Origin of the sequence: Rhodococcus sp. Z13, from assembly GCF_025837095.1 — a bacterium.
In the GTDB taxonomy this organism is placed as follows: Bacteria; Actinomycetota; Actinomycetes; order Mycobacteriales; family Mycobacteriaceae; genus Rhodococcus; species Rhodococcus sacchari.
The window spans coordinates 4,253,970-4,310,588 of the sequence record NZ_CP107551.1; the positions used below are offsets into that span (position 1 = coordinate 4,253,970).

The following is a 56,619-nucleotide window of genomic DNA, read 5'->3' on the forward strand; positions in this document are numbered from 1 at the left end:
GGCCGCGGCCGCAGCCGCGCTCGCCGACGAACTCGACCCCGCCGAACTCGGACGCCGCTCCGCCGCCGGCGGCAACGCGGTCATCCCCCTGGTCTCGCTGCTGCGCGAACGCGCCGACGCACCCGCCCGCGCCGTGCACGTCGGCGCGACCAGCCAGGACGTCCTCGACACCGCGCTGGTGCTCCTCGCGCGTCGCGCCGGGATCCTCGTGGTGACCTACCTGCGATCCGCCGCGGCGTCGGCCGCCCGCCTCGCCGCCACCCACCGCGACACCCCGATGGTCGCGCGCACCCTCGGTCAGCAGGCCCTGCCCACGACCTTCGGGGCGCTCGCCGCGACCTGGCTCCTCGCCCTCGACGACGCCGCCGACGACCTCGAACGCGTCCTGACCCGCCTTCCGGCCCAGTACGGTGGCGCCGCAGGCACTCTCGCGGCGGTGCACCCCGACGGCATGGCGTTCGCCGACACCTTCGCCGATCAGCTCGGGCTGACCCGGCCGGTCGCACCCTGGCACACCGCCCGCAACCCGATCACCACCCTGGCCTCCACCCTGGGAGTCGCCGCCGGTGCGGTCGCCAAGCCGGCCACCGACATCGCACTCATGGCGAGCACCGAGTTCGGTGAGGTCGCCGAGGACGCACCCGGCGGCTCGTCGGCCATGCCGCACAAGCGCAATCCCGTCGCGGCGATCACCGCCCGGGCCGCCGCCCGGCGCGTCCCCGGTCTCGTCTCGACGATCCTGTCGTCGACCGACCACGAGTTCCAGCGGGCCGCCGGCGCCTGGCACGCCGAGTGGGAGACGCTGTGCGACCTGCTCCGGCTCACCGGCGGGGCGGCACACCGGCTCTCGGACAGCCTCGCCGGACTGCACGTGCACACCGACGCGCTCGCCCGCAATCTCGACCTCACCGGCGGCGCGATCCTCGCGGAGAAGGTCACCGCCGCGCTCGCCGAGCACACCGAGGACGCCCGCGCCGTCGTCACCGAGGCCGCCGTCGCCGGTGTCCCTCTCGACGAGGCACCGGGCATCACCGCGCACCTCGCACCGGACGAGATCCGCCGGTTGCTCGATCCCACCCGCTATCTCGGCCACGCCGCCGACATCGCCGACCGCGTCCTCGCCCACCACGACCGACACACAGGAGAGAAGCCATGACCGTCGCACTCCACCACGAACGGCACGGGGACCCGAGCAGGCCCACCGTCCTGTTCCTCGGGTCGCTGGGCTCGGACCTGTCGATGTGGGCGCCCCAGATCCATGCCCTGTCCGCCGACTGGCACGTCGTGGCGGTGGACCACCGGGGTCACGGCGACTCGCCCGCACCCGAAGGTCCGTACACCATCGGCGAACTCGCCGACGACATCGTCGCCCTGCTCGACTCCCTCGAACTCGACGCCGTGCACTACGTCGGACTGTCGCTCGGCGGCGCGATCGGGCAGTGGCTCGCCGCGCACCACCCGGAACGCATCCGCACCCTGACCCTGCTGTGCACCTCGGCCGCCTTCCAACCCGCGCAGCCCTGGCACGACCGCGCTGCCACCGTCCGCCGCGACGGCCTGGCCTCCATCTCCGAATCCATCGTCTCGCGGTGGTTCTCCCCCGCTCTCGCCGAACACGATCCGGATCTCGTGGCCCGGCACGTGAAGATGGTCGAGGGCACCACCGACGAGGGCTACGCCGCGTGCTGCGAGGCCCTGGCCGCGTGGGACGGACGCCCCGACCTCGCCCGCATCGTCGCCCCCACCCTCGTCATCGCCGGGGAACAGGACCCCGCCACACCGCCGTCGACGATGCAGGTGCTCGCCGACGGCATCGCCGACGCCTCCTTCCATGTCGTCGACCCGGGTGCGCACCTGGCCAACGTGGAGCAGGCCGGTCGGGTCACCAAGCTGATCCGCGAACACATCTCGCGCGCCACCCCGGTGTCGGAGTACCGGACCGCCGCGTTCGAGGAGGGCCTGCGGGTGCGCCGCTCGGTCCTCGGCGACGCGCACGTCGACCGGTCCCTCGAATCGGCCACCGAATTCACCCTTCCGTTCCAGGATTTCATCACCCGCACCGCATGGGGCGACATCTGGGCGCGGCCGGGCCTCGACCACCGCACCCGCCGGTTGCTGACCCTCGCGATCCTCACCGCGGTCGGCAACGAACACGAACTCGACATGCACATCCGCGCAGCCCTGCGGGCCGGGATCGACCCCGACGATCTCGTCGAGGTGTTCCTGCACACCGCGGTCTACGCCGGTGTCCCCAACAGCAATCGCGCGTTCGCGTTCGGCAGGCAGGCACTGGCCGACGCGGCAGGAAGCGGTGAATCGTGAGCACCCCCGAGATCACCACACCGGCGAACGGGACCGAGAACCCCGCGGCGTCTCCGGACTACGTGCAGTCGCTGGCGCGCGGCCTGTCGGTCATCAAGGCCTTCGGTGCGCACGCCCCGCGGCAGACGCTCTCCGACGTCGCACGCGCCACCGGGCTGACCCGCGCCACCGCCCGCCGGTTCCTGCTGACCCTCGTCGAACTCGGTTACGTCCGCACCGACGGAACCCAGTTCTGGCTCACCCCACGGGTACTCGAACTCGGCTACAGCTACCTGTCGGCGCTGACCCTACCCGAGGTCGCACGCCCACATCTCGAGGCGCTCGCCGAGAAGGTCAAGGAATCGACCTCGGTGTCGGTGCTCGACCGCGACGACGTCGTCTACGTCGCCCGGGTCCCGGTCAACCGCATCATGACCGTCACCATCACCCTCGGCACCCGATTCCCCGCCTACGCGACGTCGATGGGACGCGTGCTGCTCGCGGGCCTGTCCGACGACGAACTCCACGCCTACCTCGCGCGCGCCGAGTTCGCGCCGATCACCGGCCGCACCGTCACCACCGCCGAGGAACTCCGCGCGGAGATCGCGAAGGTGCGCCGCGACGGTTACTGCATCGTCGACCAGGAACTCGAGGAGGGACTGCGGTCGCTGGCCGCACCCATCCGTGACGCCTCGGGAACCGTGGTGGCATCGGTGAACCTGTCGACGCACGCCGCCCGCTACCGCGCCGAGACCGTGCGCGAGGTGCTCGTCCCGGCGCTCGTCGCCACCGCGGAGGCGATCTCCACCGATCTCGCCCGCACCCAGACCCATTCATAGAACGACCGAACGAGGTACCCCACATGACCGACGTAGTGATCTGCGAACCCCTCCGGACCCCGGTGGGACGTTTCGGTGGTGTCCTGAAGGACATCGCCCCGGAGGATCTCGCAGCTACCGTCATCCGTGAACTCGTCGCCCGCACCGGCATCGCACCGTCGGACATCGACGACGTCTTCCTCGGCCAGGCCTCCCCCAACGGTGAGGCACCCGCCCTCGGCCGCGTCGCCGCACTCAACGCCGGTCTCGGCGTGGATGTTCCGGGACTGCAGGTCGATCGTCGCTGCGGTTCCGGTCTGCAGGCGATCCTGCAGGCCGTGATGCAGGTGCAGACCGGCGGCAGCGACCTGATCCTCGCCGGCGGCGCCGAATCCATGAGCCAGGCCGAGTTCTACGCGACCGGGATGCGCTGGGGCGTCAAGGGTGAGGCCGTGGCCCTGAGCGACCGCCTGGCCCGCGCCCGCGTCACCGCCGGTGGCCGCGACTACCCGGTGCCCGGCGGCATGATCGAGACCGCCGAGAACCTGCGCGCCGAGTTCTCCATCAGCCGCGAGGATCAGGACGCCCTCGCCGTGCAGTCGCACCAGCGGGCCGTCGCCGCACAGAAGAACGGGATCTTCGCGGAGGAGATCGTGCCGGTCACCGTGCCGCAGCGCAAGGGTGATCCGCTGGTCGTCGACACCGACGAGCACCCCCGCGCCGACACCTCGATGGAGTCCCTCGCGAAGCTGCGGCCCATCCGCGGCAAGGTCGATCCCGATGCCACCGTCACCGCCGGCAACGCCAGCGGCCAGAACGACGGCGCCGCCCTCGCGATCGTCACCACCGCCGAGAAGGCGGCGAAGCTCGGCCTGCGGCCGCTCGCCCGTCTCGCGAGCTGGGCCGTGGCGGGTGTCCCGCCTCGCACCATGGGCATCGGCCCGGTGCCGGCCACCGAGAAGGCCCTCGACCGACTCGGCCTGACCCTCGCCGACATGGACGTCATCGAGCTCAACGAGGCGTTCGCCGCCCAGGCTCTCGCCGTGACCCGCTCGTGGGGCATCGAAGCCGACGATCCGCGCCTGAATCCCAACGGTTCCGGCATCTCGCTCGGACACCCCGTGGGCGCCACGGGTGGCCGCATCCTCGCGACGCTGCTGCGCGAACTCGATCGCCGGGAAGGTCGCTACGGTCTCGAGACCATGTGCATCGGCGGCGGCCAGGGCCTCGCCGCTGTATTCGAACGCATCGCCTGACGGCGAGCACGGTGCTCGCGGTGCGAACTTCCGCCGCGAGCACCGTCCGGTCCGTACGCTCGTGGAATGAGCGAAGTCGAGATCACCGCCCCGACCGAAGCACCTCCCCCACCGACCACCCCCGCCCGGACCGTCGCGCGCTACCTGCTGGCCACCGCCCTGGTCTTCGCCGGGTTGAGCCATCTGTTCTGGGCGCGCAGGGATTTCCAGGCCCAGGTGCCCGACTGGGTACCGATGGACAAGGACGGTGTGGTCATGGCGTCCGGGGGCGTCGAGATCATGCTCGGCGCCGGCCTGGCCGTGGCGAACCGCGACCGGGTGCGTGTCGGCCGTCTCACCGCCCTGTTCTTCGCGGCGGTCTTCCCCGGCAACATCGCCCAGTACCTCGGACGACGCGACGCGTTCGGTCTCGACACCGACCGGAAGCGGTTGATCCGCTTGTTCTTCCAGCCCGTGCTCATGCTGTGGGCACTGTGGTCCACCGGCACACCCCGGCGCTGACCCTTCTACGTCGGCACTTCTACGCAGACGCTTCTACTCCGCGGCGACCCGCACCAGCAGCTTCCCGAAGTTCTTGCCTTCGAGCAGTCCGATGAAGGCCGCGGGGGCGTTCTCGAGCCCGTCGACGACGTCCTCGCGGTACTTCACCTTCCCGTCACCCACCCAGGCGGACATGTCGCGCAGGAAGTCGCCGTACATCTCCTTCACGAACTCGCTCTGGATGAATCCGCGGATCGTCAGGCTCTTGGTGAGGATCGACGTGAACAACCCCGGGAGCCGGTCCTTGCGGTCCAGGTCGGCGCCGTTGTACTGGGCAACCAGGCCGCACACCGGGATTCGCGCATAGGTGTTGAGCAGCGGCCACACGGCCTCCTGCACCGGACCCCCGACGTTCTCGAAGTACACGTCGATACCGTCGGGCACCGCTTCCGCCAGCCTGTCGGCGAAGTCCGGGTCGCGGTGGTCGATCGCGGCGTCGAAACCGAACTCGTCGAGCAGGGCACGGCACTTCTCCGACCCACCGGCGATACCGACGGCACGAGCGCCCTTCAGTTTCGCGATCTGCCCGACCGCCGAGCCCACCGGTCCGGTCGCGGCCGCGACGACGACGGTTTCGCCCTCCTTCGGCTGCCCGATCTTCAGCAGCCCGGAATAGGCTGTGAATCCGGGCATTCCGAGCACACCGAGGGCCGTGGAGATCGGTGCGGTCTCCGGGTCGAGTCGGCGCACCGCCGATCCGTCGACGACGGCATGCGACTGCCAACCCGCGCCGGCGAGAACGTAGTCGCCGGGTTCGAGTCCGTCGAAACGGGATTCGACCACCTGCCCGACGGTGCCGCCGACCATGACGTCACCGAGTTCGACGTGCGCGGCATAGGATTTCGCGGTGCTCATCCGACCGCGCATGTACGGGTCGAGGGACAGGTAGACCACGCGGAGCGAGATCTGGCCGTCGCCGACTTCGGGCAGATCCACCACCTCGGTGCGGAAGTTGTCCGGGGTGGGCGCGCCGTCGGGGCGCGATGCGAGAACGATGCGGGTGCTCTTGCCTGCTGTGGATGCACTCATGAGGTCAGTGTGCCGCAGGCGAGAGCCCCGCAAACATGGGTCGGACGGGTCAGGCGCTGTGCTTGGCGTCGCCGCGCGGCGCCCGGTAGTTCGAGAACAGCTGCGAGTGGATGACCTCGGTGTACGAGGGACCGTCGTGTTCGACGCGGCGCGGACGGCCGGCGGACCGATCGGTGCGTGCGGCACCCATCTGGGACGTGGATCGGATCGACATCTCGATCTCCTCTCGGAAGGCGGGGAGAGGCAGCCACCGGCACCGTGCAGAAGGTGCAAAACGGGTGAGCGACCCCTTGGCACATATATACCCCTTCGGTGCCCGTTATGCACCTGTCCTTTTCGGCGAGCCGCGGGGCGATACACAGAGTTGACGTCCCCGAAACCGTCGGACCGGGGAACGACGAAGCCCCCGACCGGTGCGGTCGGGGGCCTTCGTGTGGACGTTGCGGGGCCGTCAGGCGGAGACGGAGACCTTCTCCTTGCCGTCCCCTTCGGGTTCCTTCTTGGCGTCCGCCTCGGCCGCGGGCTCCTTCGCGGCGGCGACCGGTACGGCCTCCTGTGCGTAGTAGAAGTGCGGGCGACGGTGGCCGAGGAAGGATCCGCACCAGGACATCACGGCGATGTAGCGGTTGCGGAAGCCGACCAGGTAGACGAGGTGCACGGCGAGCCACAGGACCCAGGCGATGAAACCGGTGAGCTCGATCTTGCCGACGCGGGTGATCGCGCGGAACCGGTTGATGATCGCCATGCTGCCCTTGTCCCGGTACTGGAAGGGGGTGCCGGGCGCGACCTTGCCGGTGATGATCTTCGCGACGTGGCGGCCGCCCTGCATCGCGAAGGGGGACTGCGCGGGCAGGTTGTCGAGGGTGACCATGTCCCCGATGGCGAAGATGTTGTCGTAGCGGCCGACGGTGAAGTCGGGGTCGACGAGCAGGCGGCCGCTGCGCACGGCCTCGCAGCCGGTGCGCTCGGCGAGGACACCGGCGAAGTCGTTGGCCTGGATACCGGCGGACCAGATGATGGTCTCGGCGGTGAGGCGGCGGGTCTCCTCGGTGGTCGGCGTCGTCAGGGTCGCGCCGTGCTCGTCGATGTCGGTGACCATCGTGTTCACCACGACGTCGACACCGCTCTTCTCGAGAGACTCCTTGGTGTACTCGCTGAGCTTGCCACCGAACGGGGGCAGCACCTTGTCGGCGCCCTCGACGAGGGTGACCGTGACGTCGTCGGCGTTGATGTCGCTGATGGACTTGGCGAAGTAGCGCTGCGCCAGTTCCTTGATCTGTCCGGCGAGCTCGACGCCCGTGGGGCCGGCACCGACGACGATGAAGCTGAGCAGGTTCTTCCGGCGCTCCGCGTCGGTGGTGATGTGGGCTTCCTCGAAGCAGCGCACGATCTGGCGGCGCAGCCGGTCGGCGTCGTCGACGGTCTTGAGCGCGAAGGTCAGGTCGGCGAACTCGTCGCGGCCGAAGTAGGCCTGGCGCGCACCGGTCGCGGCGACGAGGTACTTGTAGCCGAGGGTGTGGCGCTCGCCCGCGGCCTCGTAGACGACGGTGTTGTCGTCGGGCAGGACGTCGACGACACGGCCGAGACGGATGTCGGCGTTGGGGTACTCGGCGAGGATGGCACGCACCGACGGCGCGACCTCACCGGGGGAGAGCACACCGGTCGCGACCTGGTACAGCAGCGGCTGGAACAGGTGCTCGGTGGTCTCCGAGATCAGTACGAAAGGGGTGCCCGCCTTCGCGAGCTTCTTCGCAGTGGCCAGTGCTCCGAATCCGGAACCCACGATCACCACATCGGTCCGATCGACGACCTTCTGGGTCTTCGTGTCCGCACCGTCCATGCTGCGTAAACCTCCACGCCTTGTGAGCCATCTCCGTTGATGTATGACAACCACCGTAGGGACCAAGGACCCTGTTATCCAGTAACCTGGGATATTCGAAAAACTGTTATCTGTCTTGCTCATGAATGCGGTCGATGTGGAGGAGCGATGGACTTCCGGCAGCTGCGCTACTTCTTCGCCGTCGGCGAGGAGGGCAGCTTCTCGCGGGCCGCTCAGCGCTGCTTCATCTCCCAGTCCGCGATCAGTCATCAGATCGCGAAGCTCGAGCAGGAGGTGGGCACCTCCCTGTTCGATCGCACCACCCGCTCGGTCAAGCTCACGCCCGCCGGCCACCGCCTGATGCCCATCGCCGCCGAGGTGCTCGCCCTCGAGGCGAAGGCGCTCGAGGTGGGCCACGAGCCCCGCGAGAGCATCCGGATCACCGCGAACATGAGCTTCGCGTCGCAGAGCCTCGACGCCATCTCGAGTGTGCGCGAGCGCCACCCCAACCTCGACGTGGAGTTCGTCATCAAGGACTTCACCGACCGCGTGAACGCCGTGGCCTCCGGGGAGGCCGATCTCGCCCTGATCCGCGGTGAGGTCGACCGGCCGGGACTCGAGACGATCCATCTCGGGATCGAGGAACTGGTGATCGTCACCTCGACGCAGCACCCGTTGTCGGCCTTCTCCACCGTCGAGATCGGCGATCTGGCGCACTACCCCCTGCTGCTGCCGCCGCGCAGCAACCAGGTGCTGCTGCACCGCGTCGTCGAGGAGGCGTTCGTCGAAGTGGGACGTCGCGTGCGGCTCGGCCCGGCGATCGCGAGCGATCACACGGCCACTCTCGAGGTGCTCACGAATCCCCGCGCCTGGACGGTGCTCTACTCGGGCACCGCCGCCGAGACCCCGCGCAAGGGCCTGAAGTTCATGCGCGAGCTCAATCACCGGCTGCGGGTGCCGGTGTGCGGGGTGGTGCGCAGCAACACCGCGCCCAATCCTCAGCTCGAGTTCCTCCTGCAGGCGCTGGCGCACTCGATCGTGCCGCCCACCGACAGCGCGTCCTGACGCCCGGTCACTCCTCCGCGGGGGCGAGCTTGTCGAGCAGTTCGAGACCCTGCCTGGCCCACGCGATCTCCGCTTCGCCCCGGCCGATGAGCCCGTCGTAGGCAAATGCCTTGAACGCGATGATCCGCTCGTGGTCCTCGACGGGGAACTTCCGCATGCGCGTCGCGATGGTGTCGTTGGTGAGATCGAGGATCGCCTCGCGCGTGGCCCTCCACCGCGCGATCTGCTCGGTGTAGTGCTCGATGTGCCGCTGCAGGCACTCGCGCGCGCGGTCCGGGTCGGTCCATTCGAAGTAGGCGGCGCGCATGTGCGCGGCGTCGCGCACCGGGGCGTAGTCCAGGGGTGTCGCCATCCAGTCGCGGAAGGCGCGGACACCCTCGTCGGTGATCGAGTAGCGGGTCTTGGTGCTGTTGGGCCCCCAGCGCACCTGTTCCCCCGCGATCAGGCCCTCGCGCTCCATGCGGCGCAGTTCGGGGTAGATCTGCGAGTCGGGGGCGTGCCACACGTGCCCGACCGAGGCGCCGAACCGTTTCGCAGCGTCGTAGCCGGTCAGGGGCTCGGCGGTGAGCAGGGCGAGCAGCGCGTACCGCAGGCTCATGGACCACCACCTTTCCGGAGCGAGTATCCCACCCTTGCAAATAACTATATCGATAGATAGTGTGTGTCCCAGCTCACCACTATCTACATAGATAGTTATTCATCCTCTCGGCGGTTCGGAGATACAGACATGACCGACCTCGGCCCCAGCGGGGCGACTGCGAAGAACATGGACTTCCCCCTCGACGCCTGGTACGTCGCCGCCTGGGATCACGAGGTGGGGCGCCGCGAGATCCTGTCGCGCACCATCGCCGGGAAACCGATGGCGCTCTACCGCACCGAGGACGGACGCCCCGTCGCACTCGCCGACGCCTGCTGGCACCGTCTCGCACCCCTGTCGATGGGCACGCTCGTCGGCTCCGACGGCATCCGGTGCCCGTATCACGGGCTGCAGTGAGGTTTTCTCACCAGGCCGGTGCTTGCAGGTGAAGAAGAACGAGAGCCGCAGCAGCGATCGAGCCGATCCTCCACGGACATAGACTGATTCGCTGCAGCGCCTTCCACCGGGTCTTCAGCAGCGCGTTCGCGCGTTCGGCCGGAGCACGCATCGCAGACAGCAGCGTGTTGCGGCAACGAGTGCCGATATCGAGATCACGGCCTTTCGTCGGGACGTGGACGCCGATCCCGGCACCGGTGTACCCCTTGTCGGCGAGGGTGGGCATCCCGCCGGCGGCAGCGTGGTAGAGGGCGCCGAGGATCCCGCCCCGACGAGCAGCGGTGAGGTCGTGCACCGAACCGGGGGCAACCTCGGACACCCAGATCGGGTAGCCGGTCGGATCGGTCAGGACCTGGACGTTGCCGCCGTGGCGGCGATGTTTACCCGAGTACCACACGTCGTGCCCGGACTCGGAACGCTCCCGGCAGCGAGTCGAGGCGATGAGGGTGCCGTCGAGACAGACATGCTCCCAGCCGGACTCGATCCCACGTTCGAGCACGTCGTGCAGGTCCGGGGCGTGCGCAGCGATCACGTCGATACCTTCGTGGAGATACCGGTAGGCGGTGGCCTGCGAGATGCGGGCATCGCGCGCCAGGGTGGCGACGTCGGTGCCGTCGCGGAACCACCGCAGCACCATCAGAGCCTGGACGTAGACGGTCGCGGCCCGCTGCCACGGCCGGCGATCGGTCCTGCGGCGGTGGGCAGCGAGGATACGGGCGACGAAGGTCAGGGTGTGCTCGGGCACGTCGAGCGTGGCACGATAGGTAATCACGTGGGGTCCTGCTCCGGGTTGCTTCTTGCTCGAAACAATCCCTACCAGGCAGGACCCCACGTCCTCTTTTCACGCCACACCGTTCGGATGTCTTTGCTGTCGTCGGTGACTCTCTGGTGAGAAAACCTCAGTACAACTCCGCGGGCCGCTGCACCCACATGCCCGCCCAGAAGACGATCAACCCGTCCGCGATGGTCGCCTCCCATCCCGTCGTGCAACGCCACCGGTTCGTCTGGGTGTGGCCGGGCGATCCCACCCGGGCCGATCCCGACCTGATCCCCGACATGTTCCAGATGGACTCTCCCGACTGGGCCGGCGACGGTCGCACCATCGACGTGCAGGCCAACTACCAGCTCGTCCTCGACAACCTCATGGACCTCACACACGAGGAGTTCGTGCACTCGTCGTCCATCGGGCAGGACGAACTCAGCGAATCCGATTTCGTCGTCACCCACGACGACCGCACCGTCACGGTCACCCGCTGGATGCACGACATCGAGGCACCTCCCTTCTGGCTGAAGAACATGCGCGACAGGTTCCCCGGCTTCGAGGGCAGGGTGGACCGCTGGCAGATCATCGAGTTCCAGGCGCCGTCCACGATCCGCATCGACGTGGGTGTGGCCAAGACCGGAACCGGTGCACCCGAAGGGGATCGGAGTCAGGGTGTCAACGGTTTCGTCATGAACACCATCTCTCCGGTCGACGAGCGCACCGCCCTGTACTTCTGGGCCTTCATGCGCAACTACCGTCTCGACAGTCAGCTCATCACCACGCAGCTGCGCGACGGCGTGCACGGGGTGTTCGGGGAGGACGAGGCGATGCTCACCGCGCAACAGAAGGCCATCGAGGCCAATCCCGGTCACGAGTTCTACAACCTCAACATCGACGCCGGCGGTATGTGGGTGCGGCGCCTGATCCAGCGCATGATCGAAGCCGAACGAAAGTATCCGTCGCACAGCGCTGTTCCCGAGGGAGCCCACTGACATGAGCACCAACCAGGTCCGCTGGCTGCGCGGCCGGGTCGTGAGCACCACCCGCGTCGCCGACTCGATCGCCGAGATCGTCGTCGCCACCGACACCGCGACCCGAGCCGAACCCGGCTCCCACGTCGACGTCCGGCTGCCCTCGGGCGACACGCGTTCGTACTCCGTCGTCGCCGGCGGCGCCGACGGGCACACCGTCACCCTCGGCGTCCACCTGTCCCCCACCTCCCGCGGCGGCTCCGCCTTCATGCACGGACTGCGCCCCGGCGACACTCTCGCCGTCACCGCGCCCCTGCAGAACTTCCCGTTGCGGGTCGGCGCGCCCCGCTACGTGTTGCTCGCCGGTGGTGTCGGCATCACCGCGGTCGCCGCAATGGGCGCGGTCCTGCGCCGGCTCGGCGCCGACTACCGGTTCGTGTACGTCGGTCGCAGCCACTCGGCGATGGCGTTCGTCCCCGAACTCGAAGCGCTCCACGGTGACCGGCTCGATCTGCACGTCGACGACGAGGGCACCGGTCTCGACGTCGCCGCACTGCTCGACGACGTGGACGCCGGCACCGAACTGTACATGTGCGGTCCGATCCGGTTGATGGACGCCGTGCGCCGTGGCTGGAGCGACCGCGACCTGCCCTCCCCCAACCTCCGGTACGAAACCTTCGGCAACAGCGGCTGGTTCGACGCCGAGGAGTTCGTGGTGGACATCCCCGACCTCGGGGTCACCACCACCGTCGGTACCGGGGAGTCGATGCTCGACGCCCTCGAACGCGCGGGCGTGGACATGATGTTCGACTGCCGCAAGGGAGAGTGCGGCCTGTGCCAAGTGGGTGTCGCCTCGCTCGCGGGGCGGATCGACCACCGCGACGTCTTCTTCGACGAACAGCAGAAGACGGAGTCGGATCGCATGTGTGCCTGCGTATCCCGTGTATCCCGTGTTCCCGGGTCCCCCTCCGGGTCGACGCCGGGTGTCGTCACGCTCGACCTTCCCTGACCATCGCGTCCTTCCATCCCCGAGGAATCCCATGGACCTTCGCGCACGCATCGACGCCGCGCCGATGCACCTCTACCAGTGGATGATCGTCACCCTGTGCGTCGTGCTGAACATCCTCGACGGCTTCGACGTCATGGCACTGGCCTTCACCGCCAAGAGCATCGGTGCCGACTTCGCCCTGAGCGGCTCCGAGATCGGAATCCTGCTCAGCGCAGGACTGATCGGTATGGCGGTGGGTGCACTGACCCTCGCACCGGTCGCCGACCGCATCGGCCGCCGCCCCCTGATCCTGCTGTCGGTGGCGCTCGCCGCCGCCGGCATGGGCCTGTCCGCCACCGCGGGATCGGCCTGGGAACTCGGGATCTGGCGCGTGCTCACCGGACTCGGCATCGGTGGTGTGCTGGCCTGCACGACGGTGATCGCCAGCGAGTACTCCTCCGCCCGGTGGCGGGGACTGGCCATCAGCATCTACACCGCCGGTTACGGCGTCGGAGCCACGATCGGTGGTCTCGCCGCCGTGAGCCTGCAGAGCGGGTACGGCTGGCGTTCCGTCTTCGTCGTCGGTGCGGTCCTGACCGGCACGGTGCTGGCGCTGCTCGCCGCCCTGCTGCCCGAATCCCTCGACTTCCTCACCGGCCGCGGACGGCCGGGCGACCTCAAGCGGATCAACGCCATCGCCCGGCGCATCGGGCAGGATCCCGTGCCGGCTCTCGTCGCGCCCGCCGACAGGTCCGAGGTCCGCGCCGGACGCATCACGGATCTGTTCACCGGCGGCAACACCCGGCCGACAATCCTGTTGTGGGCGGCCTTCTTCACCACCATGTTCGGCTTCTACTTCGTGAACTCGTGGACGCCCTCCCTGCTCGAGACCGCCGGTCTCAGCAAGGACCAGAGCGCCACCGCCGGAATGATGCTCACACTCGGTGGCACCGTGGGCTCCGTCCTGTTCGGGGTGCTCGCGAGCCGCTGGACGACCCGGACCGTGCTCGTCGCCTTCACCGTGAGCGCCGCGGCGACGATGGCCGTGTTCATCCTGTCGATCTCCACCCTGATGCTGGCCTTCACGATCGGCATCGTCATCGGCGGACTCATCAACGGTTGCGTCGCGGGCCTGTACACCCTCGCACCGTCGCTGTACGGGCCGCAGATCCGCGCCACCGGCGTGGGTTCCGCGATCGGCATCGGCCGGGCCGGTGCGATCCTCGCGCCCACCGCGGCCGGGGTACTCCTCGATGCCGGATGGACCCCGGAACAGCTCTACTTCGCCGTGGCGGGCGTCGTGGTGCTGGCCGCCGGCACCCTGCTGGCGATGCGTCCGGCGCGACCGGCCACCGCCGCGACCGAGCGTGTCGCAGCACCGGCCGTCACGGAGCCGAGACCCTAGTTCTGCCGCACCACCGTGGTGTCGACGCGCTCGTTGCCGGTGTCCAGCGGATTCGCGATCTCGTCCGCGAACATCCGCCCGGCGACGAGCGCGACGGCCATCAGCACGAACGGCGTCACCCCGGCGACCGTGAAGACGATCCACCACGGCACCACCGCGGCCAGCGGTCCCGTCACCGCGATCGACAGCGGCATGAGGGCGAGCGAGACGAAGAAGTCCAGGCTCGCCACCCGGCCGATCATCCCCAGTGGCACCCGTCGCTGCAGCAACGTCCCCCACAGCACCATCCCGGCGGCGTCGAAGAATCCGATGACGAAGGTCGCCGTGAGCATGACCGGATACGAGGTGGTGAACGCGAACACCGCGAGCGGCAACGTTCCGGCACCCCAGCACATCAGCATGACCGTCAGGTACCGGCGCGGCAGCGGCCGCGACGACACCATCAGCGAGCCGAGTGCCCCACCGGCACCGAACGCGGCGAGGAGCCAGCCGAATCGGCGTTCCCCGTCGTCGAACAGCTCGCGGGTGAGGAACGGCAGCAGCACCTCGACCGGCCCCATCACGACGAAGGTCATCACGCACGCCGCGACGAGCGTCCACAGCAGCCAGGGGGTGCCGATCGTGAAGGCGATCCCCTCCTTCAGATCCGCGAGCACACCCGCCTTCTCCTCCGGATGCTCGGCGGGGTCCTCCCGTGGCGGGCGGACGCACAGCAGCAGCACGAGCGCGCAGGCGTGGACGGCCGCCACGACGAACGCACCGGTCGCCGGGAGGAACGCCCCGACCACCATGCCGGCCACCGCCGGTCCCGTGCCCTGCTGCAGGGTCGGGCGCAGCGCCCCCTCCATCCCGTTGGCGGCGAGCAGTTCGTCGGCGGGCAGTACGTGCGGCAGTAGCGCGGTGTAGGTGGGGAAGAAGAACGCCGTGCCCGCACCGAGCACCGCCGACGCCATCGCCATGTGCCACAGGGCGAGTGCACCGGTCAGCGCGAGCGCGGTCACCGTGGAGACCGAGACGACGTTCGCGACCTGCACCGCGATCAGCACACCGCGTTTCGGCAACCGGTCCGCGGCGATCCCGCCCACGAGCGCGAAGGCGAGCAGACCCCCGCTCAGGCACGCCGCCACCGAGGACAGCGCGGTGGGGTCGTCCCGGATCGCGATCACCTGGAAGACCATCACCACGGTCCACATCCCCGATGCGAACAACTCGGCGGCCACCGCCCCGATCAGCAGGCGGTAGTCACCGTGCCGCAGCGGGGCCACCGCCCGCCACCGGACGCTCACGTTCCGAATCCTCCTCCTGCGTGGTTGTTCCGGCCTATCCCAGGGCGAGATGCGGCCAGTGGGCGATGTCGCGGCGCATCTGCCGGTCGTGGGTCGCCAGCGCCACGGCCGCGTCCGTCGCGCCCAGCGCCTCGGTCAGTTCGTCCACGAGGGTCACCGACAGGTGGTTGGTGGGCTCGTCGAGCAGCAGCACGTGCGGCCGCGCGGCGAGCACCATCGCCAGGTCGAGGCGGCGCTGCTGCCCCATCGACAGGTCGCGCACCCGCTTGCCGAGATCCCGTTCGGTGAACAGGCCGAGTTCGTCGAGATCCACTGCGCCCTCGCCCGGGACGAGCCCGGCGAGGACGAGTTCGCCGACGTGGGTGTCGTAGACCTCCCGCACCCGGGCGGACGACGGCGACGGCGATTCCTGCGCGAGCCGTCCGATGCGCACCTCCGGATCGCTCTCGCGGTTGCCGGAGGTCGTGTCGATCTCACCGGCGAGGACGGCGAGCAGCGTCGACTTCCCGGCGCCGTTCGGCCCGGTGATCACGAGCCGCGCCCCGGCGCCGAGCGCGAGCGTGACCGGGATGTCGAGCCGGCCCTTCACCACCGCGTCCTCGAGCCGGATCAGCGGCGCGTCGGGGTCGATCCCGTCGAGGTCCACGCCGAGCGTCGGCATCGAGAACTGCAGGGGCGGTACGGGAACCGACACCGCATGTTCGTCCAGTGCGTCCTGACGGCGGCGCACCGACTGCACCAGAGCCGGTGCGCGCGTAGCCCGTTGATGCTTCCCCGTGCCCTTCTCGGGCCGCCATCCGGTGACGAGCCGGTCCTGCGCGGCCTCGAGATCCGCGGAGAGCTTCGCCTGCTCGGCCTGCTGGTGCGCGTATTCGTCGACCCACCGGGCATATTCGGCCGCCCGGCCGGTGCGGAATCCGCTGTATCCGCCGCCGTAGAGGCGGGGCCGGCCGTCGCGGCTGGGATTCAGGTCCAGGATCGACGTGGCCACATCGGTGAGCAGGGCACGGTCGTGGCTGACGAGCACCACACCGCTGCGGGTGTTCTGCAGGCACTCGGTGAGGTATTCGAGACCCGACGCGTCGAGATGGTTGGTCGGCTCGTCGAGCAGCAGGAAGTCGTGCTCGGCCCCGAGCAGGGCGGCCAGACGCACCCGATAGCGCTGCCCCACCGACATCTGCGCCAGCGGCCGCGACCTGTCGGTGACGGCGCCGAGCGCCTCGAGGGCGGTGTCCACGCGCCGGTCGGCGTCCCACGCGTCGAGGCGTTCGGCGGCGTCCAGCGCCTCCGCGTAGTCCTCGACGGCACCGGGCCGCTCGTCCGCGAGCGCCACGACGCTCTCGTCGAGGGCCCGCAGCACGGCGCGGACGTGGGCGAGTTCGACGTCGATCAGATCACCCACGGTGCGGCCGGCGTCGGCGGTCATCTCCTGCTCGGCGAGGCCCAGGGATCCGAAGCGCCGCACCGAACCGGAGTCGGGTTCGAGACGTCCTGCGAGCACGTGCAGGAGTGTGGACTTGCCGCGCCCGTTCTCCCCGACCACGCCGAGGCGGGAGCCGGGAGTGACGGTGAGGCCGACGCCGCGCAGCACGGGATGACCGTCGCGTACGAGGTGCACGTCGACGGCGCCGAGCTGGGCCTGCGAACGCAGGGGTAGAGAGATGTCGATGGTCATGCATTTCCTCCGGGTGGAGGCACACTCGTCCCACAACGGCGGCGGGCGGATGCGCTTCTGACGAACGGCCACGTGTGCGGCCGGGAGCGGATTCGGCTCGGATCGCCGCCTCGGTCTACGTCACGAGGGGCGAACGGGTGTCGTCAGTGGAAGAGAAGCGCCTGGGTCACAGATTCCAGGGTACGCCCGGCGGTGGACCGGTCAACGGATTTTTCGGGCGCCGCACCCCCGCGGCCCGTGCGAGGATGCCAGGGACAGCTCTCGACGAGGTCGCAGGAGGGGCTCATGCAGCACACCGAGTCGTCGTTCACCGGCGGCGGCGCAATCCCGATCGTGTACGACGTGTGGTCACCGGACACGGCGCCGTCGGGTGTGCTCGTGCTCAGTCACGGACTCGGGGAGCACGCGCGTCGATACGACCACGTCGCCGAGCGTCTCACCGGTCTCGGGCTGGTCGTCTACGCCCTCGACCATCGTGGTCACGGGCGGTCGGGCGGCAAGCGGGTGCATGCGACCGCGATGCGCGAGTTCACCGACGACCTCGACGTCCTGGTCGATCTGGCGGCGCACGCCCATCCGGGTCTTCCGCTGTTCCTGCTCGGGCACTCGATGGGCGGTGCGATCGCCCTCGCCTACGCCCTCGACCATCAGGACAAGCTGACCGGGCTGGTGTTGTCCGGCCCGGCGGTGATCGTCACCTCGGGCACCCCGAGGCCGGTCGTCGAGGTCGGCAAGCTGGTCGGCCGGTTCCTGCCGAGCGTGCCGGTGCAGAAGCTCGACAGCCGGGCGGTCTCCCGCGATCCCGCGGTGGTGGCGGCCTACGACGCGGATCCGCTCGTGCACCACGGTCTGGTGCCCGCCGGTCTCGCGCGGGTCCTCGTCCTCAACGAGGAGAGCGTCGAGAAGCGTCTGCCGTCGCTGACCGTGCCGCTGCTGGTGATGCACGGCACCGCCGACCGGCTCGCCGATCCGGCCGGGGGGAAGCTCGTCGCCGAGCGTGCCGGTTCGGAGGACGTCACGCTGAAGCTGTACGACGGGTTCTTCCACGAGGTGTTCAACGAGCCGGAGAAGGATCGGGTCCTCGACGACCTGGCCTCCTGGCTGAAGACCCGGCTGGACGGCCGGGAGTAACGCACGTGTCCACCCGCATGCCCGTCGCCTTCCTCGGCCACGGCAGCCCGCTCAACGCCCTCGAGTCCAACCGGTACACGCAGGCCTGGGCGGCGTTCGGCCGGTCGGTGCCGACGCCGCGCGCGATCCTGGCGATCTCGGCGCACTGGTTCATCAACGCCACGGCGGTCACGGCGATGCGGTCGCCGCGCACCATCCACGACTTCTTCGGGTTCCCGCAGGAGCTGTTCGACATGCGGTATCCGGCGCCGGGTGCGCCGGAGCTGGCCGAGGAGATCGCCGATCTCGTGCACCCCACCTGGGTGGGTGCCGACGTCGACTCGTGGGGCATCGACCACGGCACCTGGTCGGTGCTCGCCCATGCCTTCCCCGAGGCGGACGTGCCGGTGGTGCAGCTCGCGCTCAACGCGTACAAGCCGCTCGGCTACCACGTCGAGCTCGGTGCCCGGCTCGCCGCGCTGCGCGAGAGCGGGGTGCTGATCGTGGCGAGCGGCAACATCGTCCACAACCTCGGTGCCATGGATCCGCACCGGCCGGGAGCGGGTTTCGACTGGGCGCACCGGTTCGACGAGGACGTCGCCACCGTGCTGCGGGACCGTCCCGGCGACGCGGCAGCGCTGCGGGAGCATCCCGATTACGCCGCGGCCGTGCCCACCCCGGATCACTTCCTGCCGCTGCTGTACGTCGCGGGTCTGGCAGCCGAGTCCGGGGAGCAGCCGCAGACGTTGGTCGACGGCGTCGAGTACGGCTCGTTGTCGATGACGTCCTACACGTTCGGCGCGCCGGCCTGCCCGCCGGGAAGCGACGGGCACGGTGCGGGGCTGCCGGAGACCCCGGAACCGCCCGACACCAACCTCTGAGTGGTCAGGCGGTCCGGTCCCCGTCGGTGTCGACGGCGACGACCGCGCGCCGCGCGAACCGGGTGCTGAGGCGGATCAGTTCCATGGCTTCGGGCAGCGCGCGGGCCAGTACGGGCCAGGCGTGGATCTGCCCGCGCCACAGGTGCGTCTCCACCGTGTTGCCGGCCGACGCGAGCCGCTCGGTCATGATCTCCACGTCGGGGCGGGTCAGCTCGTATTCGGCGGCGCACATGAACAGGGGCGGGAACAGCACCGGGTCGGCCTCGACCGGGTTCATCTCGCCTTCGATGGCCTCCTCGCCGGCGAACCAGCGGGGACGCAGCTTGTCGAGGGCCTTGATCGGCAGGTAGGCGTCCTTCGCCATGTAGGCCGGGTCGTGCTTGTCGAGGTCGAGGTTGAGCAGCGGCGAGTAGCCGATGACCGCGGCGGGGGGCTGGATGCCGCGGCGGGCCGCGAGTTCGGCGACCTTGACGGCGAGATAGCCGCCCGCGGAGTCGCCGCCGACGACGATGCGGGTGGGGTCGTCGGCGATCTCGAGCAGCGCCGTGTAGGCGTTCATCGCGTCCTGCACCGAGCCGGCGATCGGGACGGCCGGCACCTGCCGGTAGTCCATCGAGTACACCGGGGCGCCGGAGTCCAGCGCCAGCTGCACGCACAGCTGCCGGTGGGTGGACGGGCCGCAGAAGACGAAGCCGCCGCCGTGGAAGTAGAGGATGGTGGCGTCCTCGAGCGGGTCGTCGGCGGGCTTCGGGGAGATGATGCGCTCGCCGGGCACCCCGCCGAGTTCGGTGGGGGTGATGTGCACGACCCGCGGCCTGGGGGTGATCCGGTCGACCACCCACGACAGCCGGCCGAGCGCGGCGATGCCGAGGTCGTTGCTCGGCCACACGCTCAGGATCGGCTTGAACAGGATCCGGACCACCCAGAGCAGGATCAACGCGATCCTGCTACTGCGATCGTGCCAGGTCACCGTGTTCGTTCGCATGTGCACACACTATGTGACCGATGCGGGTCGCGGCATCGAGAGTTCCGACACCCGCGGCGGCACGCGGAGTCGCCGGTCACTCCGTCGCGGGTCACCCGATCCGCAGCAGGGGCACGAGCAGTTCCTCGTCGGTGAGCGCGCCGTGCTGGCCAGGCAGGTTCGACATGACCTGCTCCCCCTCGCTGCGGATCACCGAGGCCTCGCCCCGTCCGACGGCCACGATGTCGCCGATGCGTTTCGTCAGGGCCGGGTCGGGGTCGGATCCGAACAGGCACGCCTCGAGCGCGTCGTCGCGGGTGCCGACCCACGCGTCGTCGCCGAGTTCGTTGCGCCAGCGTTCGAGGACGCGGTCGACGTCGTCGGTGTAGACGTGGCGGCAGCGGGGTTCACCGGCGATGACGGTGACGTCCTCGCCGAGGCCGGGGACGTGGTCGAAGTCGAGGCGGCGACCCCGGGAGGCGTCGACCATGCCGTGGTCGGCGGTGACGAGCAGCCGCACCCCGGCGGGCAGGGCGGCGGCGAGTTGTTCGACGAACCGGTCGACCACCGTGAGCTGCGCGAGCCACGCCGGGGATTCGGGGCCGTAGAGGTGACCGAGGGTGTCCACCTCGCCGATGTAGCAGTAGACGAGACTGCGGTCGCCGGCGCCGACGGCCGCGACGACCTGGGCGAGCAGGTCGCCGTAGGCGGAGACCCCCACGAAGTTGCCGCCGCGCAGCACCGCGCGGGTCAGGCCGCTGCCCTCGAACGCGCGGGGGACGACAGTGGTGACGGCCAGGCCCGCCCGGCGGCCGCGTTCGAACACCGTCGGGTGGGGTTGCACGGTCTCGGGGACGAGATCGTCGCGCTGGTCGAGGGCGGTGCCGGCGACGGTCCAGCGGAGCCAGTTGACGGGCGCCTCGATCTCGTCGACGTAGGACTGGTAGCCGGTGATGCCGTGCAGGCCGGAGGGCAGGCCGGTGCCGAGGGAGGCGAGGCTGACCGCGGTGGTGGTGGGGAACCCGGCGCGGATCGCGGCGCCGGGCACCCCGGTGAGATACGGCGCGGATTTCGTGTTGCGTTGCAACAACTCCCATCCCATGCCGTCGACGAGGAGGACGACGGTGTGGTCGCTGGGAGCGAGGGCGAGTCGGTTGGCCTCGCCGGCGACCCCCGCGGACGCGAGCACCGACGGCATCAGGTCGGCGAGGGTCGGCTCGGCGTAGACGTCACGCAGCGGCAGGCTCATACCCCGAGTATGAGCCACCGCTCCGCGTGCGGAGGCTCACTTGATGTCGGAGCCGTGCTTCGTCAGCGGGGTGACCTCGATGTCCATGTAGGGGAACAGCGGCAGGTTCCACAGGATCTCGTGGAGTTCGTCGGCGGAGTCGACGTCGAAGATCGAGATGTTGCTGTACTTGCCGACGATCCGCCAGATCTCGCGCCACTTGCCCTGCCGCTGCAGGTCCTGGCTGTAGGCCTTCTCCCGCGCGATCGTCTCGGCGCGCACCTCGGGGTCGAGGTCGCGGGGGATGTCGACGTCCATCCGAACGTGGAACAGTGCCATGGTGTTTCTCCTTCTGCTGTGAGCCCGGTGCCGCGACCTGCCGGTCAGTCGCGGGCGTACTTCTTCACGACGTCCATGTCCAGTTCGACACCGAGACCCGGCCCCTCCGGCAGGTGCACCTGCCCCTCGGAGTAGTCGAGCGGGGTCTGCAGCAGTTCCACGGCGAACAGCTGCGGGCCGAACAGTTCGGTGCCGTGGTCGATGCCCGGCTCGGAGCACGCGAAGTGCACGGACGCGGCGGTACCGATCGGTCCCTCGATCGAGGTGGCGCCGTGGCAGCGCAGACCGGCGGCCTTCGCCACCGCGACGACCTGCTTGCTGCGCTGCAGACCGCCGCACTTGGTGGTCTTGAGTGCGATGACGTCGGCGGCGCCGAGCCGGGCGACCTCGTAGGCGTCGTGCGGGGTCTGCACCGACTCGTCGGCCATCACGGGCGCGGAGATCCGGCGGTTGATCTCGGCGAGGACGTCGAGTTGGTCTGCGGGCGTGGGCTGCTCGATGAGTTCGACGCCGCCGTCGACGAGCTGCGGGACGTACCGCAGGGCGGTGAACCGATCCCAGCGGGCGTTGACGTCGATGCTGAAACCGACCTCGCCACCGAAGGCCTCGACGACCTTGACCACGCGGTCGGTGTCGACGGCCGGGTCGAGCGCGCCCATCTTGAGCTTGAAGGAGAAGTTGAGACGCTGCTCGCGCTTGTGCGTGACCTCCTCGACGATCTCCTCGAGCGGGGCCGCGCCGAGCGCCCAGCGCACGTCCACCCCGGTGCGGAACACGCCGCCGAGCAGCGCCGCGACCGGCAGACCGAGGCTGCGACCCCACGCGTCGTGCATGGCGATCTCGACGGCGGCCTTGGCGAAGCGGGCGTTGGCGACGATGCGTTCGACATCGACCATGACACCACTGATCTCGTCGACACCCCGGCCGACGATGTAGGGGCCGATGTACCGCTCGACGATCTGCTGCATCGTCTCGACCGACTCGCCACCCCACCACGGTCCGCCCGGGACGACCCCTTCGCCGTAGCCGGTGACGCCGCCGACGGTGGTCACCGCCACGAGCAGGATCGGCTGGGCCTCGGCGGTGGTGGTGGCGAACTTGTGCGGGCGGATCAGCGGCACGTCGACGATCGTCGTGGTGACGGAGGCGATCTTCAGGTCGGGGTCGGACATCGGAACTGCTCACAATCGGGGGTCGGGTCGTGACGGGGGACATCCCGGTACCGCGCGCAGCACGAATGCCGGTGCCCCTCGGGGACACCGGCATTCGTCACGCGCACCGGGTACTCATGTGGTGTGGATCAGGCATCGTCCGTGGTGCGGATCAGGCATCGGGGTCGAGCACGAAGTTGTAGGTCACTTCCTCGATGCCGGCGGCGTTGGGCTGCGGATCCAGGATGAGTTCGGGCTTGACGGCCGTCGCGACGTCGTCGTCGACCCACTCGCCGCCCTTGAAGTACAGCTGGGTGGTGATCGAGCGCTTGCCGGGGGCCTTCACCATGAGGTGCAGGTGGGCCGGGCGCCAGGGGTGGCCGCCGTAGGACTGGATCATCCAGCCGGTCGGTCCGTCGGCCGGGATCTTGTAGGGGGCCGGCTTGAGCGTGGTGATCTCGAAGTTGCCGTTCTCGTCGACCTCGACGGTGCCGCGCAGGTTCCATTCGGGGATGCCGGGGGCGAACTGCGAGTAGAAGCCCTCCTCGTCGGCGTGCCACAGTTCGACGGTGGCGCCGGGCAGGCCGTTGCCCTCGAGGTCGGTGACCTGGCCCTTGAAGATCAGGGACGGGGCGAGCCTGTCCTGCTCCCGCATCGGCATCGTGCACTTGGCCGGCAGGCGCGGGCTGTCCGGGACGTAGTAGGGGCCCTCGATGGAACCCTTGGTGCCGGCGAAGCCCTTGCGCTCGTAGTGGACCTTCTCGATCTCGTGCTCGAGGAAGACGTCGAGGAAGAGGGGCCACTCGCCGTATTCGCCGACGTCGATGAGCCACTGCTTGAGCACGCGGTACTCGTCGTAGGTGACCTGGTGCTTGTGGATGACGTCGGCGAGGGCTCCGAGCACGTCCTGGTAGATCGCCGATGCACGCTCGACGGAGGTGTCCGACGTGACGCGCTCGGCCTTGAACTTGTCGGTGGCGGCGTTGCCGGACCCGAAGGCGGTGGGGTTCTCCATGGTGGTCATGGCTCTCCTCGGAAGGGCTGGGGAACTGTCGGGAAGCGAATGGCCGGTGCGACACGACGGGGCTGAAGGCGATCACCGGATTTGTACGCTGTGCGTACTTGTGTGTCGCAGTGCGTACATCACATACTGTGCGGGGTGTCACACCGCTTGTCAACACCGAATCGGGCAACATCGAGGAGTCCGCAGGTAGGAGAGGGAATGTCGAGTACGGACCTAGGCAACGGTCGTAACGGTGACCGCGACTTCATCCAGAGCATCGAGCGCGGTTTCGCGGTGCTGCACGCCTTCGACGACAAGGATCCGAATCCCACTCTCGCCGAACTGGCCTCGAAGACCGGGCTGTCCCGGCCCGCGGTCCGCCGGATCCTGCTCACCCTGCAGAAGCTCGGCTACGTCGCCTCCCACGGCACCCGCTGGTCGCTCACCCCGCGCGTGCTGAGCATCGGGCAGCACTACACCTCCTCGCACGCCCTCGTGGACTCCGCACTGCCGAAGCTCGTCGAGATCGCCGAGCACACCAGCGAATCCGCGTCCCTCGGCGTGCTCGACGGCACCGAGGTCGTCTACGCGGCCCGCGTGCCGGTGCGCCGGATCATGAGCATCAATGTCTCCGTCGGCACACGTGTACCCGCCTTCGCCACCTCGATGGGTCGGGCGCTGCTGGCCTGGTCGCCGCGCGAACTCGTGGACCAGGTGCTGGAACGCACGCAGTTCCAGCGGTTCACGGATTCGACCATCGACAACGCGGACGATCTGCGGGCCGAACTGGCGCGGATCCGCGAGCAGGGTTACGCCCTCACCCTCGCCGAACTCGAGGACGGCCTGATCACCCTCGCCGCCCCGGTCTTCGACACCACCGGTCACGCGGTCGGCGTGCTCGCGTGTTCCACCTCGACGGGCCGGCACACCCCCGGGTCCTTCCGCGACCTCGCGGCCAAGCGGGTGGTGGACTGCGCCGAGCGCCTCAGCAGCGAACTCGGTTACCGGCTGCACTGAGAAAGCCCTGTCCGGAAGCAGTTTCCCGGGAGGCTCCCCTCTCGGGTTCCGTCATCGGCGCAGCGTCACCGACGGCGCCACCCCGTACTTGCGCTTGTACGCCGCTGCGAACCGTCCGGTGTGCGTGATCCCCCACTTCAGGGCCACATCGGTGACCGACAGTTCCGCGGCGTCGCCCGCCGCGAGCTCCTCGTGGATGCGCTCGAGGCGCAGGTCCAGCAGGTAGTCGCGCGGGCACACCCCGAGGTACTCGCGGAAACCCTCCTGCAGGCGCCGCACGCTCACGCCGGCCACCTCGGCCATCTCGGCGGTGGTCCACGCCGAGGCAGGATCCTCGTGCAACCGGTCGAGCACCCGCTTGATGATCCGCGGACGCGCGCCCCCGGCCGGATCCGCGTCCTCGGGCATGACGGCGAGGATGAACGACGAGGTCAGCGCACCCGACAACTGCTCGGCGACAAGCGGATTCCGCCAGAGTGTTTCGTCCGATTTGAGCTGTTCGACGATCGAGCGCAACAAGGTCATCCAGCTCTGTCCCGCCGGGGTCGTCAGGTCCACGCGGTCCGGGAGCCGCAGGTCGGGCCGGGCCAGGATGCGGGCCATCTCGCGCTGCAGGTAGTCGCGTTCGAGCTTGATCCCGACGATCTCGCAGTCGCGTGACCACCGCTGCTCCGGGGCGGCGGTGTCGGGCCGGAAGATCACGGCCTGGCCGACCCCCGAAAGAACCCCCTCACCTGCGGAGATGCGACCGGATACGGGGATGTTCACGGCGTATCCGCCCGGATGTTCGCTGCGGATCGACACCGCCGCTCCCCACCCGATCCGCGCGAGCCGGATGGGGCCGAGGGGCAGGGTGCGGAGCCGCAGCGACGGCGCGACGTCGTCGAGCGGTGTGAGTTCGTGCTCGAAGTACGCGTTCGAGACGACCTCCTCCACTTCCTCCCAGTCGACCGGCCCCGGAGTCGGCTCCACTGCCATCGGCTCCTCACCTTCGTTTCGGCTCGTGATCGGCGCTCGACCTGCGCTTTTACGCAGATCCGCGCGTGCGTCATCCAGTGTGATGCGGAACACGGTCCCAGGCAAACAAGGACCTTGGACCCACTCGTCGCGCTAGATGGATAGTGACCGCGCTCACTGGATCGCACAAGCGACGCGCCGTCCATATGGTCTGTGTCACACCGAATCGAAGTCCACCCACTCGCACCGGACAGGAGGACGCAGAGAGATGGATCAGCGCACACTCCGCAACATCTTCGGCCAGTTCGCCAGCGGCGTCACCGTCATCACCTGCGCGAACAGCGACGGAGAGCCGCACGGCGCGACCGTCACCGCGTTCACGGCGATCTCGCTCGAACCCCGCCTGTGCCAGGTCACCCTGACCCGGACGTCCAAGGCCTGCAAGTTCCTGTCCGGCGCGCCGTTCGCGGTCAACATCCTCGCCGCCGACCAGGTCGGTACCGCACTGCACTTCGCCGGCCGGCCCCAGTCCCCCGGACCGGTCTGGGAACAGGGCCCCACCGCCCCGATCCTCGCCGGCACCGCCGCCACCCTGTCGTGCACCCCCTGGCGCGAATACGACGGCGGCGACCACGTCATCTACATCGGCGAGATCGTCGACGCCACCTTCGACGAGACGGCCGATCCGCTTCTGTTCTACCGCAGCACATTCCACGACCTCGGCGCTCCCAGCGCCTCCGCCGCCTGGAACGGTTCGCTCGACGACCCGCACAGCGGATGGTTCGACTCCGGCACCCGTTTCGTGCCGTTCGGTCTCGCCCCGGCCCGCGTCTGAGACATCACGCGATCCCGAACTTCCCTTCACCACCCCGGACAAGGAGATCCTCCATGACCACCACCGAGCCCCGGCCCACGGACACCGTCGACCGTTCCAAGGTCAACGTGGCCGCCGACCATCCGGCCAACCAGCAGCAGAACTTCGCCTCCCGCCCGATGACCGGCGACGAGTACATCGCCTCCATCGACGACGGCCGCGAGATCTACCTGCACGGTGAGCGTGTCAAGGACTTCACCAACCACCCGGCCTTCCGCAACTCCATCCGGATGACGGCGCGCCTCTACGACGCCCTGCACACCGGTGAGCACGTCAACACCCTCACCGTCCCCACCGACACCGGCAACGGCGGCGTGACCATGCCGTTCTTCCGCACCCCGAAGTCCGCGGACGACCTGCGTGCCGACCGCGACGCCATCGCCACCTGGGCGCGCCTGACCTACGGCTGGATGGGCCGCAGCCCCGACTACAAGGCGTCCTTCCTCGGCACGCTCGGTGCGAACGACGAGTTCTACTCGCCCTTCCAGGAGAACGCGAAGCGCTGGTACCGCGAGTCGCAGGAGAAGGTCCTGTACTGGAACCACGCCATCATCAACCCGCCGGTCGACCGCTCGCTGCCGCCGGACCAGGTCGGCGACGTGTTCATGAAGGTCGAGAAGGAGACCGACGCCGGCCTCATCGTCTCCGGGGCCAAGGTCGTGGCCACCGGCTCGGCGATCACCAACTACAACTTCATCGCCCACTACGGCCTGCCCATCAAGAAGAAGGAATTCGCGCTGATCTGCACGGTGCCGATGGACGCACCCGGCATCAAGCTGATCTCGCGCGCCTCCTACTCGCAGAACGCCAACGTCGCCGGTTCGCCGTTCGACTACCCGCTGTCCTCGCGGATGGACGAGAACGACGCGATCTTCATCTTCGACAAGGTCCTCGTGCCCTGGGAGAACGTCTTCATGTACGGAGACGTGGAGAAGATCAACAACTTCCTCGGCGGATCCGGCTTCCTCCAGCGCTTCACGCTGCAGGGCTGCACCCGCCTGGCCGTCAAGCTCGACTTCATCGCCGGTCTGCTCATGAAGGCCCTCGACGCCACCGGCGCCGGCGGATTCCGCGGTGTGCAGACCCGCGTCGGCGAGGTCATCGGCTGGCGCAACCTGTTCTGGTCGCTGTCCGACGCCATGGTCAACAATCCCGAACCGTGGGTCGGCGACACCGTCATCCCCAAGCTCGAATACGGCCTCACCTACCGGATGTTCGCGATGCAGGGTTACCCGCGCATCAAGGAGATCATCGAGCAGGACGTCGCCTCGGGCCTGATCTACCTGCCCTCCTCCGCCGCCGACTTCCAGAACCCCGACGTACGCCCGTACCTCGACAAGTACGTCCGCGGCTCGGACGGCATCCAGGCCGTCGACCGCGTGAAGGTCATGAAGGCCCTGTGGGATTCGATCGGCTCCGAGTTCGGTGGCCGCCACGAGCTCTACGAGCGGAACTACGCCGGCAACCACGAGAACGTCAAGGCCGAACTGCTCTTCGCCGCCGAGGGCCGCGGTGACGTCGCCTCCATGAAGGGCTTCGCGGAACAGTTCATGAGCGAATACGACCTCGACGGCTGGACCGTGCCCGACCTGATCGGCAACGCGGACGTCAGCGCGTACTACAAGTAACCGACTCCCGCGCGCGGGCGGATGCTCTCCGTTCCCCCTGCCCGCCCGCGCGCGGCCCCCAACCTCCCCTGTCCACCGCGAAGGAGCGTCCGAGATGACCACGTCCGCTGCGAATTCCGTACATCGCCCCCTGGTACCGGAATTCGACGCCGTCGTCCTCGGGCGCTCCTTCGCCTCCCAGCGCGTGGCCAGCCGGCTCCGCGACGAACTGCGCCTGTCGGTCCACGAGATCGCCGCCGCGACCCTCGCCCGCTACGACGACATCGACCACCGGTGGGAGATCCTCGTCGGCGACACCGTCGTCGTGCGGGCGAAATTCGTGATCGACGGGCACGGTGACCTCCCGATGCGGGGCCGCGACGAGATCGAACCCGGTTTCCGCGCGGTGACCACCCCAGGCTTCCCCAATCTGTTCCGTCCCGTGGTCCCGGGACGCGCGGATGCCGTCGGGTACACGGTGTCCTGCATCGCGTACATGCGGACCAACGGCCTCGACTACGTCGAACGGCGCCTGCGGACGCCGATCTCGGACGACGACTTCCCGGAGCTGACCTTCGACCGGCCGTCGCCGGTCCTCTGGACCGACCTGGCCTAGGTCGACCGGAACCGCCCCGAACCGGGACGATCCGACGAGCGGGTGATGCCACGAGCATCACCCGCTCTCGTCGTGTCCGGACCCTACCCGACCCACCCCAGGGTCCTAGGTATCCCTGGGCATTTGCCTGGTGTGACCGCAACCACATGCTGGCATGGTGGATGTATCGCCGGACGGATCGCGTCGAGCCGGACCGGAGAATCCCGGTCACCACGGAACCTTCCCCACGGGCTCGACCACGTCGGACACAGCCCCGTCCGTCCCGGGAACGAAGCCGATACCTGGAGGATCCCATGACCGACATCGTGGAGAACGTGCGTGCCCGCCTCGACGGAGCACTCGTGGAAGACCCGGAGACCGGACAGTACCGGATCCGCCGTGACGTCTTCACCGACGAGGACGTCTTCGAACTGGAGATGAAGTACATCTTCGAAGGCAACTGGGTGTATCTCGCGCACGAGAGCCAGATCCCGAACGTCGGCGACTATTTCACCACGTACATCGGCCGGCAACCCGTCGTCATCAGCCGCGACAAGGAAGGCGAGCTGCACTGCCTGATCAACGCGTGCAGCCACCGCGGCGCGATGCTGTGCCGCCGCAAGACCGACAACCGCACCACCTTCACCTGCCCCTTCCACGGCTGGACGTTCCGCAACAACGGAAAGCTGCTGAAGGTCAAGGATCCCCGCGACGCCGGTTACCCCGAGCAGTTCAACACCGACGGCAGCCACGACCTGCGGAAGGTCGCTCGTTTCGCCAGTTACCGCGGTTTCCTGTTCGGCAGTCTGAACCCGGACGTCAAGTCGCTCGAGGAGCACCTCGGGGACACCACGAAGATGATCGACATGCTCGTCGACCAGTCCCCCGAGGGACTCGAGGTACTGCGCGGTTCGTCCACCTACACCTACGACGGAAACTGGAAGCTTCAGGCGGAGAACGGCGCCGACGGCTACCACGTCTCGGCCACGCACTGGAACTACGCCGCCACCACCGCACGGCGCACCGCCGGTGAGTCCACCAACGAGACCAAGGCGATGGACGCCGGCACCTGGGGCAAGCAGGGCGGCGGCTACTACTCCTTCGACCACGGCCACCTGCTGCTGTGGATGTGGTGGGGCAATCCCGAGGACCGGCCGCTGTACCCGCGCAAGGAGGAGCTGGCGGAGGAGTTCGGCGAGAAGAAGGCCGAGTTCATGGTGGGCGCGTCGCGCAACCTGTGCCTGTACCCGAACGTCTACATCATGGATCAGTTCTCGTCGCAGATCCGGCATTTCCGCCCCATCTCCGTGGACAAGACGGAGGTGACCATCTACTGCATCGCCCCCAAGGGTGAGAGCCCCGAGTCGCGCGCCAACCGGATCCGTCAGTACGAGGACTTCTTCAACGCCACCGGCATGGCCACCCCGGACGACCTCGAGGAGTTCCGGTCCTGCCAGAAGACCTATCTCGCCTCCGCCGCCCCGTGGAACGACATGAGCCGCGGCGCGACCCACGTGCTGAACGGACCCGACGAGGTCGCACGGGATCTCGGGATGAGCAAGGTGCTGTCGAGCGGCGTCAAGACCGAGGACGAGGGCCTGTACCCGATCCAGCACCGTTACTGGCTCGAGGCGATGCGGGACGCCGTCGCCGCCGAGAGCTCCGACGTCGACCCCGCCGCACTCTGAGAGGACTCCGAAATCATGACTGCCGTATACGAATTCACGCAGACCGATATCGAGCAGTTCCTCTACCGTGAGGCCCGCCTGCTCGACGACCGCGAGTTCGAGCAGTGGCTCGAGTGCTATCACCCCGACGTCGAGTACTGGATGCCGGCCTGGGACGACAACGGCACCCTCACCGAGAACCCGCAGACCGAGATCTCCCTGATCTACTACCCGAACCGCGGCGGCCTCGAGGACCGGGTCTTCCGCATCCGCACCGACCGTTCGTCGGCGACCTCGCTGCCCGAGCCCCGCACGGGCCACAACATCACCAACGTCGAGATCCTCGACCGTCACGGCACCGAGATCGACCTGCGGCACAACTGGTTCTCGCTGTACTTCCGGTACAACACCACCGACACCTACTTCGGGACCACTTTCGTCACCCTCGACGTCTCCGGTGCACAGCCGGTGATCAGGAAGAAGAAGATCGTCCTCAAGAACGACTACATCCACCACATCGTCGACGTCTACGTCGTCTAGATCCACCCCGAACACGAAAGGAGGCACGTGCCATGACCTTCCAGGTGGCATTGAGCTTCGAGGACGGGGTCACCCGCTTCATCAAGGTCGGCCCGAACGAGACCGTCGCGGACGCCTCGTACAAGGCACGCATCAACATTCCGCTCGACTGCCGCGACGGCGCGTGCGGAACCTGCAAGGCGTTCTGCGAATCCGGATCCTACGACGCCGGCGACTACATCGAGGACGCCCTCACCGACGAGGAAGCCGAACAGGGTTACTGCCTGCCCTGCCAGATGACGCCGGAATCCGATCTGGTGGTGCAGATCGCGAGCACCTCCGAGGTCGCGAAGACCGCGGCCGCCTCGTACACCGCGACGATCACCGAACTGCGCCGCTACTCCGAGAGCGTCGTCGGATTCGACGTCGAGATCGGCAACCGCGACGAGCTGGTGTTCCTGCCCGGCCAGTACGTCAACATCGGGGTGCCCGGCAGCGACGACGGCACCGGCCGGCCGGCCACCCGTTCGTACTCGTTCAGCACGGGCCCGCACGAGAATGCGCTGTCGTTCCTGGTGAAGATCACCGAGGGCGGCCTGATGTCGGAGTACCTGCGCGACCGGGCGCAGGTCGGCGACAGCCTCGAGCTCACGGGCCCGTTCGGCAGCTTCTTCCTGCGCGAACGCACGCGGCCGTCACTGCTGCTCGCCGGCGGCACCGGCCTGGCGCCGCTGCTGTCGATCCTGTCGAGGATCGAGGCCGAGGATTCCGATCACCCGGTGCACCTGATCTACGGTGTCACCTTCGATCACGATCTCGTCGAACTGGACACGCTCGAGGAGTACACGCGCAAGCTGCCGAACTTCACGTTCGACTACTGCGTCGCCGACGAGAACTCGTCCGCGCCGAACAAGGGGTACGTGACCGGCCTGTTCGAGCCCCACCATCTGAACGACGGTGATGTGGACGTCTACCTGTGCGGTCCGCCGCCGATGGTCGAGGCCGTCCGGAACCACTTGTCCGAGAACGGCATCGATCCTGCGAACTTCTACTTCGAGAAGTTCAACACCTCGGCCACGCCGGCGCTCGCAGGGGCGGCGTCGTGACCGCTCCAGCGATCTTCCCGGGCCGGTTCGACGGGCAGTGCCTGACGGTCACCGGCGCCGCGCAGGGCATCGGCCTCGCCGTGGCGACCCGGATCGCCGCCGAGGGCGGTGAGGTCGTGCTCGTCGACCGCGCGGACCTCGTGCACGAGGTGGCCGCACAGTTGCGCGAGGCCGGCGGCAAGGCGCACTCGGTCACCGCGGACCTGGAGACCTTCGAGGGTGCGGAGGCCGCCGTCTCCTTCGCACTGCGGACCACCGGCCGTATCGACACGCTCGTCAACGTCGTCGGCGGCACGATCTGGGCCAAACCCTACGAGCACTACGCTCCGGACGAGATCGAGAAGGAGATCCGGCGCTCGCTGTTCCCCACGCTGTGGATGTGCCGGGCCGTCGCCCCGCACCTCACCGAGCAGGGCGGCGGCACGATCGTGAACGTCTCGTCCGTCGCGACCCGCGGGGTCAACCGCGTGCCGTACTCGGCGGCCAAGGGCGGCGTCAACGCCGTCACCGCCTCGCTCGCTCTCGAGCTCGCCCCCTACGGGATCCGCGTGGTGGCCACCGCACCGGGCGGCACCGTGGCGCCGGAACGGCGGATCGCGCGCGGTCCGTCCCCGCAATCGGAGCAGGAGAAGCGCTGGTACCAGCAGATCGTGGACCAGACCGTCGATTCCTCACTGCTCAAGCGGTACGGCACGCTCGACGAGCAGGCCGCCGCGATCTGTTTCCTGGCCTCCGCGGAGGCCTCGTACATCACCGGCACGGTGCTGCCCGTCGCCGGTGGCGATCCGGGCTGACGCCCCTCGCTCGGCCTCACCGGAGGCACCAATCCCTCCGGTGAGGCCGTTCTTCTCCCCGAATCCCGTTGTGCCTCCCCTCACAGACCGGAGCAACGAATGACCCACGCCACGCAGACCTGGGCAGGTCCGCAGCATCGGCGCAGCGTCGTCTGGATCGTCGCACTCGCCACCCTCGCAATCGTCTTCGACGGGTACGACCTCGTCGTGTACGGAACCGTTCTGCCGACGCTCATGGCGGACCCCACCCAGCTCGGGGAGATCTCGGCCGAGCAGGGCGGCGCCCTCGGTTCCTACGCCCTCATCGGCGTCATGGTCGGTGCACTGCTGACCGGAGCGTTCGGCGACCGCATCGGACGCCGGAAGATGATGTTGATCAACATCGTCTGGTTCTCCGTCGGCATGGGCGCGGCCGCCTTCTCCACGAGCATCACGATGTTCGGCGCGCTCCGTTTCTTCACCGGCATCGGTGTCGGTGGTCTCGTCGCCACCGCCGGAGCCGTGGTCGCCGAGTTCGCTCCGCCCGGCAAGCGGAACCTGTTCAACGCCGTCGTCTACAGCGGTGTCCCCGCCGGCGGTGTCCTGGCCTCGCTGCTCGCGATCCTGCTGCGCGACGTCATCGGCTGGCGCGGCCTGTTCCTCGTCGGCGCCCTGCCCCTGGTGATCCTGCTGCCGCTCGCCCTCGCCAAGCTTCCCGAATCACCCGCCTGGTTGCAGTCGCGCGGCCGTATCGACGAGGCGCGGGTCGTGTGCGAGAAGTACGGTTTCCCGCTGCCGTCCGCCGCTCCCACGGCTCCGACCGAGAAGATCGGTTTCGCGGCCCTCGCCACCCGGAAGTACGCCCTCGGCACCGCCCTGCTCGGGATGATGAGTTTCGCCGGTCTGCTGCTCACCTACGGGCTCAACACCTGGCTGCCCAAGATCATGGCCGACGCCGGGTACAACGCCAACGGTTCGTTGTCGTTCCTGCTCGTGCTCAACGGCGGCGCCATCGTCGGGGGTCTGCTCGCCTCGAAGGTCGCCGACGGTCGCGGCCCGCAGGCGGTCATCGTCACCACCTTCTTCCTCGCCGCGGTGGCCCTGACGGTGCTCACTCTCGGCTTCCCGCTGCCGGTGCTGCTCGCGTCCGTCGCGATTGCCGGTGTGGGCACCATCGGTACCCAGGTGCTCATCTACGGGTTCGTCTCGAACTACTACGACACCCCCGCCCGGGCGGCCGGGGTGGCGTGGTGCGCGGGCTTCGGCCGGCTCGGCGGCATCGTCGGACCGGTGATCGGCGGACTGCTCATCGGCGCGGGCTTCGCCAACAACGTCAACTTCTACATCTTCGCCGGTATCGCCCTCGCCGGTGGCCTGGTCACCTACTTCGTTCCCGCTCGATCCGGGGTTCTCGGGCCGGTCCGGGCTCCCGGAGACCGCACCGCGACTACCGTGGAAGTGTGACGGACACCGCTGTGCTGATCGGCCGGAACACCGAGTTGACGACACTCGAACGCCTCCTCGACGAGGTACGGGCGGGGACCCCCTCGCTCGTCCTCCTCGAGGGGGCATCCGGATCCGGAAAATCCTCGCTCGTAAGGTATTTCACGAGCAGGCACGGTGACGTGACCGTCCGGTCCGGGTCGGGAGCGGCCTGGGAGGCGGGTCACCGCTGGTCGGTGCTCGGGCAGCTCCTGCGCGACACCGTCACCGCGACCGAACCGGTGGAGGCGGCGGAGATCCTCCTCGACCGGCTCGAGGGGACGTGCGTGCTGGTCGTCGACGACGCCCACTACGCCGACCTCGAATCCCTGCAGGCACTCTCGTCACTGGTGCGGCGGGCCCACCAACGTCCGCTGCTGGTGGTCTGGACCGCGCCCGACGTGCTGCCCGAGGACGTCGACCACGCCACCGCCGACCTGTTGTCGAACATCCACCGCACCGCCACCGTCCACCTGGACCCGCTGACGTCGTCCGACATCGCCCGGCTGGCGCTGCGCCGCACCGGTGTGGACCTGTCCGCCTGGACCGCACGGCGCCTGCAGGAACACACGCTCGGGAATCCGCGGGCCGTACTGCACCTGCTCGACGAGATCCCCCGCGCCGAATGGCACCGCTGGCAGGCGCGTTTCCCGGCCCCGCGGCAGCACGCCGCGAAGATCCGGCGCGCCCTCGACCGCTGCGCCCCGGCCACCCGATCCCTCGTCGAGGCCGTCGCCGTGCTCGGCAGCACCGAATCATTCACGGTCGCAGCCCGGCTCGCCGAACTCGACGACACCACCGACGCACTCGACGAGGCTCACCGGCTCGGCCTGCTGTCGATCCGCGAGCAGCGCGGGGTGGTCTCGTTGTCGTTCCCCGACCCCATGACCCGCGCCGCCGTCGCCGACGACATCGGACCGGCCCGCTGGCACGGCCTGCACGCGGCCGCCGCGGAACTCGTCGACGACCAGGGCGCGGCCCTGTTCCATCTCGTCTCCGCGACCCCGACGGGCAACGAGGACCTCGCGGCCCGTCTCGACGCCTACGCCCGCCGGTGCGCCGCCGACGGGGCGTGGTCGCAGGCCGCCGAGGCGCTGATCACCGCCAGCCGTATCACCGTCGACCGGGATCTGCGGTCGCAGCGGCTGATCCGCGGCGTGGACGCGTTGACCGGGGCCGCCGACCTGCCGCAGGCACAGGCGTTCGTACCGGAGATCGAGAGTGTGCCGAGCGGACCGATGCGCAACGCCGTCCTCGGCTACCTCGCGATCCAGAAGGGACGGGCCGCGGAGGCGCATCACCTGCTGACCGAGGCGTGGTCGATGCTCGGCGATCCCGCATCCGAACCCGAACTCGCGGCGACGATCGCCCAGCGGATGGTGCTGCACTCGCTGGCGCGTCTGCGCGGCGACGACCTCGTGCTGTGGGCGGACCGCGCGACGAATCTGTTGTCGGACATCGCCCCTCCGGTGGTGGAGGCGCAGGCGATCCGGGGCCTCGGCCTGTCCATGACCGGCCGTGTCGACGACGCCCTCGAAGCGTACGCGTCGCTGTCCGACAGCATCCGGCTGGGGGCGCAGAACCAGCGCGTCCGGATGGCCGAGGGATGGCTGGCTCTCGCGCTGGACCGCCCCGATCTGGCACGCAGCGAACTCGAGGCAGCGGAGCCGACCACCTTCCGCGGCGGGTCGCTGCGGATCTCGCTGTGGTCCCAGGCGTGGCTGGCCCGCACCCAGTTCGCCCTCGGCGAGTGGTCCGACGCGCTGCGAACTGTGGATCGTGCTGCGGCGCAACTCGACTCGACGGAACTGCACCTGCTGCGGCCACTCGTGCACTGGACGGGCGCGCAGATCCACGCGCTGCGCGGGGACTGGACCGCGGCGAACGCCCACGCCCAGAAGGCACGGGCCGGCAGCAACGACTACGCCCTCATGCTCGTACCGTCCTGCCTGTGCGCCGCGCAGTGCGCCGAGGTGGCCTCCGACTACGCGAGTGTGCTGCGCTACCTCCAGCCGATCGTCACGATGCGCGACCGGGACGCGGTCGACGAACCCGGGCACTGGCCGTGGCCCGATCTGTACGGCAATGCGCTCGCCGTCACCGGACGGGTGGACGAGGCCGACGAGTTCCTGCGCCCACACGAGGAACGCGCCGCCGAACGCGGACATCGTTCCGCCAAAGCACGACTCGGATACGTACGCGGGCGCATCCACGGCGCGCGGGGCGACCTCGACGCCGCGCGGGACGCGTTCGAAGGGGCACTCGACGAACTCGCGGCGCTGCCCCTGCCCTACGACCTGGCGCGCATCAACTTCGCGTACGGGCAGACCCTGCGCCGGGCGGGTCGCCGCCGCGACGCCGACGCCGTGATCCGCACCGCCCGCGAGCTGTATTCCTCCCTCGGTGCCCTGTCGTACGTCGAACGGTGCGACCGGGAACTGCAGGCCGGTGGGCTGCGGTCCGGCGACACCGACGCCGAGCCTGCCCGGGCGGACGTCGCGGCGCTCACCCCGCAGGAGCGGGCCGTGGCGAAGCTCGTCGCCGAGGGCCGCACCAACAAGGAGGTCGCCGGTGAGCTGTTCCTGTCCGTCAAGACGGTGCAGTACCACCTGACCCGCGTGTACGCGAAGTTCGGTATCCGCTCGCGCAGCGAGCTGGCCGCCCGTTTCCGACAAGAGGATCGAGGTCCGTCCACCCCATGACCGCAGTCGACGACCCCCCCGACACCGGGACCGCCCTGTTCGAACGACCCGCACGGCCCGCCGTCGGGATGCGCGACATCCTCCGTGATCTCGGACCGCGCTACGCCGCGAACGGCCTGATCGGACTGATCTTCTCGTGCACCGGACCGGTCGCGGTGATCCTCGCGGCCGGCGCGGCGGGGGGATTGACGCAGACGCAGCTGGCATCGTGGATCTTCGGCGTGTTCGCCCTCAACGGTCTGCTGACGATCGCCATGAGCGTCGTCTACCGGCAGCCGCTCGGGTTCTTCTGGACGATCCCCGGCACCGTGCTCGTCGGCGGGTCGCTGACCCACCTGAGCTGGCCGGAGGTCGTCGGGGCGTTCTTCGTCACCGCGGCGCTCGTGACGCTGCTGGGGGCCTCGGGTCTGGTGCGCCGGGTGATGGAGGCGCTGCCGATGCCGATCGTCATGGCGATGGTCGCGGGGGTGTTCCTGAAATTCGGCATCGACCTGGTGGCGGCGCTCGGCTCCGACGCCGCGATCGCCGCTCCGATGGTGATCGTCTTCCTGCTGCTGAGTTCGGTGGCAGTGCTGGGCAAGTGGATGCCGCCGATCCTCGGGGCGCTGCTCGCAGGGGTCATCGCGGTCGCGGTGTCGGGCCGCTTCTCCCCCGCCGCGACGGACACCGGGGTGTTCGCCTCCCCGGTGTTCACCACCCCACAGTTCACCTGGTCGGCGATCCTCGAACTCGTGGTACCGCTGGCGATCACGGTGCTGGTCGTGCAGAACGGTCAGGGCATCGCGGTGCTGCGGTCGGCGGGACACGAGCCACCGATCAACGTCACCGCCGTCGCGTGCGGGCTGTGGTCGTTCCCCGCCGCCTGTGTCGGTGCCGTGTCGAGTTGCCTGACCGGCCCGACCAACGCACTGCTCGTCGCGTCCGGCGAGCGCGCCCGCCAGTACACCGCCGCCCTCACCTGCGGTGCACTGGCGATCGTGTTCGGTCTGTTCGCACCGTTGTTCGTGCGCTGGATGATCGCCGCCCCGGTCTCGTTCGTCGCTACCCTCGGCGGCCTGGCGATGCTCAAGGCGCTGCAGGGCGCGTTCGTGGCCGGGTTCGCGGGCAGGCACACGATGGGTGCGCTCGTCGCGTTCGTGGTCACCGCCTCGAACGTCACGGCCTGGAACATCGGGGCGGCGTTCTGGGGGCTCGTCGCGGGTGTCGCCGTGTCGTGGCTGATGGAACGTCCCGACTTCAGCCTCTGACGCCCACCCCGATGTACTCGGCGAGGTGTTCGCCGGTGAGCGTCGACCGCTTCTCCACCAGCTCCGCGGGGCTGCCCTCGAAGACGATGCGGCCACCGTCGTGCCCGGCGCCCGGGCCGAGATCGATGATGTGGTCGGCGTGCGCCATCACCGCCTGGTGGTGTTCGATGACGACGACCGACTTCCCGGAGTCGACGAGCCGGTCGAGCAGGTGCAGCAGCTGCTCGACGTCGGCGAGGTGCAGGCCCGTGGTGGGTTCGTCCAGTACGTAGATCTCGCCCTTCTCCGCCATCGCCACGGCCAGCTTCAGCCGCTGCCGCTCACCGCCCGACAGGGTGGTCAGCGGCTGGCCGAGCCGCAGATAGCCCAACCCGACGTCCGAGAGCCGTTGCAGGATCTTCGAGGCCGCCGGGGTCCGGGCTTCGCTGCCTGCGAAGAACTCGCTCGCCTGCGCGACCGACATCTCGAGGACCTCCGCGATGTTCCGTCCGCCGAGCGTGTATTCGAGGACGGCCGACTGGAACCGGCGGCCCTCGCAGTCCTCGCAGACGGATTCGACGGTGGCCATGATCCCGAGGTCGGTGAAGACCACACCGGCGCCGTTGCAGGTGGGGCAGGCACCTTCCGAATTGGAGCTGAACAGGGCCGGTTTGACGCCGTTGGCCTTCGCGAATGCCTTGCGGATCGGTTCGAGCAGGCCGGTGTAGGTCGCGGGGTTGCTGCGCCGCGAGCCCTTGATCGGGCTCTGGTCGATCTCGACGACGCCCTCGCGGCCGGCCACCGATCCGTGGATCAGGGAGCTCTTGCCCGAACCGGCCACGCCGGTCACGACCACGAGCACACCGAGCGGAACGTCCACGTCGACGTTCCGGAGGTTGTGCGTGTCGGCACCGCGGATCTCCAGCGCTCCCTTGGGGGTACGCACCGACGGTTTGAGCGTCGCCCGGTCGTCGAGGTGGCGGCCGGTGAGGGTGCCGCTCGACCGCAGGTCCTCGACCGTGCCCTCGAAGACCACCTGCCCGCCCTCGGTGCCGGCGCCCGGACCGAGGTCGACGATGTGGTCGGCGATGGCGATGGTCTCCGGTTTGTGCTCGACGACGAGGACGGTGTTGCCCTTGTCCCGCAGTTGCAGCAGCAGCGTGTTCATCCGAGCGATGTCGTGCGGATGCAGGCCGATGGTGGGTTCGTCGAAGATGTAGGTGACGTCGGTGAGCGACGATCCGAGATGGCGGATCATCTTGGTGCGCTGCGACTCGCCACCGGAGAGTGTGCCGGTGGCGCGGTCGAGCGACAGATAACCAAGCCCGATCCCGATGAAGGAGTCGAGCAGGTGCTGCAGGCCCGCGAGCAGCGGGCCGACCTGCGGGAAGTCCAGTCCGCGCACCCATTCGGCGAGATCGCTGATCTGCATCGCGCACACGTCGGCGATGCTCTTGCCGTCGATCTTCGACGAGCGCGCCTCGGGGGCGAGCCGGGTGCCCTCGCAGTCCGGGCAGGTGGAGAACACCACCGCCTTCTCCACGAACGCCCGGATGTGCGGCTGCATCGCGTCGAGATCCTTGGACAGGAACGACTTCTGGATCTTGGGGATCAGTCCCTCGAAGGTGACGTTGACGCCCTCGACCTTGACCTTGGTGGGTTCCTTGTAGAGCAGGTCGTGGAGCTGGCGCTTGGTGAACTTCGCGATCGGTTTGTCCGGATCGAAGAAGCCGCAACCCCGGTAGATCCGACCGTACCAGCCCTCCATGCTGTAGCCCGGGATCTTCAGGGCACCCTCGTTGAGCGAGAGGTTCTCGTCGTAGAGGACCGTCAGGTCGAAATCCGAGACGGTGCCCTTGCCCTCGCAGCGCGGGCACATGCCGCCGAGGCGGTTGAAGGTGACCTTCTCCGCCTGTGTCTTCCCCGCGCCGCGTTCGACCGTGACCGCCCCGCTGGCCCGCACCGACGGCACGTTGAACGAGTAGGCGTTGGGCGGGCCGATGTGGGGTTCGGCGACGCGGCTGAACAGGATGCGCAGCATCGCGTTGGCGTCGGTGGCGGTGCCCACTGTCGAGCGCGGGTTCGACCCCATCCGTTCCTGCCCGACGACGATCGCGGCGGTGATGCCGTCGAGCACGTCGACGTCGGGCCGGGCGAGGGTGGGCATGAAACCCTGCACGAAGGCGCTGTAGGTCTCGTTGATCAGCCGCTGCGACTCGGACGCGATGGTGCTGAAGACCAGCGAGCTCTTGCCGGAGCCGGAGACGCCGGTGAAGACGGTCAGACGCCGTTTGGGGATCTCCACGCTGATGTCACGGAGGTTGTGCACCCGCGCGCCGTGCACGCGGATGGCGTTGTGGCCGTCGGCGGGGTGCACGGTGGTCGGCGTGTCCGTGTTCGAGTTCATGGGCTTCGGCTCCAACGGTGGGGTCGGGTGGGGGCGGCGATCCGAGGGTAAGCGGGATCGCCGGAGGGGATCAGCGCAATTCCTGGATTCGGACCATGTTCCCGGCCGGATCGCGGAACGCGCAGTCGCGGACCCCGTAGGGCTGGTCGGTGGGCTCCTGGACGACCTCGGTGTCGCCGGCCTGCAGCCGCTCGAAGGTCGCGTCGAGGTCCTTCGTGGCCAGGATGATGGAGGCGAAGGTGCCCTTGGCCATCATCTCGGCGATGGTGGCGCTCTCCTCGTCCGTGATGCCCGGATCTGCGTCCGGCGGGTACAGCACCAGGGAGGTCCCGGGAACGTCCTTGCGGCCGACGGTGATCCACCGTTTCCCGTCGTACCCGACGTCGTTGAGAACGTCGAATCCGAGCGTGTCGCGATAGAACGCGAGGGAGGCCTCGGGGTCGGTGTGGGGCAGGAAGGTCTGGTGAATGGTGATGTCCATGCCGATCACGGTAGGACCGGGCCACCCGACCGCGCTTCTCGATTCCTGATCGGTCTGGTGACGTTCTTCGCCACGCACGACGGGATGCCCTCCGTCCCGGCGCCCTCCGCAGCCTGTCTGCGGTACACGCTCGGGGGCACACCGACGAGTTCGGTGAAGCGCGTGCTGAAGGTGCCCAGCGACGCGCAGCCCACCGCGAAGCAGACCTCGGTGACGGACATGTCGCCGCGGCGCAGCAGCGCCATCGCGCGTTCGATGCGGCGGGTCATGAGGTAGGCATAGGGCGACTCGCCGTAGGCGGCGCGGAACTGCCGGCTCAGGTGCCCCGCGGACATGCCGACCCCGCGGGCGAGGGCCTCGACGTCGAGGGGTTGCTCGTACTCGCGGTCGATGCGGTCGCGGACGCGGCGCAGCAGCGCGAGGTCGCGCAGGCGCTGAGCGTCGGGTGAACGAGCGGGCACGTCCGTATGGTGCCACCGCCGTCCGGCGGGTGCGACACCGGAAGACATCCCGATTCCGCCCCCACGACGCCCCGGTAGCTGACAACCTGTGCGTACCTGTTCACGAACGGATCGAAAGGTCACCGATGGCTCGCGCGATTCGCGTCGTCGTTCTCGGCTCGGGCTCGTGGGGAACCACGGTCGCCGCCCTCTCCGCACGGAACACCCCCACCCTCGTGTGGTCGCGCAACGAGGAGACCGCCCGCGAGATCTCCACCGAGCACCGCAACCGCCGTTATCTCGGCGAACGTCCCCTGCCGGAGTCCCTGCGGGCCACCTCGGACCTCGTCGAGGCCGCGCACGAGGCCGACGTGCTGGTCGTCGGGGTGCCGTCGGACGCGGTGCGCGAGACGCTCGAACCGATCGCCGACGAACTGCGCGCGTGGGTGCCGGTCGTCTCCCTGGTCAAGGGCCTGGAACCGGGGACGCGGCTGCGACCAACCCAGGTCATGGCCGAGTGCCTGCCCGGCCACCCCGTCGGCCTGCTGGCCGGTCCCAATCTCGCCGGGGAGATCGCCGACGGCATGGCCGCCGCCGCGGTGGTCGCCATGCAGGACGACGCGGTCGCCGCCGCGCTGCAGCCGCTGTTCGCCACCCCGAGGTTCCGCGTCTACCGCAACACCGACGTCCTCGGCTGCGAACTGGGCGGCATCCTCAAGAACATCGTGGCGATCGCGGCCGGGATGGCCGAGGGTCTGAGCGTCGGCGACAACACCCGAGCGATGGTGCTCTCCCGCGGTCTCGCGGAGATGACCCGGCTCGGGGAGGCGATGGGCGCGAGCCCCCGCACCTTCGCCGGCCTGACGGGCATGGGTGATCTGATCGCGACGTGTATGAGCCCGTCCTCACGCAACCGCCGCGTCGGGGAGGCGCTGGCCCGCGGCATGACGATCGAGGAGGCCGTGGATGCGCTCGGGCAGGTGGCGGAGGGTGTGAAGACCGCACCGACGGTGCTCGAACTGGCCCGCGAGTACGGGGTGGAGATGCCCATCGCCGCCGAGGTCGCGGCGGTGGTGACGGGGCAGCGCACCCCCACCGACGTCTATCGCGGGTTGCGGCGGGTCGCACCGGGCGACGAGGAGGACATCGTCTGAGCGGGCCGCGGAGCGGCATCGAACGGACACTGAACGAGCGTTAGGTGAAGCGCTGTGTCATGGTGATGCCATGAGTACTGCCGCCGACCAGTTGTCGACACTCCTCGACACCCGCTTCAGCTGCCGCGCCTTCCTGTCGAAGCAGGTACCGCGCGAGGACATCGAGCGCATGCTGCGCATGGCCCAGCGCACTCCGTCCTGGTGCAACTCCCAGCCGTGGCAGGTCCACCTCGTCAGCGGCGAGGCCACCGACCGGCTGCGCGCGGCCACCTACGCCCAGGCCCTCTCCGGGAAGCTCGATCCCGACATCCCCGGCCCGGCCGAGTACCGCGGCGCGTACGCCGACCGGCGGCGCGCGGCCGGCTACTCGCTGTACAACGCGTTGGGTATCGCCCGCGACGACTTCCAGCGCCGCACCGAGCAGATGCTCGAGAACTACAACCTCTTCGGCGCACCCCACGTCGCGGTCGTCTCCACCGACAAGGCGCTGGGCGTGTACGGCGCGGTGGACTGCGGCGGTTACGTCGCCACCCTGCTGCTCGCCGCCGAGTCGCTCGGTATCGCCGCGGTCCCGCAGGCCGCGGTCGCGATGACGGCGTCGGCGCTGCGGCAGGAACTGGGGATCGGCGAGGACCGCGACATCGTGTGCGCGGTGTCCTTCGGGTACGCCGACGAGGCGCATCCCGCGAACGCCTGCCGCACCGACCGGGCGTCGCTGGAAGAGACGGTGGTCTGGGTCGAGGACTGACATGCCGCGACCTCCCGACATGCACACATGCGCATCAACGACTTTGACAATCATTTTCAAAAGTCGTTATTCCTAGGGGCATGACGACCCTTTCCCGCTACGGCGGTGTCGCGCTCACCGCCGTCGCCGCTACCCTCGCCGCCGCATGCTCGTCCGGAACCGCGAGCACCGAGACCACTCCCCCGACCACTCGCGCCGCCGAGGCCGCGAGCGCACAGCCGCGCCTGGCCCTCACCTACGACGGCGGAGTGCTCCTCGTCGACCAGGGCGATCTCGGCGTCGTCGGCGACTTCGATCTGGACGGATTCAACCGCCTCTCCCCCGCCGGGGACGGACGTCACGTCCTGGTCTCCACCGAGGGAGGCTTCCGGGTCCTGGACACCGGGAGCTGGTCGGAGGCCCACGGCGACCACAGTCACCACTACGCGGGCGAGCCCGCGCTCACCGATCTGTTCTTCGACGCCGAGAAGCCGGGGCACGTCGTCCCGCACGCCGGGGTCACCGCTCTGTTCGACGACGCCACGGGCCGGATCACGGTGTTCGACCCGGAGGACCTCGCGTCCGCGACGGCCCTGCCCGACGTCGATACGCACACGCTGCCCGACGCGCATCACGGCGTGGCCGTGCCCCTGCCCGACGGGCGCATGCTCGTCACCCTCGGCACCAGCGAGAAGCGCACGACCGTCGCGCTTCTCGACGCGAACGGCGACGAGATCACCCGCACCGACGACTGCCCGGGAGTCCACGGCGAGACGACCGCCGCCGACGGCACCGTCGCCTTCGGATGCGAGGACGGGATGGTGATCTACCGCGACGGCGTGTTCTCCAAGGCGCAGGCCCCGGATGTCTACGCTCGCATCGGCAACCAGGCCGGCAGCGAGGACTCCCCCGTCGTGCTCGGCGACTACAAGACCGACCCCGATGCCGACCTGGAACGTCCCGAGCGGGTCGCGCTGGTGGACACCCGCACGGACTCCGTGCGGGTGGTGGATCTCGGTGCGAGCTACACCTTCCGCTCCCTGGGCCGGGGTCCCGCGGGTGAAGGTATCGTCCTCGGCACCGACGGCAACCTCCACGTGATCGACACGGTCATCGGTGAGGTCGTCCGCCGCATCCCCGTCGTCGATCCGTGGACCGAACCCGACGAGTGGCAGGCGCCCCGGCCCGCGCTGGAAGTCGTCGACGGGACGGCGTTCGTGACGGACCCCGCCACGAACTCTCTGCATGCGGTGGAACTGGAATCGGGCGAAGTACGTTCGACCCGGCTTCCGCGCACCCCCAACGAGATCAGCGCCACCTGAGCGGTTCGAAACCGTCGTTGTTGCCGATCCTTTCGGGGATTTCCGGCAACAACGACGGTCTCGGCGCGACACTGTCCAAAACGTAGGACACATGGTTAACTATGTCGAGGAAACTGCGGGAGGAAGTGTCATGGACTTCGCACTGAGCGACGAACAGGAAGCCCTCGCCGAGGCGGAACGCGCCTGGCTCACCCGGAACGACCCGATCACCGCGCGCCGGCCCGGCATCGACGACGGTCCGGCGCGGGTGAACGAGGCCGGGATCCAGCACCTCGTCGAATCCGGTCTGATCGGGTTGCTCACCACCGAGACCGGTGGCACCCACGTCGATCTGGCGGTGCTCGTCGAGGAACACGGACGGGCATGCAGTCCGTTGCCGGTCGCCGAGCTGGCCGTCGCAGCACGGCTTCTCGAACGCGCCGGGCATCCGGCCGCGGAGGAGGCCGCGGCGGGAACCCGTCTCGTGGTACCGGCCGTCGCGTCGCTCGAGGATCCCGCCCTGCAGGCGCGGATCGACGGGTCCGTCCTGCAACTGAGCGGCACGACCGCCCCGGTCACCGGTCTGCTCGACGCGGAGTCCGTCGTCGTCGCGGCCCGCACCGGTTCCGGCGACGAAGTCGCCGCCGTACTTCCCCTGAGCGGGATCGACATCCGTGTCCTCGACACCCTCGACCTCACCCGGTCCTGGGCGGTCGCGGGGATCGACGCCGCCGTGTCCGAGTGGTCGGCACTGCCCACCGGCACCCTCGCCCTGCTGCACGACCAACTCGCACTGTTCCGGACGACGGATGCGCTCGGTGCCGCCGCCCGGCTCGTCGACATGACGGTCGAATACGCCGGTCAGCGAACACAGTTCGACCGACCAGTCGGGAGTTTCCAGGCCGTCAAGCACCACTGCGCGAACATGACCCTGTCGGTGGAGGCGTCGCGCGCCGCCTTGTGGGCCGCTGCCGTCGCCCTCGACGGGAACGACCCCGCCGAGCGGGCTCGGGCGGTGTCCGCGGCAGCGGCCTTCGCCGGGCACGGGAGCAGCACGACGGCACAGACCGCGCTGCAGGTGCACGGCGGGATCGGGTTCACCTGGGAACACGATGTACACCTGCTGCTGCGCAGGATCAAGGTCGACGAACTGCTCGACGGGTCGGTGTCCTACCACCGTCGCCGGCTCGCGGTGGCCTGAACCGTAGAAGGCGGTCCGCACCGTGAGGGGCGCCGGGCGCGGTTCACACCGCGGCGGCGCGCCCCTCACCGGCGAGCTGCCGGACCACGTGCCGCCGCACGAGCTTGCCGGTCTCCGTGCGGGGCAACTCATCCCAGAACACGATCCGGTCGGGAGTCTTACTGCTGCGCAAGGTGTTCCGAACGAAGGTACGCAACTCCTCCGCATCCGCCCTCTGCCCCGGCCGGAGCACGACCGCGGCCTCGAGGCGCTGCCCCCACTCCTCGTCGGGCATCCCGACGACGGCGACGTCCTCGACCGCGGGATGCCGGAGCAGGACGTCCTCGACCTCGGCGGGAGCGATGTTCTCGCCGCCGCGGATGATCGTGTCGTCCGCGCGGCCCTCCACGAAGAGGTAACCCTCCTCGTCGAGATGCCCCTTGTCACGGGTGTCGAAGAATCCCCGGTCGTCGAGCATCCGGCCGATACCCGCGTATTCGGCGGACACCTGCCCGCCGCACACCCAGATGCGTCCCGTCACACCGGGACCCACGACATGCCCCTGATCGTCGCGGATCTCGAGGTCGACGCTCGGCACGACCTTTCCCGCCGATCCGAGTCGCGCACGGACCGCCGGGTCGTCGCTCGCGAGTGCTGCGCGGTGGGCCTCCGGCCCGAGAACCGCGACGGTGGAACTGGTCTCGGTGAGCCCGTAGGCGTTGACGAAACCGACCCGGGGCCACAGGCGCAGTGCGCGTTCGATCACCGGGGTGGGCATGGGAGCACCGCCGTAGCCCAGGTTCCGCAGACTCGGGACGCTCTTGTCGGCGTCGGAGTCGACGATGCGCGCGAGCATCGTGGGCACCATCAGCGAGTGGGTGATCTCCTCGCGCCGCACGGTGTCGAGCCACAGTTCGGGTGTGAACCGCTCGAGGACCACCATGCGCCGCCCCGAATAGAGATTGGAGAGCACGTTGGTGACGGCCGCGATGTGATAGGGCGGCAGGGTCACGAGAGCGGCCTCGCTCTCGTCCGCGGATCCGAACTCCACCGAGCCGAACACGTAGGACGTGAGGTTGTCGTGGTGCAGCAACACGCCTTTGGGCGCCGAGGTGGTACCGGAGGTGTAGATCACCACGGCCGGGGAAGCGGTCTCGGCGGGTTCCTCCGGGTCCGTCGCCGAGGCTCCGGCGAGGGCGTCCAGCCAGTCCCGGGGCGTGCGGAAAGGAATACCGTTGCGTTCGAGGATCCCGGACTGGTTCGGGTCGGCGAGACCGAGGGCGCGCGGATGGTTGGCCAGCAACCCGTCGAGCTGCTCCCGACCGAGGCGGTAGTTGACGGGCACCAGGGGCACACCGGCGCGCGCAGCTGAGAACATGGCGACGGGGAAGGCCGGGCCGTTGACCGCGAGGTAGACCACCGCGTCGGCACCGGCCTCCCGGATCGCGGAGGCACCGGCGATCGAGAGTTCCTGCAGCCGTTCCGCGGTGATCCCCCCGTCGCGGCTGCCGACCACGATGCGGTCGCCGAAACCGTCGACCGCCATGTCCAGCAACATCGTGAGATTCATCGGTCACTCCGCTCGAGGCATCGAAGGGTCGGGCCGGGCCGTCCGTCAGTCCGAGGAGGGCAGGGGCTTGGCGGTCTTGAGGGGGAGCACACGTCCGTCGAGTTCGAGGCGGCCGGTGCCCGGCTTGGTGCACAGCAGTTCGACACCGGTCTCCTCGTCGACGTACCGCTTGCCCAGCTGGGCGCCGCCGACGTGGGCGGGGTCGATCGACGACCCGTCGCCCTCCCCCTTCTTGCCGACCACCATCTCCCGCCCGCCGCACGTCACGCGCACGTCGTCCTTCGGGGCGCGGACCACGACCACGGTGGTGGGATCGACCGAACTGGCCAACGACTGACCGACCTCGAGAATCACGTTTCCTCCAAACGCCCGATCCGGTGTGATGCACACCGGTGACAGGATCGAGAGTAGCGCCCGTCACATAGTTTAGATAGTAGTATAAGTGATCTACGACCCGACCGAGCCTCAGGAGGCCGCATGAACATCACCGGGAAGAAAGCCGTCGTCATCGGAGGCGCCTCCGGGATGGGCAGAGCCACCGCGGAACTCTTCGCCGCACAGGGAGCGCAGGTCGCGATCCTCGACCGCGAGAACAGCGACGGCAAAGAGGTCGCCACCGCACTCGGCGGCACCTTCCATCCGGTCGACGTCACGGATTTCGCCGGCACAGAGGAAGCCCTCGCGGCCGCGGTCGCCGAACTCGGCGGCCTCCACGTCGTCGTCACTACCGCGGGGGGCGGCATCGCCCAGAAGACCCTCGGGCGGAACGGAGCCCACGATCTCGACGCCTTCCGTCAGGTCGTGGACCTCAACCTGATCGCCACCTTCAACATCAGCCGCCTCGCCGCGGCACACATGGCGGCCAACGAACCCGAGGACGACGAACGCGGCGTCATCATCAACACCTCGTCGATCGCCGCGTTCGAGGGTCAGATCGGTCAGGTCGCGTACACGGCCGCCAAGGCCGGCATCGCCGGCATGGCTCTGACCATGGCCCGCGATCTGGGCTCCCACGGCATCCGGGTCCTCGCGATCGCCCCGAGCCTGTTCGCGACCGGCATCACCGCCGGGATCCCCGACGAGATGGTGCAGCCACTGGTGAAGGACGCAGCCTTCCCCAAACGCATGGGCCGCCCCGAGGAGTACGCGAAGCTGGCCCTCGCCGTCGTCGACAACCCGATGCTCAACGGTCAGTGCCTGCGGCTGGACGCCGGCCAGCGATTCGCGCCACGCTGACACGCGATCCGGACCCGAGGACGACGATGACCACATCCGCCGACTCCGACGGTCTCGCGAGCATCCCCCGGCCCCCGGTGGGGCGCACCCTCACCCTGGAGGAGATCGGCGAGGACGTCTTCCGCGGTACCGCCCACACCGGCGCTCCGCGCATCTACGGCGGGCAGGCCCTCGGGCAGTCTCTCCTCGCCGCCGGCCTGACGGTCTCCCCCGACCGGCCGCCCCATTCGCTGCACGGGCACTTCGTGCATCCGGGACGGCCCGACGGACCCGTGGACTATCACGTCGAAAGGGTCCGGGACGGAGGAAGTTTCGCCACCCGCCAGGTGCGGGCGCTGCAGGAGGGCCGGACGATCTTCCTGGCGACGGTATCGTTCCAGCGTCCCGAGGGCGGCCCCGAGCACCAGCTCCCGCTGAGTGCCCCGGCGATCCCGCCGGAGGAACTGCCCGCACCCCACGAGGATCCGTCGCTCGTCGACGCGGACGGGGCCGGCTGGCTCCGCCCGCTCCTCGATGGCATCGGCGTGGATTTCCGGTTCCCGGAGGAGTACCCGCGTCTCGCGAACCGTCGCGGACAGGCCCGGCCGCCGCGGCAACGTGCGTGGATCCGCACGCCCGAACACCTCGGTGACGATCCGCTGCTCCACGCCGCGGCGTTCGCGTACTGCTCCGACCTGTTCCTGCTGTCGGCGACGCTCCCGCCACATGCCCGGCACGTCGACACACCCGGTCTCCAGCTCGCGAGCCTCGACCACACCGTCTGGCTCCACGCGCCCTTCCGCGCGGACGAATGGCATCTCTACGAGCAGCACGGCCACCGCATGGGCGGTGGCCGTGGTCTCTCCTACGGATACCTGTTCGACCGGGCCGGCAGGCTGGTCGCGAGCACCACTCAGGAAGGGCTGCTGCGCTTCCGGAACCGGCCGTCCCCGGGCGAGGTCACCGCAGCCGGGTGAGGATCTCCCCCACCGCGCGGTCGCGCAGCACCTCCGGGCGACCGACGGACACCTCGTTCGACACGGCCCGCCGCAGCAGCAGGTGGGCCGGGTGCTCCCAGGTGAACCCGATACCGCCGTGGATCTGGATGCACTCCTCCGCCGCGCTCACCGCGCCGCTCAGCGCCGCCGCGGCGGCCAGGGCCACGGACACTCCGGGCTGCGGGTCGGTCTCGATGCGGTCGGCGGCCGCGAGCACCTGACCGCGGGCCCCTTCGGCGGCGACGAGCAGGTCGGCGCAGCGATGCGAGATCGCCTGGTACGAGCCGATCGGTCGGCCGAACTGCTCGCGTCGGCCGGCCCAGTCCACCGCCATCGTCAGCGCGCGGGTGGCGATACCCACCGAGTCCGCGGCGACCAGCAGCCGGGCCACGCGAGACGCACGCTCGAGCACCGCCTCCACGGTCCGTCCCGCCGCGACCACCACCGCCGGGGCACCGTCGGCGACGACGACGCCGATCGTCGACGTGAGATCCATCGGGTTCTGCACGGTCACATCCACATTCGGCGGCTCGACGGTCACCAGCACCCGATCCCCGGTTCCCGCATCGGTGGCGAGGACGACGAGGATCCCGGCGGCCGGAGCGCCGGCGACCCGGTCGACCCGTCCGGTCAGCCGTCCGTCCTCGAGGACCGGGAGGGATCCCTCGGTGCGCCAGCCCTGGTCGTCGACCGGCACGACGAAGGCCGCGGTGGCACCGTCGACGATGCGACGGGCCGGCTCGTCCGCACCGGCGGCGACGAGCACCTCGAGGACGATCGCGGTGGGCACCAACGGCACCGACGCGAGCCGGTGGGCGGTCTCCTCCACCGCTCCGCACAGCAGTCGCAGCGGTTGCGCACCGCCCCCGAGGGATTCGGGGACGGCGAGGCCCGGCAGCCCGAACTCGACGAGTGCGTCCCACAGGGCGGTGTCGTATCCGCCCGGGGCCGTCTCGCGGGCGAGAAGCTGCTCGGTGTCCACGAACGAGGCGACCAGCTTGCCCAACACCTCCCGGACCGACGCTTCGTCCTCACCGGGCGTGGTGAGCGGCCGGCCGGGGGCGACCACCGGGGCACGACGTCCCTCCCCCCGATGCGAGGGCAGCCCGAGGACGTTCTCCGCGATGGTGTTCCGCTGGATCTCGGCGGTGCCGGCACCGATCGTCGCGGCCCGCGACATCAGGTACCCGTAGGTCCAGCGTCCCTTCTCCACGACACCTTCGGACCGGGTGTTCAGCAGCGCGCCGGAACCGGTCAGGCGCAGGGCGAGCCGGTGCATGTGCTGTTCGAACTCCGACTTCACCAGCCGGTTGATCGATGCCAGCCCACCCGGATCCTCGTTCCGCAGAACCGCGTCCAGAGCTCGCGCGCTGTTCGCGGCGATCACCCGGACACCGGTCTCCACCTTCGCGAGGTCCTGCCGCACCAGCGGATCGTCAGCGTATCCCCGGTCGGCGGCGAGAGCGAACACCTTGTCGACCGTGCTGCGGTACCGGAACTCGTCGGCGAGGAAGGCGGTGGCCCGTTCGTGCCCGAGCGAGGTCCGCATGATGGACCAGCCCTCGCCCTCGGCCCCGATCCGGTTGGTGACGGGGACCTCGACGTCGTCGAAGAACACCTCGGCGAAGTGGTGCCCGCCCGCCGCGTCGCGCAGGGGACGCACCTCGATGCCCGGTGAGTCCATCGGGATCAGCAGATAGGTGATGCCCTCGGTGCTCCGGCCGGGCGCCCCGGTGCGCACCAGCGCGAAGATCCAGTCGGCCCGGTCGGCCATCGTCGTCCAGATCTTCTGTCCCGTCACCCGGTAGACGTCGCCGTCGCGCACCGCGCGGGTGGACAGCGACGCGAGGTCGCTGCCGGCGCCGGGTTCCGAGAAACCCTGGCACCAGAACTCGTCGGCGCGCAGCAGCGGTTCGAGGAAGCGGTCCTTCTGCTCCTGTGTGCCGTGCACGATGATCGTCGGGGCGACGATGAACGACAGGGGACACGGATGTTTCGGGGCCCCGGCGCGGGTCGTCATCCGGTAGTAGTCGAGCTGGTCCTCGAGCGACAGTCCCATGCCGCCGACCGCGCGTGGCCAGCCCGGCGCGGCCAGACCCGCGTCGACGAGTTCGGACTGCCAGGCCCGGGCCGCGTCGAAGCGGTCACGGGACGTGGCGGGCCGGGGGCGGCGCCGGTAGTCGTCGAGCAGGGCCGTCAGGCGGCTGCGCCAGTCTCCGGTGGTGTCGTCGAGCACCACCGCGGACTTCTCCTCCACCGGTCCTCCCAGGATGTCGGATGGTTGTGCAGGTCAGGACTTCTCGGCGCGCCGCTTGGCGTAACGCGCCCCGATGTCGGCGCCGTCGGGACGGAAGGTGGCGGCGGCCTCGGCCTCGAGCCCCAGGGCGTGGGCGAGAGAGGCACCGGCACCCTCCTTGAGCAGGCGCAGCATCCGCTGCACCGCTTCGGGATGCCCGTCGGCGATCCGGTGGGCGATCACGAGGGTGCGCTCCATCAGCTCGTCGTGGTCGACGACCTCGTTCGCCAGTCCGATGCGTGCGGCGGTGCGGCCGTCGATCGGTTCGCCGCTGAGGATGAACTGGATCGCGGCGGGCAGGCCGATCATGCGTGGCAGCATCGCGCTGCCACCCCAGCCGTTGAGCAATCCGATCTGGGCGTGGGTGTCGGCGAACTCGGCGCGGTCGGAGGCGATGATGAACGAACAGTTCACCGCCAGTTCGTATCCGCCGGTGTAGCAGGGTCCGTTCACCGCGGCGATGACCGGTTTGGAGATACCTCGCAGCACCTGGGTCGGTGTCGGCCCCTCGGCCGAGGGCGGTGGACCGGACAGTGCCTCGGGCAGATCCACTCCCGAGGAGAAGGACGTGCCGGCGCCGGTGAGCACCACGACACGGACGTCGCCGTCGCCGTCGGCCCGCCATAGTTCCTTCTTCAGGGCCTTGCGCATCGCCCGGTCGATGGCGTTGCGGCGGTCGGGGCGGTTGAGGGTGAGGACGACGACCGGTCCGTCCTTCGACACGAGCAGTGGAGCCGCTCCGTCGGTCGCGGTGGCCTGGGTGTCGGTCTCGGTCATGGCGTGTCCTTTCAGGAAACCGACACGGGGTCGACGATGGACCCGGCCAAGCCGAGCAGCTTCGCCTCCGCCTCGGCGACGACGCGGCGCACGAGTTCGCCGGCGGGCGGGATGTCGCGCACGAGCCCCTGGGCGATGCCGACGGTCCAGATACCGGCCTCGGGGTCGCCGTCCTCGTAGACCTTGCGGCCACGGGTGCCGGCGACGAGATCCTTGACGTCCTTGAACCGTCCTCCTCGTTCGAGGATCTCGACGACCTCCTGGCTCACCGAGTTCTTCGCCGCGCGCATGGTGTTGCGCAGCTGACGGAAGATCAGCTGGGTGTCGCGCTCGCCGGCGTCGACGATCTGCTGCTTGATGTTCTCGTGGATCGGGCTCTCGACGGTGCACATGAACCGGGTGCCCATGTTGATGCCGTCGGCGCCGAGGGTCAGTGCCGCGGCCAGGCCGCGGCCGTCGGCGAAACCGCCGGAGGCGATGAACGGGATGTCGAGGGCGTCGGCGCAGGCGGGGATGAGGACGAGTCCGGGAACGTCGTCCTCACCGGGATGACCGGCGGCCTCGAAACCGTCGATGCTCACCGCGTCGACACCGATCCGCTGCGCCTTGAGGGCGTGCCGGACGCTCGTGCACTTGTGGATCACCTTGATGTCGTGTTCCTTGAAGTGCTCGACGTGGACCGTGGGGTCGGAGCCGGCGGTCTCGACGATCCTCACCCCGGAGTCGATGATGGCCTGCCGGTACTCGGCGTAGGGCGGCTGGTTGATCGACAGGGTGAGGGTGAGGTTGACGCCGAAGGGCTTGTCGGTCAGCGCCCGGCACCGCTCGATCTCGGTGACGAGGTCGTCGGGGGTGGGCTGGGTCAGGGCGGTGATGATGCCGAGACCACCGCCGTCGGAGACCGCGGCGGCCAGTTCCGCCCGGCCGACCCACATCATTCCGCCCTGCACGACCGGGTGTTCGATTCCGAATTCTCGGGTGAACCGCGTGTTCAACATTGCCGCTCCTCGGAGTTCGCCGTCCGGCGCGCGATCCTGCGGTGGGCACCGCTCGCAGATACCTAGATAACATAGTTGACTATGTGATCGAAGGGCAAGGCGTTTCCGCCGGCCGCCCCGTCCGGTTACAAGCGTGCAAAACGGAAAACACGGTCAAAAGGGTTGAGGCGCCGTCGTTCTCATCCGGCAACGAAATACAACGGTTGTGTAACGTGGCTGGGCGGAAGTTCCCTACCCGGAGGTAATGCCCGTGCTGTTGACCGAAGTCCGTACCCGACCTGTTCGATCCCTGCTGATCGCCATCGGTCTGACGGTCTCGGTCCTGGCAGTCGCGGGGTACATGCGCGACGCCGTGCGCGAATACCTCATGGACCTCGACGTGTTCCGCGACGCGGGCTGGGCGTTCCTGCACCACACCCCGCTCTACACCGAAGGGTTCTTCAGCCACTCCGGTTTCCGGTTCATCTATCCACCCTTCGCGGCGTTCCTGTTCGCGCCGATGGCGCTCGTGAGCAGCACCGTCCTGCAGGTGGTGTGGACGGCGGGACTGATCGCCCTGGTGTGGTGGGTGCTGAGGATCCTCTACCGGAACCTCGACATGTCCCACCCGAGCCTGATCGCCGCGGCGTCGCTCGGCCCCGTGCTGTGGCTCGAACCGTTCCGCTCGAACTTCGCGTTCGGCCAGATCAACATCGTGCTCATGGTGCTCGTCGTCGCGGACCTGCTCGGCGTGATCCCGAAGCGGTTCCGCGGGGTCGGCGTCGCCCTGGCCGCGGCCGTCAAGGTCACCCCGGCCGCGTTCGGCCTGATCTTCCTGCTCCGCCGCGACCTGCCGTCGGTGGTGCGCGCGTTCGGCGCCTTCGCCGCGACCGTCGCCTTCGGTTTCTGGCTGCGCCCCGACTCGAGTCTGTACTTCTGGACCACCGAGTTCTTCGCCACCGACCGCGCCGGTGACCCCAGCTTCTTCCGGAACCAGGCCCTGACCGGGCTCATCGCCCGGTTCGATCTCTCCGACGGGGTCGCGAAGGGACTGTGGCTGCTCGGTGCCGCGGTGGTCGTCGCGGGCACCACCTGGGCCGCCCACCGGTTCCTGCGCGCCGGCGAACCGGTCGTGGCCGTGGGCCTGGTGGGTCTCGCCTCACTGCTCGCCGCGCCGATCGCCGTCACCCACCACTGGGTGTACTCGCTGTTCCTCGTGCCGCTGCTCGTCGCTCCCGCCTACCGGCGCTGGTGGCCGGTGCTGCTGCCCGCCGCGATCGTGTTCTTCGTCGGCCCCAACCACCTGCTGCGTCAGGCGCCGTCCGGGAACTGGGTGGAGCAGGCCGTCCTCGAGGTGCTCGGCACCTCGCAGTGCCTGGCCGCGATCGCAGTGTTCGTCGCCGCGATGGTCGCCGCCCGCAGCCGCCGGCCCGTGCCCGAGCCCGCCGGGGTCGATGCTGCCGCCCCCGCCGAGGTCACCGCGGTGGCCGAGCCGCAGGAGACCGCTCAGGTCCAGAGCGCCGACGCCACCAGGTAGAGGCCCGTCCCGGCGACCGTGCTCAACGCGGCGTTCCGCCGCCACAGGTGCACCGCGATCGTCCCCGCCAGGCCCACCGCCGCGGGCAGCCAGGTCGTCTGGCCCACGTCGCGCAGCGTGTAGAGCACGAGGATCACCATGACCCCCGCGGGCATAGTGCGGCCGAGGAAGGCGACGAACGCCGAGTTCTTCAGCGCGGCGAGCGCCACGAACGGCGCCGCGCGCAGCGCGACGGTCACGACGAACATCACCGCGAGGGCACCGAGGACGTATCCGGCGCCGGGCACCGACTCAGGCACGCGCCACCTTGTCCCGGTAGACGAATCGCACGAACAGGCACAGCACGAACAGGCCGAGACCGACGACGAGCATCTCGTCCTTCGCGACCAGCAGCGCCACCAGCCCGCACACGAGCGCGATCACCGGAGCCGGCAGGTCGCGGTTCGCGCGGAAGGCGTCGATCGCCAGCACCGTGAACAGCGCGGTGAGGGCGAACTCGAGGCCGGCGAGCCCCTCGGGCAGCACCGCGCCGACCAGCGCACCCACGGTGCCGGACGCGACCCACACGAGCTGGCACACGACCTGCACGGTGAGGATGCGGGTGCTCGACAGCGTCTCGCGGGCCTTGGGGGCGACGATCGCGTAGGACTCGTCGGTGAGCGCGTACACGCTGTAGAGGCGGGCGAACCGCCCGCGCACCCGGTTGAGCGGGAAGGACAGGCCGTAGAAGACGTGCCGGAAGTTCACGAGCAGGGTCGCGGCCGCCACCGAGAGGAACGGCGTGACCGCGGCGATCAGGCCGATGGCGAGGAACTCCATGGACCCGGCGTAGATGACGGTGGAGAAGATCGGTGCCCACCACCAGTCGAAGCCGCCCTGGGTGAGCACCACCCCGAAGGCGAGACCCAGCGGGATCAGGCCGAGGCCGACCGCCCACGAATCGGAGACACCTGCCCTGATCTCGGAGGTACGGCGGTCGGGCATGCTCATCAGGCTATCGCCGGGGCGCCGTGCCCTTGCTCCGGCCCGACGGAAAGGTGACCCGTGTCCACTTCCCCGGACTCGTTCACGGAGGCGGTGTCGTCCCTGTGGCGGGCCGTGTCCACGGTCGACGACCCTGCACCCACCGCGCTGGTGGTGATCACGGCGGCGATCGCCCTGGTCCTGGTGACTGTGCGGCCGCTGTGGCTGAAGACCCGGCACGTCGTCACCCAGGCGCACGAGGGGTCGCACGCGCTCGTCGCGGCGCTCGTCGGCCGGAAACTGTCGGGCATCCGGCTGCACAGCGACACCTCCGGGGTGACGGTCTCGTCCGGCAACCCGCGCGGGCCGGGCATGATCGCGACGACCTTCGCCGGGTACACCGGTCCGGCGGTGCTCGGCTTCGCGGCCGCGACCCTGCTGACCGT

At 69.3% G+C, this 56,619-nt stretch carries 52 protein-coding genes and 2 pseudogenes (2 of these 54 running past the window's edge); 31 read left to right on the plus strand and 23 right to left on the minus strand.

The genetic code is table 11. The features are described 5' to 3' along the window. The 5 genes from pcaB to OED52_RS19440 all read left to right on the plus strand — a co-directional run. Positions 1 to 1,156 carry the 3' portion of a 3-carboxy-cis,cis-muconate cycloisomerase gene (pcaB, locus tag OED52_RS19420; RefSeq protein WP_264152449.1) on the plus strand. Its footprint begins 185 nt before the window's first position, so the window shows 1,156 of its 1,341 coding nt (coding positions 186-1,341); its start codon lies beyond the left edge, outside the window; it ends in the stop codon at positions 1,154 to 1,156. Then, positions 1,153 to 2,322 (plus strand): bifunctional 3-oxoadipate enol-lactonase/4-carboxymuconolactone decarboxylase PcaDC, encoded by a 1,170-nt coding sequence (gene pcaDC, locus OED52_RS19425; protein WP_264152450.1) that lies wholly within the window; start codon positions 1,153 to 1,155, stop codon positions 2,320 to 2,322. The genes pcaB and pcaDC overlap by 4 nt, the downstream gene beginning before the upstream one ends. Continuing rightward, on the plus strand, positions 2,319 to 3,140 hold the full coding sequence (locus OED52_RS19430; RefSeq protein WP_264152451.1) for an IclR family transcriptional regulator domain-containing protein: 822 nt from the start codon (positions 2,319 to 2,321) through the stop codon (positions 3,138 to 3,140). Before pcaDC ends, OED52_RS19430 begins: the two co-directional genes overlap by 4 nt. A gap of 23 nt (positions 3,141 to 3,163) precedes the next feature. Continuing rightward, positions 3,164 to 4,375 (plus strand): acetyl-CoA C-acetyltransferase, encoded by a 1,212-nt coding sequence (locus tag OED52_RS19435; RefSeq protein ID WP_264152452.1) that lies wholly within the window; start codon positions 3,164 to 3,166, stop codon positions 4,373 to 4,375. A gap of 66 nt (positions 4,376 to 4,441) precedes the next feature. Then, complete coding sequence (locus OED52_RS19440; RefSeq protein WP_264152453.1) at positions 4,442 to 4,876, plus strand: DoxX family protein; 435 nt, start codon at positions 4,442 to 4,444, stop codon at positions 4,874 to 4,876. A gap of 33 nt (positions 4,877 to 4,909) precedes the next feature. On the opposite strand, the gene OED52_RS19445 is transcribed toward OED52_RS19440, so the two are convergent. The 3 genes from OED52_RS19445 to OED52_RS19455 all read right to left on the minus strand — a co-directional run bounded on the left by OED52_RS19445 (position 4,910) and on the right by OED52_RS19455 (position 7,784). After that, a complete protein-coding gene (locus OED52_RS19445) occupies positions 4,910 to 5,944 on the minus strand; it encodes an NADP-dependent oxidoreductase (protein ID WP_264152454.1) in 1,035 nt (344 codons plus the stop codon). 49 nt (positions 5,945 to 5,993) lie between these two features. Beyond that, positions 5,994 to 6,158, minus strand: a complete 165-nt coding sequence (locus OED52_RS19450; RefSeq protein ID WP_264152455.1) for a hypothetical protein — start codon at positions 6,156 to 6,158, stop codon at positions 5,994 to 5,996. Between the two features lie 237 nt (positions 6,159 to 6,395). Beyond that, positions 6,396 to 7,784, minus strand: a complete 1,389-nt coding sequence (locus tag OED52_RS19455; RefSeq protein WP_264152456.1) for an NAD(P)/FAD-dependent oxidoreductase — start codon at positions 7,782 to 7,784, stop codon at positions 6,396 to 6,398. A gap of 147 nt (positions 7,785 to 7,931) precedes the next feature. On the opposite strand from OED52_RS19455, the gene OED52_RS19460 reads away from it, so the two are divergent. Further along, a complete protein-coding gene (locus OED52_RS19460; protein WP_264152457.1) occupies positions 7,932 to 8,828 on the plus strand; it encodes a LysR family transcriptional regulator in 897 nt (298 codons plus the stop codon). Between the two features lie 7 nt (positions 8,829 to 8,835). Here OED52_RS19460 and OED52_RS19465 read toward each other — a convergent pair whose 3' ends face one another. Continuing rightward, a complete protein-coding gene (locus OED52_RS19465) occupies positions 8,836 to 9,426 on the minus strand; it encodes a PadR family transcriptional regulator (protein ID WP_264152458.1) in 591 nt (196 codons plus the stop codon). Between the two features lie 129 nt (positions 9,427 to 9,555). Between OED52_RS19465 and OED52_RS19470 the strand changes: the two are divergent. After that, positions 9,556 to 9,819: pseudogene (locus tag OED52_RS19470) on the plus strand (Rieske 2Fe-2S domain-containing protein); the annotation flags it as partial. A 10-nt stretch (positions 9,820 to 9,829) separates the two neighbouring features. On the opposite strand, the gene OED52_RS19475 reads toward OED52_RS19470, so the two are convergent. Then, entirely contained in the window at positions 9,830 to 10,633 is an 804-nt protein-coding gene (locus tag OED52_RS19475; protein WP_145690968.1) for an IS5 family transposase, read from the minus strand. A gap of 158 nt (positions 10,634 to 10,791) precedes the next feature. On the opposite strand from OED52_RS19475, the gene OED52_RS19480 reads away from it, so the two are divergent. Genes OED52_RS19480 through OED52_RS19490 form a run of 3 tightly spaced genes read left to right on the plus strand, consistent with a single transcriptional unit; the run spans position 10,792 to position 13,988 of the window. After that, positions 10,792 to 11,616: an aromatic ring-hydroxylating dioxygenase subunit alpha gene (locus OED52_RS19480; protein ID WP_264154775.1), complete on the plus strand. Its 825-nt coding sequence runs from the start codon at positions 10,792 to 10,794 to the stop codon at positions 11,614 to 11,616. Position 11,617: 1 nt separating this feature from the next. Beyond that, positions 11,618 to 12,604 (plus strand): PDR/VanB family oxidoreductase, encoded by a 987-nt coding sequence (locus OED52_RS19485; RefSeq protein ID WP_264152459.1) that lies wholly within the window; start codon positions 11,618 to 11,620, stop codon positions 12,602 to 12,604. 31 nt (positions 12,605 to 12,635) lie between these two features. Continuing rightward, positions 12,636 to 13,988 carry an MFS transporter gene (locus tag OED52_RS19490; RefSeq protein WP_264152460.1) on the plus strand — a complete coding sequence of 451 codons (1,353 nt, stop codon included), beginning with the start codon at positions 12,636 to 12,638 and terminating at the stop codon, positions 13,986 to 13,988. Here the strand turns inward: OED52_RS19490 and OED52_RS19495 are convergent. Together OED52_RS19495 and OED52_RS19500 are read right to left on the minus strand one after the other, a co-directional pair. Next, the gene (locus tag OED52_RS19495; RefSeq protein WP_264154776.1) at positions 13,985 to 15,283 is read right to left on the minus strand and encodes an MFS transporter; all 1,299 of its coding nucleotides are present in this window, start codon (positions 15,281 to 15,283) and stop codon (positions 13,985 to 13,987) included. The two genes, OED52_RS19490 and OED52_RS19495, sit on opposite strands and share 4 nt — an antisense overlap. Before the next feature lie 25 nt (positions 15,284 to 15,308). Then, a complete protein-coding gene (locus OED52_RS19500) occupies positions 15,309 to 16,949 on the minus strand; it encodes an ABC-F family ATP-binding cassette domain-containing protein (RefSeq protein WP_264152461.1) in 1,641 nt (546 codons plus the stop codon). A 285-nt stretch (positions 16,950 to 17,234) separates the two neighbouring features. On the opposite strand from OED52_RS19500, the gene OED52_RS19505 reads away from it, so the two are divergent. Together OED52_RS19505 and ygiD are read left to right on the plus strand one after the other, a co-directional pair. Beyond that, positions 17,235 to 18,080 carry an alpha/beta hydrolase gene (locus tag OED52_RS19505; protein WP_264152462.1) on the plus strand — a complete coding sequence of 282 codons (846 nt, stop codon included), beginning with the start codon at positions 17,235 to 17,237 and terminating at the stop codon, positions 18,078 to 18,080. Positions 18,081 to 18,097: 17 nt separating this feature from the next. Then, positions 18,098 to 18,940, plus strand: coding sequence for a 4,5-DOPA-extradiol-dioxygenase (ygiD, locus tag OED52_RS19510; protein WP_264154777.1), 843 nt, complete (start codon positions 18,098 to 18,100; stop codon positions 18,938 to 18,940). 4 nt (positions 18,941 to 18,944) lie between these two features. On the opposite strand, the gene OED52_RS19515 is transcribed toward ygiD, so the two are convergent. The 5 genes from OED52_RS19515 to catA all read right to left on the minus strand — a co-directional run bounded on the left by OED52_RS19515 (position 18,945) and on the right by catA (position 23,646). After that, positions 18,945 to 19,925, minus strand: a complete 981-nt coding sequence (locus OED52_RS19515; protein ID WP_264152463.1) for an alpha/beta hydrolase — start codon at positions 19,923 to 19,925, stop codon at positions 18,945 to 18,947. Between the two features lie 91 nt (positions 19,926 to 20,016). Next, positions 20,017 to 21,153, minus strand: coding sequence for an alkaline phosphatase family protein (locus tag OED52_RS19520; protein WP_264152464.1), 1,137 nt, complete (start codon positions 21,151 to 21,153; stop codon positions 20,017 to 20,019). Between the two features lie 36 nt (positions 21,154 to 21,189). Beyond that, positions 21,190 to 21,471 carry a muconolactone Delta-isomerase gene (catC, locus tag OED52_RS19525; RefSeq protein ID WP_264152465.1) on the minus strand — a complete coding sequence of 94 codons (282 nt, stop codon included), beginning with the start codon at positions 21,469 to 21,471 and terminating at the stop codon, positions 21,190 to 21,192. A gap of 44 nt (positions 21,472 to 21,515) precedes the next feature. Then, positions 21,516 to 22,643 carry a muconate/chloromuconate family cycloisomerase gene (locus OED52_RS19530; protein ID WP_264152466.1) on the minus strand — a complete coding sequence of 376 codons (1,128 nt, stop codon included), beginning with the start codon at positions 22,641 to 22,643 and terminating at the stop codon, positions 21,516 to 21,518. A 151-nt stretch (positions 22,644 to 22,794) separates the two neighbouring features. After that, complete coding sequence (gene catA / locus OED52_RS19535) at positions 22,795 to 23,646, minus strand: catechol 1,2-dioxygenase (RefSeq protein ID WP_264152467.1); 852 nt, start codon at positions 23,644 to 23,646, stop codon at positions 22,795 to 22,797. Positions 23,647 to 23,844: 198 nt separating this feature from the next. On the opposite strand from catA, the gene OED52_RS19540 reads away from it, so the two are divergent. Next, positions 23,845 to 24,642: an IclR family transcriptional regulator domain-containing protein gene (locus OED52_RS19540; protein WP_264152468.1), complete on the plus strand. Its 798-nt coding sequence runs from the start codon at positions 23,845 to 23,847 to the stop codon at positions 24,640 to 24,642. A 51-nt stretch (positions 24,643 to 24,693) separates the two neighbouring features. On the opposite strand, the gene OED52_RS19545 is transcribed toward OED52_RS19540, so the two are convergent. Further along, on the minus strand, positions 24,694 to 25,620 hold the full coding sequence (locus OED52_RS19545) for an AraC family transcriptional regulator (RefSeq protein ID WP_413247690.1): 927 nt from the start codon (positions 25,618 to 25,620) through the stop codon (positions 24,694 to 24,696). Between the two features lie 247 nt (positions 25,621 to 25,867). Here OED52_RS19545 and OED52_RS19550 point away from each other — a divergent pair, with 247 nt between their 5' ends. The 10 genes and pseudogenes from OED52_RS19550 to OED52_RS19595 all read left to right on the plus strand — a co-directional run bounded on the left by OED52_RS19550 (position 25,868) and on the right by OED52_RS19595 (position 38,171). Further along, positions 25,868 to 26,434 carry a flavin reductase family protein gene (locus OED52_RS19550; protein WP_264152469.1) on the plus strand — a complete coding sequence of 189 codons (567 nt, stop codon included), beginning with the start codon at positions 25,868 to 25,870 and terminating at the stop codon, positions 26,432 to 26,434. Positions 26,435 to 26,487: 53 nt separating this feature from the next. Continuing rightward, entirely contained in the window at positions 26,488 to 28,101 is a 1,614-nt protein-coding gene (locus OED52_RS19555) for a 4-hydroxyphenylacetate 3-hydroxylase family protein (protein ID WP_264152470.1), read from the plus strand. A gap of 94 nt (positions 28,102 to 28,195) precedes the next feature. Next, entirely contained in the window at positions 28,196 to 28,696 is a 501-nt protein-coding gene (locus OED52_RS19560; RefSeq protein ID WP_264152471.1) for a hypothetical protein, read from the plus strand. Positions 28,697 to 28,989: 293 nt separating this feature from the next. Next, positions 28,990 to 30,363, plus strand: a complete 1,374-nt coding sequence (gene benA, locus OED52_RS19565) for a benzoate 1,2-dioxygenase large subunit (RefSeq protein ID WP_264152472.1) — start codon at positions 28,990 to 28,992, stop codon at positions 30,361 to 30,363. A 15-nt stretch (positions 30,364 to 30,378) separates the two neighbouring features. Then, positions 30,379 to 30,882 carry a benzoate 1,2-dioxygenase small subunit gene (gene benB / locus OED52_RS19570; protein ID WP_264152473.1) on the plus strand — a complete coding sequence of 168 codons (504 nt, stop codon included), beginning with the start codon at positions 30,379 to 30,381 and terminating at the stop codon, positions 30,880 to 30,882. 32 nt (positions 30,883 to 30,914) lie between these two features. Continuing rightward, positions 30,915 to 31,964, plus strand: a pseudogene (gene benC, locus OED52_RS19575) (benzoate 1,2-dioxygenase electron transfer component BenC); the annotation flags it as partial. Beyond that, positions 31,964 to 32,761, plus strand: coding sequence for a 1,6-dihydroxycyclohexa-2,4-diene-1-carboxylate dehydrogenase (locus tag OED52_RS19580; protein WP_264152475.1), 798 nt, complete (start codon positions 31,964 to 31,966; stop codon positions 32,759 to 32,761). The pseudogene benC and the gene OED52_RS19580, both read left to right, overlap by 1 nt. A gap of 99 nt (positions 32,762 to 32,860) precedes the next feature. Beyond that, entirely contained in the window at positions 32,861 to 34,204 is a 1,344-nt protein-coding gene (locus tag OED52_RS19585) for an MFS transporter (protein WP_264152476.1), read from the plus strand. Beyond that, positions 34,201 to 36,924, plus strand: a complete 2,724-nt coding sequence (locus OED52_RS19590) for a helix-turn-helix transcriptional regulator (RefSeq protein WP_264152477.1) — start codon at positions 34,201 to 34,203, stop codon at positions 36,922 to 36,924. The genes OED52_RS19585 and OED52_RS19590 overlap by 4 nt, the downstream gene beginning before the upstream one ends. Further along, complete coding sequence (locus OED52_RS19595) at positions 36,921 to 38,171, plus strand: benzoate/H(+) symporter BenE family transporter (protein WP_264152478.1); 1,251 nt, start codon at positions 36,921 to 36,923, stop codon at positions 38,169 to 38,171. The genes OED52_RS19590 and OED52_RS19595 overlap by 4 nt, the downstream gene beginning before the upstream one ends. Here OED52_RS19595 and OED52_RS19600 read toward each other — a convergent pair. The 3 genes from OED52_RS19600 to OED52_RS19610 form a co-directional block, all read right to left on the minus strand. After that, entirely contained in the window at positions 38,161 to 40,557 is a 2,397-nt protein-coding gene (locus OED52_RS19600; protein WP_264152479.1) for an excinuclease ABC subunit UvrA, read from the minus strand. The two genes, OED52_RS19595 and OED52_RS19600, sit on opposite strands and share 11 nt — an antisense overlap. Before the next feature lie 70 nt (positions 40,558 to 40,627). Further along, complete coding sequence (locus OED52_RS19605; protein WP_264152480.1) at positions 40,628 to 41,038, minus strand: VOC family protein; 411 nt, start codon at positions 41,036 to 41,038, stop codon at positions 40,628 to 40,630. A 5-nt stretch (positions 41,039 to 41,043) separates the two neighbouring features. Beyond that, positions 41,044 to 41,499 carry a helix-turn-helix transcriptional regulator gene (locus OED52_RS19610; RefSeq protein ID WP_264152481.1) on the minus strand — a complete coding sequence of 152 codons (456 nt, stop codon included), beginning with the start codon at positions 41,497 to 41,499 and terminating at the stop codon, positions 41,044 to 41,046. A 125-nt stretch (positions 41,500 to 41,624) separates the two neighbouring features. On the opposite strand from OED52_RS19610, the gene OED52_RS19615 reads away from it, so the two are divergent. From OED52_RS19615 to OED52_RS19630, 4 genes are all read left to right on the plus strand, one after another. Beyond that, positions 41,625 to 42,632 (plus strand): NAD(P)H-dependent glycerol-3-phosphate dehydrogenase, encoded by a 1,008-nt coding sequence (locus OED52_RS19615; protein WP_264152482.1) that lies wholly within the window; start codon positions 41,625 to 41,627, stop codon positions 42,630 to 42,632. A gap of 70 nt (positions 42,633 to 42,702) precedes the next feature. Continuing rightward, positions 42,703 to 43,380, plus strand: a complete 678-nt coding sequence (locus OED52_RS19620; protein WP_264152483.1) for a nitroreductase — start codon at positions 42,703 to 42,705, stop codon at positions 43,378 to 43,380. An 80-nt stretch (positions 43,381 to 43,460) separates the two neighbouring features. Then, positions 43,461 to 44,681 carry a zinc metallochaperone AztD gene (gene aztD, locus OED52_RS19625; protein WP_264152484.1) on the plus strand — a complete coding sequence of 407 codons (1,221 nt, stop codon included), beginning with the start codon at positions 43,461 to 43,463 and terminating at the stop codon, positions 44,679 to 44,681. Between the two features lie 130 nt (positions 44,682 to 44,811). Next, positions 44,812 to 45,861: an acyl-CoA dehydrogenase family protein gene (locus OED52_RS19630; RefSeq protein ID WP_264152485.1), complete on the plus strand. Its 1,050-nt coding sequence runs from the start codon at positions 44,812 to 44,814 to the stop codon at positions 45,859 to 45,861. A 43-nt stretch (positions 45,862 to 45,904) separates the two neighbouring features. Here the strand turns inward: OED52_RS19630 and OED52_RS19635 are convergent, their stop codons facing one another. Continuing rightward, positions 45,905 to 47,410 (minus strand): class I adenylate-forming enzyme family protein, encoded by a 1,506-nt coding sequence (locus OED52_RS19635; RefSeq protein ID WP_264152486.1) that lies wholly within the window; start codon positions 47,408 to 47,410, stop codon positions 45,905 to 45,907. A gap of 45 nt (positions 47,411 to 47,455) precedes the next feature. Next, complete coding sequence (locus OED52_RS19640) at positions 47,456 to 47,764, minus strand: hypothetical protein (protein WP_264152487.1); 309 nt, start codon at positions 47,762 to 47,764, stop codon at positions 47,456 to 47,458. 123 nt (positions 47,765 to 47,887) lie between these two features. Between OED52_RS19640 and OED52_RS19645 the strand changes: the two genes are divergently transcribed. Beyond that, on the plus strand, positions 47,888 to 48,646 hold the full coding sequence (locus tag OED52_RS19645) for an SDR family NAD(P)-dependent oxidoreductase (protein ID WP_264152488.1): 759 nt from the start codon (positions 47,888 to 47,890) through the stop codon (positions 48,644 to 48,646). A gap of 26 nt (positions 48,647 to 48,672) precedes the next feature. After that, positions 48,673 to 49,602: an acyl-CoA thioesterase gene (locus OED52_RS19650; RefSeq protein WP_264152489.1), complete on the plus strand. Its 930-nt coding sequence runs from the start codon at positions 48,673 to 48,675 to the stop codon at positions 49,600 to 49,602. Here OED52_RS19650 and OED52_RS19655 read toward each other — a convergent pair. From OED52_RS19655 to OED52_RS19665, 3 genes are read right to left on the minus strand one after another with little or no spacing between them, the layout of a single operon-like run. Beyond that, positions 49,586 to 51,880, minus strand: coding sequence for an acyl-CoA dehydrogenase family protein (locus tag OED52_RS19655; RefSeq protein WP_264152490.1), 2,295 nt, complete (start codon positions 51,878 to 51,880; stop codon positions 49,586 to 49,588). The two genes, OED52_RS19650 and OED52_RS19655, sit on opposite strands and share 17 nt — an antisense overlap. A 33-nt stretch (positions 51,881 to 51,913) precedes the next feature. Then, complete coding sequence (locus OED52_RS19660) at positions 51,914 to 52,696, minus strand: enoyl-CoA hydratase/isomerase family protein (RefSeq protein ID WP_264152491.1); 783 nt, start codon at positions 52,694 to 52,696, stop codon at positions 51,914 to 51,916. Between the two features lie 11 nt (positions 52,697 to 52,707). Continuing rightward, positions 52,708 to 53,694 carry an NAD(P)H-dependent flavin oxidoreductase gene (locus OED52_RS19665; protein ID WP_264152492.1) on the minus strand — a complete coding sequence of 329 codons (987 nt, stop codon included), beginning with the start codon at positions 53,692 to 53,694 and terminating at the stop codon, positions 52,708 to 52,710. A 250-nt stretch (positions 53,695 to 53,944) separates the two neighbouring features. Between OED52_RS19665 and OED52_RS19670 the strand changes: the two genes are divergently transcribed. Continuing rightward, on the plus strand, positions 53,945 to 55,210 hold the full coding sequence (locus tag OED52_RS19670) for a glycosyltransferase 87 family protein (RefSeq protein ID WP_318841893.1): 1,266 nt from the start codon (positions 53,945 to 53,947) through the stop codon (positions 55,208 to 55,210). Here the strand turns inward: OED52_RS19670 and OED52_RS19675 are convergent. Together OED52_RS19675 and OED52_RS19680 are read right to left on the minus strand one after the other, a co-directional pair. Further along, on the minus strand, positions 55,180 to 55,509 hold the full coding sequence (locus tag OED52_RS19675) for a branched-chain amino acid transporter permease (protein WP_264152494.1): 330 nt from the start codon (positions 55,507 to 55,509) through the stop codon (positions 55,180 to 55,182). The genes OED52_RS19670 and OED52_RS19675 overlap by 31 nt on opposite strands. Continuing rightward, positions 55,502 to 56,200 (minus strand): AzlC family ABC transporter permease, encoded by a 699-nt coding sequence (locus OED52_RS19680; protein ID WP_264152495.1) that lies wholly within the window; start codon positions 56,198 to 56,200, stop codon positions 55,502 to 55,504. The genes OED52_RS19675 and OED52_RS19680 overlap by 8 nt, the downstream gene beginning before the upstream one ends. 54 nt (positions 56,201 to 56,254) lie before the next feature. Between OED52_RS19680 and OED52_RS19685 the strand changes: the two genes are divergently transcribed. Continuing rightward, on the plus strand, positions 56,255 to 56,619 hold the 5' portion of the coding sequence (locus tag OED52_RS19685) for a M50 family metallopeptidase (protein WP_264152496.1). 376 nt of this gene lie beyond the right edge of the window; only the first 365 of its 741 coding nucleotides appear in the window; it begins with the start codon at positions 56,255 to 56,257; the stop codon falls past the right edge of the window.

Coding starts and splice junctions, on each gene's coding strand:
- pcaDC (WP_264152450.1), top strand. CDS start 1,153: ATGACCGTCGCACTCCACCACGAACGGCACGGGGACCCGAGCAGGCCC.
- OED52_RS19435 (WP_264152452.1), top strand. CDS start 3,164: ATGACCGACGTAGTGATCTGCGAACCCCTCCGGACCCCGGTGGGACGT.
- OED52_RS19440 (WP_264152453.1), top strand. CDS start 4,442: ATGAGCGAAGTCGAGATCACCGCCCCGACCGAAGCACCTCCCCCACCG.
- OED52_RS19445 (WP_264152454.1), bottom strand. CDS start 5,944: ATGAGTGCATCCACAGCAGGCAAGAGCACCCGCATCGTTCTCGCATCG.
- OED52_RS19450 (WP_264152455.1), bottom strand. CDS start 6,158: ATGTCGATCCGATCCACGTCCCAGATGGGTGCCGCACGCACCGATCGG.
- OED52_RS19455 (WP_264152456.1), bottom strand. CDS start 7,784: ATGGACGGTGCGGACACGAAGACCCAGAAGGTCGTCGATCGGACCGAT.
- OED52_RS19460 (WP_264152457.1), top strand. CDS start 7,932: ATGGACTTCCGGCAGCTGCGCTACTTCTTCGCCGTCGGCGAGGAGGGC.
- OED52_RS19465 (WP_264152458.1), bottom strand. CDS start 9,426: ATGAGCCTGCGGTACGCGCTGCTCGCCCTGCTCACCGCCGAGCCCCTG.
- OED52_RS19480 (WP_264154775.1), top strand. CDS start 10,792: ATGCCCGCCCAGAAGACGATCAACCCGTCCGCGATGGTCGCCTCCCAT.
- OED52_RS19485 (WP_264152459.1), top strand. CDS start 11,618: ATGAGCACCAACCAGGTCCGCTGGCTGCGCGGCCGGGTCGTGAGCACC.
- OED52_RS19490 (WP_264152460.1), top strand. CDS start 12,636: ATGGACCTTCGCGCACGCATCGACGCCGCGCCGATGCACCTCTACCAG.
- OED52_RS19500 (WP_264152461.1), bottom strand. CDS start 16,949: ATGACCATCGACATCTCTCTACCCCTGCGTTCGCAGGCCCAGCTCGGC.
- OED52_RS19505 (WP_264152462.1), top strand. CDS start 17,235: ATGCAGCACACCGAGTCGTCGTTCACCGGCGGCGGCGCAATCCCGATC.
- ygiD (WP_264154777.1), top strand. CDS start 18,098: ATGCCCGTCGCCTTCCTCGGCCACGGCAGCCCGCTCAACGCCCTCGAG.
- OED52_RS19515 (WP_264152463.1), bottom strand. CDS start 19,925: ATGCGAACGAACACGGTGACCTGGCACGATCGCAGTAGCAGGATCGCG.
- OED52_RS19520 (WP_264152464.1), bottom strand. CDS start 21,153: ATGAGCCTGCCGCTGCGTGACGTCTACGCCGAGCCGACCCTCGCCGAC.
- catC (WP_264152465.1), bottom strand. CDS start 21,471: ATGGCACTGTTCCACGTTCGGATGGACGTCGACATCCCCCGCGACCTC.
- OED52_RS19530 (WP_264152466.1), bottom strand. CDS start 22,643: ATGTCCGACCCCGACCTGAAGATCGCCTCCGTCACCACGACGATCGTC.
- catA (WP_264152467.1), bottom strand. CDS start 23,646: ATGACCACCATGGAGAACCCCACCGCCTTCGGGTCCGGCAACGCCGCC.
- OED52_RS19540 (WP_264152468.1), top strand. CDS start 23,845: ATGTCGAGTACGGACCTAGGCAACGGTCGTAACGGTGACCGCGACTTC.
- OED52_RS19545 (WP_413247690.1), bottom strand. CDS start 25,620: ATGGCAGTGGAGCCGACTCCGGGGCCGGTCGACTGGGAGGAAGTGGAG.
- OED52_RS19550 (WP_264152469.1), top strand. CDS start 25,868: ATGGATCAGCGCACACTCCGCAACATCTTCGGCCAGTTCGCCAGCGGC.
- OED52_RS19555 (WP_264152470.1), top strand. CDS start 26,488: ATGACCACCACCGAGCCCCGGCCCACGGACACCGTCGACCGTTCCAAG.
- OED52_RS19560 (WP_264152471.1), top strand. CDS start 28,196: ATGACCACGTCCGCTGCGAATTCCGTACATCGCCCCCTGGTACCGGAA.
- benA (WP_264152472.1), top strand. CDS start 28,990: ATGACCGACATCGTGGAGAACGTGCGTGCCCGCCTCGACGGAGCACTC.
- benB (WP_264152473.1), top strand. CDS start 30,379: ATGACTGCCGTATACGAATTCACGCAGACCGATATCGAGCAGTTCCTC.
- OED52_RS19585 (WP_264152476.1), top strand. CDS start 32,861: ATGACCCACGCCACGCAGACCTGGGCAGGTCCGCAGCATCGGCGCAGC.
- OED52_RS19595 (WP_264152478.1), top strand. CDS start 36,921: ATGACCGCAGTCGACGACCCCCCCGACACCGGGACCGCCCTGTTCGAA.
- OED52_RS19600 (WP_264152479.1), bottom strand. CDS start 40,557: ATGAACTCGAACACGGACACGCCGACCACCGTGCACCCCGCCGACGGC.
- OED52_RS19605 (WP_264152480.1), bottom strand. CDS start 41,038: ATGGACATCACCATTCACCAGACCTTCCTGCCCCACACCGACCCCGAG.
- OED52_RS19615 (WP_264152482.1), top strand. CDS start 41,625: ATGGCTCGCGCGATTCGCGTCGTCGTTCTCGGCTCGGGCTCGTGGGGA.
- OED52_RS19620 (WP_264152483.1), top strand. CDS start 42,703: ATGAGTACTGCCGCCGACCAGTTGTCGACACTCCTCGACACCCGCTTC.
- aztD (WP_264152484.1), top strand. CDS start 43,461: ATGACGACCCTTTCCCGCTACGGCGGTGTCGCGCTCACCGCCGTCGCC.
- OED52_RS19630 (WP_264152485.1), top strand. CDS start 44,812: ATGGACTTCGCACTGAGCGACGAACAGGAAGCCCTCGCCGAGGCGGAA.
- OED52_RS19635 (WP_264152486.1), bottom strand. CDS start 47,410: ATGAATCTCACGATGTTGCTGGACATGGCGGTCGACGGTTTCGGCGAC.
- OED52_RS19645 (WP_264152488.1), top strand. CDS start 47,888: ATGAACATCACCGGGAAGAAAGCCGTCGTCATCGGAGGCGCCTCCGGG.
- OED52_RS19650 (WP_264152489.1), top strand. CDS start 48,673: ATGACCACATCCGCCGACTCCGACGGTCTCGCGAGCATCCCCCGGCCC.
- OED52_RS19660 (WP_264152491.1), bottom strand. CDS start 52,696: ATGACCGAGACCGACACCCAGGCCACCGCGACCGACGGAGCGGCTCCA.
- OED52_RS19665 (WP_264152492.1), bottom strand. CDS start 53,694: ATGTTGAACACGCGGTTCACCCGAGAATTCGGAATCGAACACCCGGTC.
- OED52_RS19680 (WP_264152495.1), bottom strand. CDS start 56,200: ATGAGCATGCCCGACCGCCGTACCTCCGAGATCAGGGCAGGTGTCTCC.